The organism is Streptomyces sp. NPDC020958, from assembly GCF_055562175.1.
In genome coordinates, this window is record NZ_JBVHFU010000013.1 from 166,897 (window position 1) to 223,508 (window position 56,612).

52 protein-coding genes (2 of these 52 only partly in view) are annotated in these 56,612 nt (G+C 71.1%); 26 read left to right on the top strand and 26 right to left on the bottom strand.

The annotated features are described in order from the left end of the window. On the bottom strand, positions 1-50 hold the 5' portion of the coding sequence (locus tag ACZ3KP_RS30920) for a LacI family DNA-binding transcriptional regulator (RefSeq protein WP_358970341.1). 988 nt of this gene lie to the left of the window's left edge; the window shows 50 of its 1,038 coding nt (coding positions 1-50); the start codon lies at positions 48-50; its stop codon lies beyond the left edge, outside the window. A gap of 383 nt (positions 51-433) precedes the next feature. On the opposite strand from ACZ3KP_RS30920, the gene ACZ3KP_RS30925 reads away from it, so the two are divergent. The 5 genes from ACZ3KP_RS30925 to ACZ3KP_RS30945 all read left to right on the top strand — a co-directional run bounded on the left by ACZ3KP_RS30925 (position 434) and on the right by ACZ3KP_RS30945 (position 7,107). Then, complete coding sequence (locus ACZ3KP_RS30925; RefSeq protein ID WP_467503409.1) at positions 434-1,708, top strand: extracellular solute-binding protein; 1,275 nt, start codon at positions 434-436, stop codon at positions 1,706-1,708. Between the two features lie 101 nt (positions 1,709-1,809). Then, positions 1,810-2,814, top strand: coding sequence for a carbohydrate ABC transporter permease (locus tag ACZ3KP_RS30930; RefSeq protein WP_467503411.1), 1,005 nt, complete (start codon positions 1,810-1,812; stop codon positions 2,812-2,814). 13 nt (positions 2,815-2,827) lie between these two features. Continuing rightward, positions 2,828-3,736, top strand: coding sequence for a sugar ABC transporter permease (locus tag ACZ3KP_RS30935; protein ID WP_467503413.1), 909 nt, complete (start codon positions 2,828-2,830; stop codon positions 3,734-3,736). Between the two features lie 194 nt (positions 3,737-3,930). Then, positions 3,931-5,595: a glycoside hydrolase family 13 protein gene (locus ACZ3KP_RS30940; protein ID WP_358971169.1), complete on the top strand. Its 1,665-nt coding sequence runs from the start codon at positions 3,931-3,933 to the stop codon at positions 5,593-5,595. A 138-nt stretch (positions 5,596-5,733) separates the two neighbouring features. Further along, positions 5,734-7,107: an alpha-amylase gene (locus ACZ3KP_RS30945; protein ID WP_467503415.1), complete on the top strand. Its 1,374-nt coding sequence runs from the start codon at positions 5,734-5,736 to the stop codon at positions 7,105-7,107. On the opposite strand, the gene ACZ3KP_RS30950 is transcribed toward ACZ3KP_RS30945, so the two are convergent. Further along, positions 7,083-7,985 carry a helix-turn-helix transcriptional regulator gene (locus ACZ3KP_RS30950; protein ID WP_467503416.1) on the bottom strand — a complete coding sequence of 301 codons (903 nt, stop codon included), beginning with the start codon at positions 7,983-7,985 and terminating at the stop codon, positions 7,083-7,085. The genes ACZ3KP_RS30945 and ACZ3KP_RS30950 overlap by 25 nt on opposite strands. Positions 7,986-8,071: 86 nt before the next feature. Here ACZ3KP_RS30950 and ACZ3KP_RS30955 point away from each other — a divergent pair, with 86 nt between their 5' ends. After that, a complete protein-coding gene (locus tag ACZ3KP_RS30955; protein ID WP_467503418.1) occupies positions 8,072-8,848 on the top strand; it encodes an SDR family NAD(P)-dependent oxidoreductase in 777 nt (258 codons plus the stop codon). Between the two features lie 57 nt (positions 8,849-8,905). On the opposite strand, the gene ACZ3KP_RS30960 is transcribed toward ACZ3KP_RS30955, so the two are convergent. Then, positions 8,906-10,981 carry a carbohydrate-binding module family 20 domain-containing protein gene (locus ACZ3KP_RS30960; protein WP_467503420.1) on the bottom strand — a complete coding sequence of 692 codons (2,076 nt, stop codon included), beginning with the start codon at positions 10,979-10,981 and terminating at the stop codon, positions 8,906-8,908. Between the two features lie 212 nt (positions 10,982-11,193). On the opposite strand from ACZ3KP_RS30960, the gene pulA reads away from it, so the two are divergent. From pulA to ACZ3KP_RS30995, 7 genes are all read left to right on the top strand, one after another. Next, a complete protein-coding gene (pulA, locus tag ACZ3KP_RS30965; RefSeq protein WP_467503422.1) occupies positions 11,194-16,566 on the top strand; it encodes a pullulanase-type alpha-1,6-glucosidase in 5,373 nt (1,790 codons plus the stop codon). Positions 16,567-16,639: 73 nt separating this feature from the next. Further along, positions 16,640-18,262 (top strand): SpoIIE family protein phosphatase, encoded by a 1,623-nt coding sequence (locus ACZ3KP_RS30970; protein WP_467503424.1) that lies wholly within the window; start codon positions 16,640-16,642, stop codon positions 18,260-18,262. 237 nt (positions 18,263-18,499) lie between these two features. Beyond that, entirely contained in the window at positions 18,500-21,181 is a 2,682-nt protein-coding gene (gene lanL / locus ACZ3KP_RS30975) for a class IV lanthionine synthetase LanL (RefSeq protein WP_467503426.1), read from the top strand. A 46-nt stretch (positions 21,182-21,227) separates the two neighbouring features. Then, the gene (locus tag ACZ3KP_RS30980; RefSeq protein WP_165939227.1) at positions 21,228-21,383 is read left to right on the top strand and encodes a VenA family class IV lanthipeptide; all 156 of its coding nucleotides are present in this window, start codon (positions 21,228-21,230) and stop codon (positions 21,381-21,383) included. Positions 21,384-21,447: 64 nt separating this feature from the next. Next, positions 21,448-22,527, top strand: a complete 1,080-nt coding sequence (locus ACZ3KP_RS30985) for an ATP-binding cassette domain-containing protein (protein WP_467503428.1) — start codon at positions 21,448-21,450, stop codon at positions 22,525-22,527. After that, entirely contained in the window at positions 22,524-23,387 is an 864-nt protein-coding gene (locus tag ACZ3KP_RS30990) for an ABC transporter permease (protein ID WP_467503430.1), read from the top strand. Before ACZ3KP_RS30985 ends, ACZ3KP_RS30990 begins: the two co-directional genes overlap by 4 nt. Positions 23,388-23,461: 74 nt before the next feature. Then, complete coding sequence (locus tag ACZ3KP_RS30995; RefSeq protein ID WP_467503431.1) at positions 23,462-23,815, top strand: 5-carboxymethyl-2-hydroxymuconate Delta-isomerase; 354 nt, start codon at positions 23,462-23,464, stop codon at positions 23,813-23,815. Between the two features lie 25 nt (positions 23,816-23,840). On the opposite strand, the gene ACZ3KP_RS31000 is transcribed toward ACZ3KP_RS30995, so the two are convergent. Further along, complete coding sequence (locus tag ACZ3KP_RS31000) at positions 23,841-24,530, bottom strand: TetR/AcrR family transcriptional regulator (RefSeq protein ID WP_358970308.1); 690 nt, start codon at positions 24,528-24,530, stop codon at positions 23,841-23,843. Positions 24,531-24,615: 85 nt separating this feature from the next. Beyond that, entirely contained in the window at positions 24,616-26,538 is a 1,923-nt protein-coding gene (locus tag ACZ3KP_RS31005) for a hypothetical protein (protein ID WP_467503433.1), read from the bottom strand. A gap of 159 nt (positions 26,539-26,697) precedes the next feature. On the opposite strand from ACZ3KP_RS31005, the gene ACZ3KP_RS31010 reads away from it, so the two are divergent. Continuing rightward, positions 26,698-27,105 (top strand): hypothetical protein, encoded by a 408-nt coding sequence (locus ACZ3KP_RS31010; protein ID WP_467503434.1) that lies wholly within the window; start codon positions 26,698-26,700, stop codon positions 27,103-27,105. Between the two features lie 89 nt (positions 27,106-27,194). Here the strand turns inward: ACZ3KP_RS31010 and ACZ3KP_RS31015 are convergent, their stop codons facing one another. From ACZ3KP_RS31015 to ACZ3KP_RS31055, 9 genes are all read right to left on the bottom strand, one after another. Further along, positions 27,195-28,763 carry a DUF1996 domain-containing protein gene (locus tag ACZ3KP_RS31015; protein WP_467503436.1) on the bottom strand — a complete coding sequence of 523 codons (1,569 nt, stop codon included), beginning with the start codon at positions 28,761-28,763 and terminating at the stop codon, positions 27,195-27,197. 174 nt (positions 28,764-28,937) lie between these two features. Further along, positions 28,938-29,588: a response regulator transcription factor gene (locus ACZ3KP_RS31020; protein ID WP_366895708.1), complete on the bottom strand. Its 651-nt coding sequence runs from the start codon at positions 29,586-29,588 to the stop codon at positions 28,938-28,940. After that, the gene (locus tag ACZ3KP_RS31025) at positions 29,573-30,853 is read right to left on the bottom strand and encodes a sensor histidine kinase (RefSeq protein WP_467503438.1); all 1,281 of its coding nucleotides are present in this window, start codon (positions 30,851-30,853) and stop codon (positions 29,573-29,575) included. Before ACZ3KP_RS31025 ends, ACZ3KP_RS31020 begins: the two co-directional genes overlap by 16 nt. Positions 30,854-31,002: 149 nt before the next feature. Further along, positions 31,003-32,013 (bottom strand): NAD-dependent epimerase/dehydratase family protein, encoded by a 1,011-nt coding sequence (locus tag ACZ3KP_RS31030; RefSeq protein WP_467503440.1) that lies wholly within the window; start codon positions 32,011-32,013, stop codon positions 31,003-31,005. Between the two features lie 275 nt (positions 32,014-32,288). Next, entirely contained in the window at positions 32,289-32,882 is a 594-nt protein-coding gene (locus ACZ3KP_RS31035; RefSeq protein ID WP_467503442.1) for a winged helix-turn-helix domain-containing protein, read from the bottom strand. 329 nt (positions 32,883-33,211) lie between these two features. Further along, positions 33,212-34,135 (bottom strand): DUF6891 domain-containing protein, encoded by a 924-nt coding sequence (locus tag ACZ3KP_RS31040; protein ID WP_467503444.1) that lies wholly within the window; start codon positions 34,133-34,135, stop codon positions 33,212-33,214. Between the two features lie 102 nt (positions 34,136-34,237). After that, positions 34,238-35,269: a glutamine synthetase gene (gene glnII / locus ACZ3KP_RS31045; protein WP_358970284.1), complete on the bottom strand. Its 1,032-nt coding sequence runs from the start codon at positions 35,267-35,269 to the stop codon at positions 34,238-34,240. Between the two features lie 223 nt (positions 35,270-35,492). After that, the gene (locus tag ACZ3KP_RS31050; protein WP_467503446.1) at positions 35,493-36,215 is read right to left on the bottom strand and encodes a hypothetical protein; all 723 of its coding nucleotides are present in this window, start codon (positions 36,213-36,215) and stop codon (positions 35,493-35,495) included. A gap of 120 nt (positions 36,216-36,335) precedes the next feature. Beyond that, positions 36,336-36,704, bottom strand: a complete 369-nt coding sequence (locus ACZ3KP_RS31055; protein WP_467503448.1) for an arsenate reductase family protein — start codon at positions 36,702-36,704, stop codon at positions 36,336-36,338. Positions 36,705-36,937: 233 nt separating this feature from the next. Here ACZ3KP_RS31055 and ACZ3KP_RS31060 point away from each other — a divergent pair, with 233 nt between their 5' ends. The 3 genes from ACZ3KP_RS31060 (at position 36,938) to ACZ3KP_RS31070 (ending at position 39,269) form a co-directional block, all read left to right on the top strand. Then, positions 36,938-37,252, top strand: a complete 315-nt coding sequence (locus ACZ3KP_RS31060; RefSeq protein WP_358970275.1) for a hypothetical protein — start codon at positions 36,938-36,940, stop codon at positions 37,250-37,252. A 174-nt stretch (positions 37,253-37,426) separates the two neighbouring features. Beyond that, positions 37,427-38,767: a DUF2252 domain-containing protein gene (locus ACZ3KP_RS31065; RefSeq protein ID WP_467503450.1), complete on the top strand. Its 1,341-nt coding sequence runs from the start codon at positions 37,427-37,429 to the stop codon at positions 38,765-38,767. Positions 38,768-38,984: 217 nt separating this feature from the next. Beyond that, entirely contained in the window at positions 38,985-39,269 is a 285-nt protein-coding gene (locus tag ACZ3KP_RS31070; protein ID WP_132886382.1) for a hypothetical protein, read from the top strand. 18 nt (positions 39,270-39,287) lie between these two features. Here ACZ3KP_RS31070 and pspAB read toward each other — a convergent pair whose 3' ends face one another. The 4 genes from pspAB to glnA form a co-directional block, all read right to left on the bottom strand. Beyond that, the gene (gene pspAB, locus ACZ3KP_RS31075) at positions 39,288-39,872 is read right to left on the bottom strand and encodes a PspA-associated protein PspAB (protein WP_467503537.1); all 585 of its coding nucleotides are present in this window, start codon (positions 39,870-39,872) and stop codon (positions 39,288-39,290) included. A 2-nt stretch (positions 39,873-39,874) separates the two neighbouring features. Then, a complete protein-coding gene (gene htpX, locus ACZ3KP_RS31080; RefSeq protein ID WP_358970270.1) occupies positions 39,875-40,795 on the bottom strand; it encodes a zinc metalloprotease HtpX in 921 nt (306 codons plus the stop codon). 108 nt (positions 40,796-40,903) lie between these two features. Next, on the bottom strand, positions 40,904-41,161 hold the full coding sequence (locus tag ACZ3KP_RS31085) for an SCO2583/SCO2584 N-terminal domain-containing protein (protein WP_467503453.1): 258 nt from the start codon (positions 41,159-41,161) through the stop codon (positions 40,904-40,906). Positions 41,162-41,260: 99 nt separating this feature from the next. After that, the gene (glnA, locus tag ACZ3KP_RS31090) at positions 41,261-42,670 is read right to left on the bottom strand and encodes a type I glutamate--ammonia ligase (RefSeq protein ID WP_132886378.1); all 1,410 of its coding nucleotides are present in this window, start codon (positions 42,668-42,670) and stop codon (positions 41,261-41,263) included. 222 nt (positions 42,671-42,892) lie between these two features. Here glnA and ACZ3KP_RS31095 point away from each other — a divergent pair, with 222 nt between their 5' ends. Then, positions 42,893-43,360, top strand: a complete 468-nt coding sequence (locus tag ACZ3KP_RS31095) for an RDD family protein (protein WP_358970265.1) — start codon at positions 42,893-42,895, stop codon at positions 43,358-43,360. 19 nt (positions 43,361-43,379) lie between these two features. On the opposite strand, the gene ACZ3KP_RS31100 is transcribed toward ACZ3KP_RS31095, so the two are convergent. Further along, positions 43,380-45,011 (bottom strand): FAD-dependent oxidoreductase, encoded by a 1,632-nt coding sequence (locus ACZ3KP_RS31100; RefSeq protein WP_467503455.1) that lies wholly within the window; start codon positions 45,009-45,011, stop codon positions 43,380-43,382. A 212-nt stretch (positions 45,012-45,223) separates the two neighbouring features. Between ACZ3KP_RS31100 and ACZ3KP_RS31105 the strand changes: the two genes are divergently transcribed. The 7 genes from ACZ3KP_RS31105 (at position 45,224) to ACZ3KP_RS31135 (ending at position 50,418) form a co-directional block, all read left to right on the top strand. After that, positions 45,224-46,285 (top strand): SchA/CurD-like domain-containing protein, encoded by a 1,062-nt coding sequence (locus tag ACZ3KP_RS31105; RefSeq protein WP_467503457.1) that lies wholly within the window; start codon positions 45,224-45,226, stop codon positions 46,283-46,285. Between the two features lie 67 nt (positions 46,286-46,352). Beyond that, positions 46,353-46,766: a cupin domain-containing protein gene (locus ACZ3KP_RS31110; RefSeq protein ID WP_467503459.1), complete on the top strand. Its 414-nt coding sequence runs from the start codon at positions 46,353-46,355 to the stop codon at positions 46,764-46,766. Next, positions 46,763-48,031: a beta-ketoacyl-[acyl-carrier-protein] synthase family protein gene (locus ACZ3KP_RS31115; protein WP_467503461.1), complete on the top strand. Its 1,269-nt coding sequence runs from the start codon at positions 46,763-46,765 to the stop codon at positions 48,029-48,031. Before ACZ3KP_RS31110 ends, ACZ3KP_RS31115 begins: the two co-directional genes overlap by 4 nt. Next, on the top strand, positions 48,028-49,272 hold the full coding sequence (locus tag ACZ3KP_RS31120) for a ketosynthase chain-length factor (RefSeq protein WP_467503462.1): 1,245 nt from the start codon (positions 48,028-48,030) through the stop codon (positions 49,270-49,272). The genes ACZ3KP_RS31115 and ACZ3KP_RS31120 overlap by 4 nt, the downstream gene beginning before the upstream one ends. Positions 49,273-49,318: 46 nt before the next feature. Beyond that, positions 49,319-49,570: an acyl carrier protein gene (locus ACZ3KP_RS31125; RefSeq protein WP_046728247.1), complete on the top strand. Its 252-nt coding sequence runs from the start codon at positions 49,319-49,321 to the stop codon at positions 49,568-49,570. A gap of 1 nt (position 49,571) precedes the next feature. After that, on the top strand, positions 49,572-50,051 hold the full coding sequence (locus tag ACZ3KP_RS31130) for an SRPBCC family protein (protein WP_467503465.1): 480 nt from the start codon (positions 49,572-49,574) through the stop codon (positions 50,049-50,051). Between the two features lie 34 nt (positions 50,052-50,085). Then, a complete protein-coding gene (locus tag ACZ3KP_RS31135) occupies positions 50,086-50,418 on the top strand; it encodes a TcmI family type II polyketide cyclase (RefSeq protein ID WP_358970248.1) in 333 nt (110 codons plus the stop codon). A 70-nt stretch (positions 50,419-50,488) separates the two neighbouring features. Here ACZ3KP_RS31135 and ACZ3KP_RS31140 read toward each other — a convergent pair whose 3' ends face one another. The 3 genes from ACZ3KP_RS31140 to ACZ3KP_RS31150 all read right to left on the bottom strand — a co-directional run bounded on the left by ACZ3KP_RS31140 (position 50,489) and on the right by ACZ3KP_RS31150 (position 53,688). Then, entirely contained in the window at positions 50,489-51,487 is a 999-nt protein-coding gene (locus ACZ3KP_RS31140; RefSeq protein WP_358971162.1) for a methyltransferase, read from the bottom strand. A 124-nt stretch (positions 51,488-51,611) separates the two neighbouring features. Beyond that, the gene (locus ACZ3KP_RS31145) at positions 51,612-52,733 is read right to left on the bottom strand and encodes a right-handed parallel beta-helix repeat-containing protein (protein WP_467503466.1); all 1,122 of its coding nucleotides are present in this window, start codon (positions 52,731-52,733) and stop codon (positions 51,612-51,614) included. 73 nt (positions 52,734-52,806) lie between these two features. Beyond that, positions 52,807-53,688 carry a LysR family transcriptional regulator gene (locus ACZ3KP_RS31150; protein ID WP_467503468.1) on the bottom strand — a complete coding sequence of 294 codons (882 nt, stop codon included), beginning with the start codon at positions 53,686-53,688 and terminating at the stop codon, positions 52,807-52,809. Between the two features lie 99 nt (positions 53,689-53,787). On the opposite strand from ACZ3KP_RS31150, the gene ACZ3KP_RS31155 reads away from it, so the two are divergent. Then, a complete protein-coding gene (locus ACZ3KP_RS31155) occupies positions 53,788-54,165 on the top strand; it encodes a YybH family protein (protein ID WP_467503469.1) in 378 nt (125 codons plus the stop codon). A 67-nt stretch (positions 54,166-54,232) separates the two neighbouring features. On the opposite strand, the gene ACZ3KP_RS31160 is transcribed toward ACZ3KP_RS31155, so the two are convergent. The 4 genes from ACZ3KP_RS31160 to lipB all read right to left on the bottom strand — a co-directional run. Further along, on the bottom strand, positions 54,233-54,937 hold the full coding sequence (locus ACZ3KP_RS31160) for a DUF4191 domain-containing protein (RefSeq protein ID WP_132886368.1): 705 nt from the start codon (positions 54,935-54,937) through the stop codon (positions 54,233-54,235). 70 nt (positions 54,938-55,007) lie between these two features. Next, positions 55,008-55,205 carry an SCO2195 family GlnR-regulated protein gene (locus tag ACZ3KP_RS31165; RefSeq protein WP_132886367.1) on the bottom strand — a complete coding sequence of 66 codons (198 nt, stop codon included), beginning with the start codon at positions 55,203-55,205 and terminating at the stop codon, positions 55,008-55,010. A 237-nt stretch (positions 55,206-55,442) separates the two neighbouring features. After that, positions 55,443-56,408 (bottom strand): lipoyl synthase, encoded by a 966-nt coding sequence (gene lipA / locus ACZ3KP_RS31170; protein ID WP_467503472.1) that lies wholly within the window; start codon positions 56,406-56,408, stop codon positions 55,443-55,445. 74 nt (positions 56,409-56,482) lie between these two features. Continuing rightward, positions 56,483-56,612, bottom strand: partial view of a lipoyl(octanoyl) transferase LipB gene (gene lipB / locus ACZ3KP_RS31175; protein WP_132886365.1) — the 3' end only. The gene runs 671 nt beyond the window's last position; the window shows 130 of its 801 coding nt (coding positions 672-801); the start codon falls outside the window, past its right edge; it ends in the stop codon at positions 56,483-56,485.

Below are 56,612 nucleotides of genomic sequence, written 5' to 3' on the forward strand. Positions count from 1 at the left end.
GCCTCGCTCACCCCCGCCTGCGCTGCGATGTCGGCAAGCCGTGTGGTCACGGCACTGGACTGTACCGGCCGTATGTCCCCTTGCACACCGATCGGGCGCCTGATGCGGCCTGGGGGGCGGCCCGTCCTGGGCTGCTGCGTCATCGCACTCCCTACTGAAACGTGACGGCAAGAGCTTGCAGAGTCTTGCACAAGTGGCCGCCTTACCGCTCTACCGCCGTAAACAAGCGTCTCATGGCGGTCGCCGACAGGTCACGCCCGGATAACTTCGGAGATCTCTTGCACTTTTTTGCTGCAAGGTCTTTCGCAAGGCTTACATCGCTGTTACGTTCCCTGACGCCCGGCCGCCGCAGCAACGGCGCAGTCGGCACGACAGCGGGACGGCGGACGGGACCGCCCCCGCATCACTCGGGCTTAACCCTCAAGGAGAACTCATGCGGCGTGGCATAGCGGCCTCCGCGCTGGTGGCGTCCCTCGCCCTCACGGCGACGGCGTGCGGCGGGAGCGGAAGCGACAGCAAGTCGGACGGCCCGGTCACCATCACCTGGTGGGACACCTCCAACGCCACCAACGAGTCGCCGACCTACAAGGCCTTGGTCAAGCAGTTCGAAGCCGCGAACAAGGACATCAAGGTCAACTACGTCGACGTCCAGTTCGACCAGGCGCAGAACAAGTTCGACACGGCCGCCCAGTCCGGCAAGGGCGCCCCCGACGTGCTGCGCTCCGAGGTCGGCTGGACCCCCGCCTTCGCCAAGGCCGGCTACTTCCTGCCGCTGGACGGCACCGCCGCCCTCGCCGACAAGGACAAGTTCCAGTCCAGCCTGATCACCCAGGCCCAGTACGAGGGCAAGACCTACGGCGTCCCGCTGGTCACCGACACCCTGGCCCTCGTATACAACAAGGCCCTGCTGAAGAAGGCCGGCATCACCGCGGCCCCCACCAGCTGGGACCAGGTCAAGGCCGACGCCGCCAAGATCCAGGACAAGACCGGGACCACCGGCTACTGGGGCCCCGAGGCCGCGTACTACACGCAGCCGTTCCTCTACGGCGAGGGCACCGACATGGTCGACGCCTCCGCCAAGAAGATCACCATCACCTCGGCGGCGGCCAAGAAGGGCTACCAGACCTGGCTGGACCTCTACTCCGGCAAGGGCCTGCACAAGGCGGACACCACCGCCGACGCCTACGCCCACCGCCAGGACGCCTTCGTCAACGGCAAGGTCGCCATGACCATCGAGGGCCCCTGGGAGATCACCAACTTCTACAAGGGCTCCGCCTTCGGCGACAAGTCCAACCTCGGCATCGCCACCGTCCCGGCCGGCTCCACCGGCAAGGCGGGCGCCCCGACCGGCGGCCACAACCTCTCCATCTACGCGGGCATCGACAAGGCCCACCAGGCAGCGGCCCAGAAGTTCGTCGCCTTCATGACCTCCGCGAAGACCCAGACGGAGATCGCCCTGAAGAACTCCACCCTGCCGACCCGCGCCGACGCCTACACCGCCGAGGTCAAGGCCGACCCGGGCATCGCCGGCTACCAGGCCGTCCTCTCCTCCGCCCAGCCGCGCCCCGCGCTCCCCGAGTACTCCTCCCTGTGGGGCCCGGTCGGCACCGAGCTGACCAAGGTCGCCGGCGGCAAGGAGTCCCTGGACAAGGGCCTGAGCACCGCCGAACTCGGGATCGAGAAGCTCGTCCCCGACTTCAGCAAGTAAGCCCGCGTGGCCGCCGGAGCGCCCTGTTCAGGGGGGAGTGCTCCGGCGGCCGCCGGCCTGTGCCCAGCCCGATCCCGGAAGAACCAGAAGGTGTCGAACCCATGACAGTCGCCATCGACCGCGCGACCGGCCAGCGCCACGGTGACCGCGCGCCCCGCCCAGGGCTGGGCCAGCGGCTGAAGAACAGCTACCAGAAGTACTGGTACGCGTACGTGATGGTCGCCCCCGTGGCCGTCGTGCTCGGGGCGCTCGTCATCTACCCCTTGGTGTACGGCTTCTACCTGACGCTCACCGACGCCAACAGCCTCAACACCGCCCGCACCATCGGCGTCAACCACATCGACGCCACCTACAAGTTCGTCGGCCTGGACAACTACAAGGACATCCTGTTCGGCCCGACGTCCTACGACCGCTTCTGGTCCCACTTCCTGTGGACGATCGTGTGGACCGCGCTCTGCGTCACCCTGCACTACACGATCGGCCTGGGCCTCGCCCTGCTCCTGAACGAGAAGTTCCGCGGCCGCACCTTCTACCGCATGGTCCTGGTGCTCCCCTGGGCGGTCCCCACCTTCGTCACCGTCTTCGGCTGGCGGTTCATGCTCGCCGACGGCGGCATCGTCAACAGTGCCCTGCACTTCCTCCACCTGCCGCAGCCCGACTGGCTGGAGGACACGTTCTGGCAGCGGGCCGCGGCGATCCTGGTCAACACCTGGTGCGGGGTGCCGTTCATGATGCTCTCGCTGCTCGGCGGCCTCCAGGCCATCGACGGCACGCTGTACGAGGCCGCCGAGATGGACGGCGCGAGCGCCTGGCAGCGCTTCCGGTACGTCACCCTGCCGGGCCTGAGGTCCGTCAGCTCCACGGTCGTCCTGCTCGGCATCATCTGGACGTTCAACCAGTTCGCCGTCATCTTCCTGTTGTTCGGCAACACCGCCCCCGACGCCCAGATCCTGGTCACCTGGGCCTACTTCCTCGGCTTCGGACAGCAGCCGCGCGACTTCGCCCAGTCCGCCGCCTACGGCATGCTGCTGCTGGCCATCCTGATCGTCTTCACCTCCTTCTACCGCCGCTGGCTCAACCGCAACGACCAGCAGCTCGCGATCTGAGGCAGGAGTTCTCATGAGCACGACCACTGTCCAGACCTCCCCCCAGGTCGCCGAGGAGACCCCCGTGGCCGGCACCCGTCGCATCCGCGGCCGCGGCGAGCGCGGCCCGCTCGGCACCGCCGTCACCCACGGCGTCCTGGGCGTCGCCGGCCTGATCGCGTTCTTCCCGGTCGGCTGGCTGATCTTCCTCTCCCTCGGCCCGGACAAGGACGACTACCTGCACCCGAGCGGCATCTGGCACAAGATGACGCTGAGCAATTACTCCTTCGTCCTCCAGCACACCGGCTTCTGGGACTGGTTCAGGACGACGATGATCGTCGTCGGCGGCACCACGGTCATCGGGCTCGTCCTCGCCTCGACCACCGGCTACGCGGTCTCCCGCATGCGCTTCCCCGGCTACCGCAAGTTCATGTGGCTGCTGCTGGTCACGCAGATGTTCCCGATCGCCGTCCTCATCGTGCCGATGTACCAGATCCTGTCGGACCTCGGGCTCATCGACAGCTACCTCGGACTGATCCTCGTCTACTGCACCACCGTCGTGCCGTACACGGCCTGGCTGCTCAAGGGCTACTTCGACACGATCCCCTTCGAGATCGACGAGGCCGGCCGCGTCGACGGGCTCTCGCCGTTCGGCACGTTCGCCCGGCTGATCCTGCCGCTGGCCAAGCCGGGGCTCGCGGTCGCCGCGTTCTACAACTTCCTCACCGCGTTCGGCGAGGTCGCCTTCGCCTCCACGTTCATGCTGAGCGACGACAAGTACACGTTCGCGGTGGGTCTGCAGAGCTTCATCAGCCAGCACGACGCGCAGCGGAACCTGATGACGGCGACCGCGGTGCTGATCGCGATACCGGTGGCGGTGTTCTTCTACCTCGTGCAGAAGAACCTGGTGACCGGGCTTACAGCCGGCGGCACGAAGGGGTAACGCCAGTTGCCGAAGAGGCTGCTTCGGCCGTCGTGCTTGTGCGGCGCCGTTGTGGCTGGTCGCGCAGTTCCCCGCGCCCCTTCGGCGCGGGTTGGCGGTCGTGGTCTCCATCCGACCCCGCTGTGACCACGGCCGCCTCTCACACCACACCCACCTCTGACCCGATGACCGTGTTACGACGCATCAAGGACGCCATGAGCCAGCAGCACTCCGCCGCCGACCCGGCCCCGGCCACCACCACCCTCGCCCGACGCCGTGACTGGTGGCGGGACGCGGTGATCTACCAGGTCTACCCGCGCAGCTTCGCCGACAGCAACGGCGACGGAATGGGGGACCTGGCGGGCGTGCGGTCCAGACTCCCGTACCTGCGTGACCTCGGCGTCGACGCGGTGTGGCTCAGCCCCTTCTACGCCTCCCCGCAGGCCGACGCCGGTTACGACGTCGCCGACTACCGGGCCGTGGACCCGATGTTCGGCAACCTGCTCGACGCGGACGCGCTGATCCGGGACGCCCACGAGCTGGGCCTCAGGATCATCGTCGACCTCGTGCCCAACCACTCCTCGGACCAGCACGAGTGGTTCAAGCGGGCGCTCGCGGAGGGCCCCGGCTCGCCGTCCCGGGACCGCTACCACTTCCGTCCCGGCAAGGGCGAGAACGGCGAACTCCCGCCCAACGACTGGGAGTCCATCTTCGGCGGCCCCGCCTGGACCCGGGTGGCGGACGGCGAGTGGTACCTGCACCTCTTCGCCCCCGAGCAGCCCGACTTCAACTGGGAACACCCGGCCGTCGGCGACGAGTTCCGCTCCATCCTGCGCTTCTGGCTGGACATGGGCGTGGACGGCTTCCGCATCGACGTCGCGCACGGTCTGGTGAAGGCGGAGGGGCTCCCGGACCTCGGCGGCGCCGACCAGCTGAAGCTGCTGGGCAACGATGTCATGCCGTTCTTCGACCAGGACGGCGTGCACGAGGTCTACCGCCAGTGGCGGCTGGTCCTCGACGAGTACGCCGGAGAGCGCATCTTCGTCGCCGAGGCCTGGACCCCGACCGTCGAGCGCACCGCCCACTACGTCCGTCCGGACGAACTGCACCAGGCCTTCAACTTCCAGTACCTGAGCACCGAGTGGGACGCCGCCGAGCTCCGCGCGGTCATCGACCGCACGCTGGAGGCGATGCGCCCGGTCGGCGCCCCCGCCACCTGGGTCCTCTCCAACCACGACGTCACCCGGCACGCCACCCGGTTCGCCAACCCGCCGGGGCTGGGCACCCAGATCCGGCTGGCCGGCGACCGGGAGCTGGGTCTGCGCCGGGCGCGGGCGGCCACCCTGCTGATGCTGGCGCTGCCCGGTTCCGCCTACGTCTACCAGGGCGAGGAACTCGGCCTCCCCGACGTCGTGGACCTGCCCGACGAGGTCCGCCAGGACCCCGCGTACTTCCGGGGCGCGGGCCAGGACGGGTTCCGCGACGGCTGCCGGGTGCCGATCCCGTGGACGCGCGACGGGTCGTCGTACGGCTTCGGATCCGGTGGCAGCTGGCTGCCGCAGCCCGCCGGCTGGGGCGAGCTGAGCGTGGAGGCGCAGACGGGGGTGGCCGGTTCGACGCTGGAGCTGTACCGCAGTGCGCTGGCGGTCCGCCGCGCCCAGCCCGACCTGGGCGCGGGCGACGCGGTGGAGTGGCTGCGCGCGCCCGAGGGCGTGCTGGCCTTCCGGCGCGGGGAGTTCGTGTGCGTGGCGAACACCCGCGGGGAGTCCGTCACCGTCCCGGCGTACGGCAGGGTGCTGCTCGCCAGCGGCGAGCTGACCGAGACCGACGGCGAGGCGAGGGTGCCGGCCGACACGACGGTGTGGTGGACGACCGGCTGACGGGCCGTCACACAGTAATTCATTGCGGCAACTTCTCGGGGCCCGCTACCCAACTGGGTGGCGGGCCCTTAGCATCTGCGCAACCGCAAGGTTTCAGCAAGGTTTCTGCAAGAGCCTTCAATGGTGAAGGAACCCCACATGGCACGTAAGACCCTCTCCACCGCACTGGCGCTGGCCGCCTGTAGCGTTGTCATGACCCCGTCCGTCGCGTCGGCCTCCCCGCCCGGCACCAAGGACGTCACCGCCGTTCTCTTCGAGTGGAACTACGGCTCCGTCGCCAAGGAGTGCACCAGCACCCTCGGCCCCGCCGGTTACGGATACGTCCAGGTCTCCCCGCCCGCCGAGCACATACAGGGCTCGCAGTGGTGGACGTCGTACCAGCCGGTGTCGTACAAGATCGCCGGCAGGCTCGGCGACCGCGCGTCCTTCCAGAACATGGTGAACACCTGTCACGCGGCCGGCGTGAAGGTGGTCGTCGACACGGTCATCAACCACATGTCGGCGGGCAGCGGCACCGGCACCGGCGGCTCGTCGTACACGAAGTACGACTACCCCGGCCTGTACTCCTCGTACGACTTCGACGACTGCACCTCCCCCGTCTCGAACTACGCCGACCGCTGGAACGTCCAGCACTGCGAACTAGTCGGCCTGGCCGACCTGGACACCGGCGAGGAGTACGTCCGCAAGACCATCGCCGGCTACCTGAACGACCTGCTGGGTCTGGGGGTCGACGGCTTCCGCATCGACGCGGCCAAGCACATCCCGGCCGAGGACCTCGCCAACATCAAGACCCGGCTGACCAACCCCTCCGCGTACTGGAAGCAGGAGGTCATCTACGGCGCGGGCGAGGCGGTCCAGCCCACCGAGTACACGGGCAACGGGGACGTCCAGGAGTTCCGCTACGCCTACGACCTCAAGCGCGTCTTCAACGACGAGAACCTCGCCTACCTGAAGAACTACGGCGAGGGCTGGGGATACCTGAGCAACTCGGTGGCCGGCGTCTTCGTCGACAACCACGACACCGAGCGCAACGGCTCGACCCTCAGCTACAAGGACGGCGCGAACTACACCCTCGCCAACGTCTTCATGCTCGCCTACCCGTACGGCGCCCCGGACATCAACTCCGGCTACGAGTGGTCGGACGCCGACGCGGGCCCGCCGAACAACGGCGTCGTGAAGGCCTGCTGGCAGGACGGCTGGAAGTGCCAGCACGCCTGGCCGGAGATCATCCGCATGGTCGCCTTCCACAACGCCGTGCGCGGCCAGGCGATGACGAACTGGTGGGACGACGGCGCCGACGCGATCGCCTTCGGGCGGGGCGCGAAGGGGTACGTCGCCATCAACCACGAGCCGAACTCCCTGACCCGGACCTACCAGACGTCCCTGCCGGCGGGCACGTACTGCAACGTGCAGAACAACACCGCCGTCACGGTGAACGCGAACGGTCAGTTCACGGCCACCCTGGGCTCGAACACCGCGCTGGCGATCTATGCCGGGAAGTCGGCCTGCTGAGGATCCATCCGCTGCGTCCCGATCACCGACAGCAGCCGCAGCGCCTCCTCGGAACGTGACCCCGGGGTGGCGGTGTAGATCACGACCTGCTGGTCGCGGTCGGTGATGTCCAGGGCGTCACAGTTGACGGTGACCGGACCCACCACCGGATGCTGGAAGGTCTTGCACAGGGTGGGCTCCGCCGACACGTCGTGGGACTCCCACAGCCGTCTGAACTCCTCGCTCCCGGCGAGGAGTTCAGACACCAGTCCGGTCACCTCGGGCGAGTCGGGGTAGCGGGCGGCGGCGGCCCGCAGCCGCTGCGCCGAGAGCCTTGCGAAGGCGTCCACGTCCGACACCCCGTACAACCCGTCGCCCCCGTACGGCCCGCTGCCCGCGTACGGCCCACTGCCCCCCGGGCGCGGGCCGAGGAAGGCGCGGCGCACGAGGTTGCGTTCCCGTGGGGGCAGCGCGGAGAAGTCCTCCATGAGGGCGGCCGCCAGGTCGTTCCAGGCCAGCACCTCGAAGGTCGCGGACGTCACGAAGGCCGCGGCCTGGGGGAGCCGCCGCAGCAGGTCGAGCAGGCTCTGCCGCACCTCGCGCGCGGGACCGCGCGGTGGCCCCGGCGGGGCCCCGGCGAGATGGTGGAGGTGGGCGCGCTCGGCGTCCGACAACCGCAGGGCCCGCGTCAGCCCGCCCAGCACCTCCCGTGACGGACGCGGCCCCCGGGCCTGTTCGAGCCGCGTGTAGTACTCGGTGGAGATGAACGCGAGCTGCGCCACCTCCTCGCGCCGCAGCCCCGGCGTACGGCGCCGGGGGCCGCGGGGCAGCCCGACCTCGGCGGGGGAGATCCGCTCCCGTCGGCTGCGCAGGAACGCCGCCAGTTCTTCCCTGTCCACGCCCCCAGTGTGCGCCGCCCGTCCCGCGTCAGCCAGGTACTGCCGGTGCCTGGATGCGCTCGGGGGCCGGCCGCAGGCTCTGAGGCATGGACAACACACGCACCAGGGGTCTGCTGGCCGGCAAGGTCGCCTTCATCAGTGGCGCGGGACGCGGCATCGGCGCGGCCGCGGCCCGGCTCTTCGCCCAGGAGGGCGCCCGGGTCCTGCTCGCGGCCCGCACCGAGGAACAGTTGAAGACGGTCACGGAGGAGGTCAGGGCGGCGGGCGGCACCGCCGAGTACACGGTGTGCGACCTGGCGGACGCGCGGAGCGTCCGCGCCGCCGTCGACCGTACGGTGGAGGTTTACGGCCGCCTCGACGTCGCCTTCAACAACGGCGCCGTCGGGCAGCCGCCCGGCCCCCTGGACGGACTGCCGGAGGCGGACTTCGACCAGGTCACCGCGGTGAACCTGAAGGGCGTCTGGCTGGCCATGGCCGCCCAGGTCGCCGCCATCAGGGCCACCGCCGGCGCCGGCGCCATCGTCAACAACTCCTCCGTCGGCAGCCTGCGCGCCAACCCCGTCCTGCCCGTCTACGGCGCCCTCAAGCGCGCCGTCAACAGCCTCACCGAGTCGGCCGCCGCCACCTACGGCCCCGAGGGCATCCGCGTCAACGCCGTCGCCCCCGGCGGCACCCTCACCGAGATGATCCGCGACTGGGATGCGGCCACCCCCGGCGTCATCGCCCGCATCGAGGCCACCAGTCCCCTCGGCCGCATGGCCGACCCCGCCGAGATCGCCGAGGCGGCCGCCTGGCTGCTGAGTGACCGTGCCTCCTTCGTGAACGGCGCGATCCTCCAGGTGGACGGGGGAGCGGGCGCATGAGGGACCGCCACCGGGGGAAGCCCCCGGTGGCGGCCGGCCGGCCTGTTCGCCGGGGCGCTACTTCCAGGTGTCACTGGTCGTGTAGCCCGAGGAGGTGCCGGTCGTGTAGGAACGGTTCGTGCCCGACTCCCAGGTCACGTTCCCGGACGAGTCCTTCTTGACGTACTTGTACGTGAAGGCCGTGCTCTTCGGGACGATCACCAGCTTGCGCCACGTCGGGTAGGTCTCCGACGAGAGCGGGATCGCGTCGCCGGTGTTCCAGGAGCCGAGGGAGGCGAGGGAGCCGACGACATAGACGTCGGTGCCGTAGTCGGTCGTGGCGTACTCGTCGAAGGTGACGTCTGTGGCGTCGGTGTTCGCCACGTTCCAGGAGTTGTCGAGGGAGACCGCCGACGTGGTGGTGGCCGCCGCCCTGTTGGCGTTCGACTCCCAGGTGACATTGCCGGAACTGTCCTTCTTTATGTATTTGTACGTGAAGGACGTGTTGATCGGCACGTTCACCGCGCCGGACCAGATCGGGTATCCGGCGGACGAGAGCCGGACCGCCTTCGAGGTGTCCCAGGCGCCCAGGGCGTCGATGGAGCCGACCACGTAGACGTCGGTGCCGCTCGTGGTGGGCGCGTACTCGTCGAAGGTCGCGGTCACCGTGGAGGTGGAGCCGCCGCTGCCGCCGCCGTCGCAGCCGACCGTGCAGGTGTAGGAGGAGTTGTAGAAGGCGATCGCGCTCTTCGCCGGGATGGTGAGGGTCGCGCTGCCGCCGGACACGGTGACCTTGGTGGCGCCGCCGTCGACGACGTTCGCGTACGTGCCGTCGGCCATGCCGGTGGTGAAGGTGTAGGTCGCCGCGGACGAGCCGTTGTTGAGGGCGAAGAAGCCCGCGCCGCTGCGTCCGAAGCCGATGACGTTCGAGGACATGGTCTGCCAGTCGGAGACCGCGGCGGTGTCGACCGCGTTGTGCCAGGCGACCATGCCGACGACCCCGGTGTCACGGTCGAGGCAGTACCAGGAACCGCCGGCGCAGTCCGTGTCCGTCACGAACCCCGACGAGTTCGGCGGGGCCTGGTCGCTCTGGGGCCACTCCCAGCTGGCGTAGACGGTCGGCGTCGACCACTTGTAGGCGAGTTCGAAGAGGTTCGCCAGCTTGTAGGTGTCGCCGTCCTTGTACGACATGTGCAGGCCGTTGCGCTCGGTGTCGTGGTTGGTCACGAAGGACACCGAGTTGGCGGCGGGCAGGATGCCGGACGAGGACAGTGACGCCAGGTCGCTGACGTTGCCCTGGAAGGCCGACTTCAGCTTGCTCGCGTAGGTGAAGTCCAGGACGTCGCCGGAGCCGTAGTAGTCGCTGGGCTGCGGGGTCGAGCCCGGGTAGACCTCGTCGAAGACGTACGGCGGCGCGCCCGACGTGGTGGTGTTCAGCTTGGCGACGATGGCCGCCAGGTCGGTCGCCGGGATGTGCTTCGCCGAGTCCACCCGGAAACCGTCGACACCCAGGGCGATCTGCTTGTTCAGGAAGGCCGCGAGCCCCGAACGGACGTTGTCCGCACCGGTCTTGAGGTCGGGCAGGCCCAGCAGTTCGCAGTTCTGGACCTGGGTGAGGTTGGAGTAGTCCTGGATGGTCAGGTTGGAGGTGGGGCAGTCGGCCGAGGTGTGGTAGTCGCTCGGGTCCCAGTCCGGGGTGTCGTACTTGTCGGTGATCGTGGTGCCGGCGTAGCCGGTGCCGGTCTGGGCGGCGGTGTGGTTGATGACCGCGTCGGTGTAGACCTTCACGCCGGCCGCGTGGCAGGCGGAGATCATCGACGCGAACTGCGTCGCCGTGCCGAAGCGGCTGTTCAGGGTGTACGAGTACGGCTGGTAGACGTCCCACCAGTAGTAGCTGGACTGCTTGAGGGACTCGGAGGGCGGGGCGACCTGCACCGCGCCGTAGCCGGCCGGGCCGAGGACGTCGGTGCACTCCTTCGCGACCGAGTTCCAGTTCCATTCCCAGAGGTTGGCGATCACGTCGCCCTTGGCGGTGGTGTCGGCCTGCGCGGCGGGGGCCGGCAGGGCGATCAGGCCCGCGAGTGCCAGGGCACCCGCGGCGACCGCGCCGGCGCTGCGCCGGAAGACACCCCGGGGGCGGGGTCCGATGGTCATGTGCGGCTCCGAAACAAGGTCCGATACGAACAGGACAGGTTTCAACAACCGGTGAGACTGAGGCAGTTGAGACATCGCGTCAATACGCCTCGTGAAAGTTCTTGCTGTGAGTTTCAAGCCTCTTGCTGTAAACCTTTCGTTAGCGATACGGTCGCGCGGGGTCGGACCCAGGACGGATCCAAGAGAGCCGCTGTCGCTAGGAGTTCATGCCGGTGATACATGTCAGACGGGTCGCGGCCGTCGCCGTCGCCGCCCTCGCCGCCGCGCTGGTGCAGCCAGTCGCCGCACACGCCGCCGCCCCACCCGCGCCGCCCTCCGACGCGAGGCTCGCCGCCGAGCCCGCCCGGCACGACGACACCCGCGAGCAGTTCTACTTCGTCATGCCGGACCGCTTCGCCAACGGGGACAAGAGCAATGACAAGGGAGGCCTGACGGGCTCCCGGCTCTCCACCGGCTACGACCCCACCGACAAGGGCTTCTACCAGGGCGGCGATCTCAAGGGCCTGACCAGGCGCCTGGACTACATCAAGGGGCTCGGCACCACCGCCATCTGGATGGCGCCGATCTTCAAGAACAAGCCCGTGCAGGGCGCCGGCAGCAACGCCTCCGCCGGGTACCACGGTTACTGGATCACCGACTTCACCCAGGTCGACCCCCACTTCGGGACCAACAAGGACCTGGCGACCCTGATCTCCAAGGCGCACGCCAAGGGGATGAAGGTCTTCTTCGACGTCATCACCAACCACACCGCCGACGTCGTCGACTACCGGGAGAAGTCCTACGACTACCTCTCCAAGGGCGCCTTCCCCTACCTGACCGAGGACGGGCGGCCCTTCGACGACGCCGACTACGCCGACGGGAAGAAGGAGTTCCCGGCCGTCTCCACCGCCTCCTTCCCGCGCACCCCGGTCGTCACCGGCCGGGAGAAGGTGCCGTCGTGGCTCAACGACCCCACGATGTACCACAACCGGGGCGACTCCACGTTCGCCGGGGAGTCCGCGACCTACGGCGACTTCTCCGGCCTGGACGACCTGTGGACCGAACGGCCCGAGGTCATGCGCGGCATGGAGAAGATCTACGAGCGGTGGGTGAAGGACTTCGCCATCGACGGCTTCCGGATCGACACCGTGAAGAACGTCGACATGGCGTTCTGGACCCAGTGGGCGACCGCGCTCGACACGTACGCGGCGGCCCACGGCCGGAAGAACTTCTTCATGTTCGGCGAGACGTACTCCGCCGACACGTCCGTCACGTCTCCGTACGTCACCCAGGGGCGCCTGGACGCCACCCTCGACTTCCCCTTCCAGGACGCGGCCCGCTCCTACGCCTCCCAGGGCGGCAGCGCACAGAAGCTGGCGGCCGTCTTCGGTGACGACTACAAGTACACGACCGACAAGGCCAACGCCTACGAGCAGGTCACCTTCCTCGGCAACCACGACATGGGCCGCATCGGGTACTTCCTGAAGCAGGACAACCCGAAGGCCACCGACGCCGAACTGCTCGCCAAGGACAGGCTCGCCAACGAGGTGATGTTCCTCAGCCGCGGCAACCCGGTCGTCTACTACGGCGACGAACAGGGCTTCACCGGCTCGGGCGGCGACAAGGACGCCCGGCAGACGATGTTCGCCTCCAAGGTCGCCGACTACCTGGACGACGACGAGATCGGCACCGACCGCACCGCCGCCAGCGACTCCTACGACACCGGCGCACCGCTCTACCAGCAGATCAGCGCTCTCGGAAAGCTCCGCAAGGACAACCCGGCCCTCGCCGACGGCGTCCAGACCGAGCGCTACGCGGCCGACGGCGCCGGTGTCTACGCGTTCACCCGGACGGACGCGAAGACCGGCCAGGAGTACGTCGTCGCCTTCAACAACGCCGGCACGGCGAAGACGGCGACCTTCCCCACCGGCTCCGCCGGCATGCGCTACCGCGCGCTCTACGGCACCGACGGCACCCTCACCTCCGGCCAGGACCACGGCGTCACCGTCACCGTCCCCGCCGAGTCCGCCGTCGTGTACAAGGCCGCAGGCCCCCTCGCCAAGCCCGCCACCGCCCCCGCCCTGACCCTCACCGCCCCGGCCGCCGGCGCCACCGGCACCGTCGACCTCACCGCGGCCGTCACCGGCGGACAGCTCGACCGGGTCGTCTTCGCCGCCCAGGTCGGCAGCGGGAAGTGGACGGTCCTCGGCTCCGCCGACCACGCCCCCTACAAGGTCACCCAGACCCTCGCCGCGGACGTCCCGGCCGGCACCCCGCTGCGCTACAAGGCGGTCGTCGTCGACTCGGCCGGGCACACGGGCAGCGCGCTCGCCGAGAGCACCTCCGGCACCCCGCCCGCCGCCGAGACCCCCACCGCCTCCTCCCGCGACTACGCGATCGTCCACTACCGGCGCACCGACGGCGACTACGCCGACTGGGGCCTGTACGCCTGGGGCGACCTCGCCGACGGCGAGGCCACCACCTGGCCCGCGGGCCACCCCTTCACCGGCCGCGACGCCTACGGCGCCTTCGCCTGGGTCAAGCTGAAGCCCGGCGCCTCGAACGTCGGCTTCCTCGTCGTCGACAAGGACGGGAACAAGGACGTCTCCGCCGACCGCTCCATCGACGTCACCAAGACGGGCGAGGTCTGGATCGAGCAGGGGAAGCCCGACGTCCTCACCCAGAAGCCGACCGCCGACTACCCCACGCAGGACACCACCAAGGCCGTCATCCAGTACCACCGGGCCGACGGGAACTACGACGGCTGGGGCCTGCACGTCTGGACCGGCGCGGCGAACCCCACCGACTGGTCGAACCCGCTGAAGCCGGTGAAGACTGACGCCTATGGCGCGGTCTTCGAGGTACCGCTCACCAACGGTGCCACCAGTCTCAGCTACATCATCCACAACGGCGACGCGAAGGACCTGCCCGCCGACCAGTCCCTCGACCTCAGGTCCGACGGCTACGAGGTGTGGCTGTTGAACGGCCAGGACAAGCACCTGCTCCCGCAGCCCGCCGGCAGCGCGGCCGCGCTCGACCTGACCACGTCCAAGGCGGTCTGGATCGACCGGGACACGGTCGCCTGGGACGGCGTCGACGGTGCCGCCTCGACCCAGCTCCTGTACTCCCACGACGGTTCGATCGCCGTCAAGGACGGGACGCTCACCAGCGACGACGAGCGCTGGCTGCGGCTGACGAGGACCACGCTCACCGACGCCCAGAAGGCGAGGTTCCCGTACCTGAAGGACTACCCGGCCTGGTCGGTCGACCCGCGCGACCGCGCCCGGGTGCGCGAGTCGCTCAGCGGGCAGCTCGTCGCCTCCCAGCGGGCCGCGAACGGTGCCGTGCTGGCGGCGACCGGTGTGCAGATCGCCGGTGTCCTGGACGACGTGTACGCGTCGGCGGCCAGGGCGGCCCTCGGCCCGGTCTTCCGCCACGGGAAGCCGACCCTCTCGGTCTGGGCGCCGACCGCGCAGGGCGTCGCCCTCGAACTCGACGGCTCGCTCAGGACGATGCACCGCGACCCCGCCACCGGCGTCTGGTCCGTCACCGGTCCCGCGTCCTGGAAGAACAAGCCCTACCGGTACGTCGTGAAGGTCTGGGCGCCCAGCGTCCGGAAGATCGTGACCAACAAGGTCACCGACCCCTACTCGGTGGCCCTCACCGCGAACTCCGGGCGCAGCCTCGTCGTCGACCTGGACGACCGCTCCCTCGCACCGGGCGGCTGGTCGACGTACCCCAAGCCGAAGGCCGTACCCCTGAAGGACGCGCAGATCCAGGAGCTGCACGTGCGGGACTTCTCGGTGGCGGACGCCACGGTCCCGGCCGCGCACCGGGGCACCTACCTGGCCTTCACCGACCAGGGCAGTGACGGCACCGAGCACCTCAAGGCCCTCGCGCGGTCCGGCACGTCCTACGTCCACCTGCTCCCGGTCTTCGACTTCGCCACCGTCCCCGAGAAGAAGGCCGACCAGGCCACCCCCGGCTGCGACCTCGCCTCCTACCCGGCCGACTCCGACCAGCAGCAGGCGTGCGTGGCGAAGACCGCCGCCACCGACGCCTACAACTGGGGGTACGACCCGTACCACTTCACCGTCCCCGAGGGGTCGTACGCCACCGACCCGGACGGCACCGCGCGCACCGTGCAGTTCCGCCGGATGGTGAAGTCCCTCAACCAGGACGGGCTGCGGGTCGTCATGGACGTCGTCTACAACCACACGGCGGCCGCCGGCCAGGCGGACACCTCCGTCCTCGACCGGATCGTGCCCGGCTACTACCAGCGGCTGCTCGCCGACGGCAGCGTCGCCACCAGCACCTGCTGCGCCAACACCGCGCCCGAGAACGCCATGATGGGCAAGCTGGTGGTGGACTCGGTCGTCACCTGGGCCAAGGAGTACAAGGTCGACGGCTTCCGCTTCGATCTGATGGGCCACCACCCGAAGGCCAACATCCTGGCGGTCAGGAAGGCGCTCGACGCGCTGACCCCGAAGAAGGACGGCGTCGACGGCAAGAAGATCATCCTCTACGGGGAGGGCTGGAACTTCGGCGAGGTCGCCGACGACGCCCGGTTCGTGCAGGCCACCCAGAAGAACATGGCCGGCACCGGCGTCGCCACCTTCTCCGACCGCGCCCGCGACGCCGTCCGCGGCGGCAGCCCCTTCGACGGCGACCCCGGCGTCCAGGGCTTCGCCTCCGGGCTGTACACCGACCCCAACTCCTCGACGGCGAACGGCACCGAGGCCGAGCAGAAGGCACGGCTGCTGCACTACCAGGACCTGATCAAGGTCGGTCTGACCGGCAACCTCGCGCGGTACCGGTTCACCGACGACGACGGCAAGCAGGTCACCGGCGCCGAGGTCGACTACAACGGCTCGCCCGCCGGCTACGCGGACGCGCCGGGCGACGCCCTCGCCTATGTCGACGCCCACGACAACGAGTCGCTGTTCGACGCGCTCACCTACAAGCTGCCGAAGGACACCTCCGCGGCCGACCGGGCCCGGATGCAGGTGCTGGCGATGGCCACCGCCACCCTCTCGCAGGGCCCCTCGCTCTCCCAGGCGGGCACGGACCTGCTGCGCTCCAAGTCCCTGGACCGCAACTCCTTCGACAGTGGCGACTGGTTCAACGCCATCCACTGGAACTGCGCCGACGGCAACGGCTTCGGGCGCGGGCTGCCGCCGGCCGCCGACAACGCGTCCAAGTGGCCTTACGCGAAGCCCCTGCTGAGTTCGGTGCGGGTCGGCTGCGGGCAGATCCGCGGGACCTCGGCCGCGTACCGCGATCTGCTGAGGATCCGTACGACCGAGAGCGTGTTCTCCCTGGACACCGCCGGCCAGGTGCAGTCGAAGCTCTCCTTCCCGCTGTCGGGCAAGGACGAGACCCCCGGGGTGATCACCATGGCACTCGGTGACCTGGTCGTCGTGTTCAACGCGACGCCGGGGCAGCAGGAGCAACGGGTGGCGGCACTGGCCGGTACCGGTTACCGGCTGCACCCGGTGCAGGCGTCCGGCGCGGATTCCGTCGTCAAGCACGCTTCCTACGCGCGGAAGACGGGTACCTTCTCCGTTCCGGGACGGACGGTGGCGGTGTTCTCCCGGACCACGTGAGAGTGGCGTTACGTTGGTGGGGCAGGCCCGTCACCGGGCACTGCCCCACCGGTGTATTCCAGGGGCTGGGGACATGGACGTCGACGGCAGGCTGACAGAGACGACCGTGCTGGTCGTGGACGACGCGTCCGCGAGCCGGTACGCCATCGGCACCGTGCTGCGCCGGGCCGGTCACGAGGTCGTCGCGGTCGCGAGCGGCCAGGAGGCGCTCGGCGAACTCGACGTACGGCTGCGCAAGGGCACCCTGCCCGACGTGGTCCTCGTGGACGGCCACCTGCCGGACATGAGCGGCGCCGAACTGTGCCGGCGGCTCAAGGAACGGCCGCACATGGCCGCCCTGCCCGTCGTGCACTTCTCCGCCGTCGCCGTCGCCCCGGAGGACCGCTGCCCGGGCCTGGACACGGGCACCGAGACGTACCTGACGGTGCCCGCCGAACCGGTGGCCATCGACGCCGCGGTCCGGACCGCGGCGCGCGCCGCCCGGCTGCGCGCCGACGACCAGGCGCTGGTACGACGGCTCCGGCAGCTCTCGGAGTCGATCGTCACCATCCAGTCGGCCCGCTCGCTCCAGGAGCTGGCCGACGCCGCCGCGGACGGCGCGGCCCGGCTCCTCGGCTGCCCCGCCGCCGTCTTCTTCCTCGACCAGAACGAGAAGCTGTACCGCGGCCTGTACCGGGAGCGCACCTCACTCGCGCTGCCGGACGAGAGCGCCCACCGGGAGGTGGCCGAGCTGCTGAAGCGGCTCACCCGGGGCCAGTCCGGGGTCCGGATCACCACCGTGCCGGCGCCGCAGTGGCCCGCCGGGTTCTTCCGGCCCGGGGTGCAGCACGACGCCCGGCTGACGCTGCTGCTCACCCAGGACGGCAAGGTGCCGGTCTGCCTGGCCACGCCCACCCGCGGGCAGCGCCGGATCAGCCCCGAGAACGAGGCGCTGCTCGCCCAGCTGGCCCAGGCCACCGCGCTGGTCGCCGAGCCGCTGCTCATGTACCAGGTGGAGCGGCACGTCGCGCTCACCCTCCAGCACAGCTTCCTGCCCCGCCCGCACCGGCTGCCCGAACTGCCCGGCGTCGACATAGCGGTGCGGTACGAGCCCGCGTCCCGGGAGACGGAGATCGGCGGTGACTTCTACGCGGCCCTGCGGGTCGGCGACCAGGTGCTCACCGCGGTCGGGGACGTGGTGGGGCACTCCCTGGAAGCGGCCACCGTCATGGTCGAACTCCGGCACGCGCTGCGCGCCTACTGCCTCGCGGAGAGCGACCCGGCCGCACTCGCCGAACGGCTCGACCGGCTGCTCCAGCACTACCACGCCGACGTCACGGCCACCGTCTGCCTGGCCCTGATCGACCCGGGGACCGGGCGCACCCGCGTGGCCAACGCCGGGCACATCCCGCCGCTGATACTCGGCGACGACGGCAGTGCCGAGTACGTCAAGGCGGCCGGTCCGCTGCTGGGGGTGGGCCTGCCGCACCCGCCGCCGACCGAACTGGTGCTCGACCCTGCCGACCGGCTCCTCATGGTCACCGACGGGCTGATCGAGACCCGTGGCGTCGACATCGCGGTCTCGATGGAGCAGCTCAGGGCCGCCGCCGTCGGCGCGCTGCCCGGCCTGGACGCCCTGTGCGACACCCTCCTCACCAGCTTCGGCCGCGACCGCGAGGACGACGTCGCCCTGCTCGCGCTGCGCCTCGCCGGCTGAGGGCTTTTCCTTTTGCCTCGATCAAGGGCAAGAGGAAATAGTGCGCTGGTAACTCGTGCTCAATTTACTCGCGCTCCATTCGGCGCGCGCCTCTATTGCGCCGGATTGCGCCGGACAAGGCCGTCATAACACCGTGCGCTCGCTGAATCGAGTGAGTTCCGGCGATTGCGTATTGTGCATTTCTTCTTACTGAAGGCACATTTCCCTCAGCGGTTCTCACCGTCGGGAGGGACACGCATGACGAGCCACGCAACCGAAGTCGACCTCGAAAGTCTGCTCAGCCGGGCGATACAGGCCACAGGGACGGGCGCACACTGGACGACCGACACGGACGAGATGTGGTGCCGCCTCACCCACCAGACCGGTATGCACCGCCGGCAGGGCTGGAAACTCCACGTCTCCGCGACGGCCGCCTCCGCCCCGGACGTTCTCGTCAAATCCCTGGCCGTGCTGCTGCACGAAGAGGCGACATTCAAGTTCGTCCGGTCGCTGAAGCAGGTGAGCGCACTCAACTCCCGGGCCACCCCGCGCGGAAACTCGGGAAAGTTCATCACCGTGTACCCGCCCTCCGACGGCGCCGCCGCCCGAATAGCGCTCGAACTGCACAGGGCCACGGCCGGACTGGCCGGCCCCCGGATCCTGTCCGACCAGCCCTACGCCCCGAACAGCCTGGTGCACTACCGCTACGGCGCCTTCGTCGGCCGGCGGCGGCTCTCGGACCAGGGCCTGCTGGTGTGGTTCATCGAGGACCCGGACGGCAATCCCGTGGAGGACAAGCGCACCGGACAGTACTCGCCACCCCCGTGGGCGGTCAGCCCGTTCCCCGCCTCCGTACCGCTGCCGCCACAGCAGCGGAAGACGGGCAGGCGACCGGTGCTGCTCGGCGGCCGGTTCTCGGTACGGGAAGCGATCCGGCACACCAACAAGGGCGGGGTCTACCGGGGCACCGACGTCACCACCGGCGCACCCGTGGTGATCAAGGAGGCCCGGCCGCACGTCGAGGGCGACGCGTCCGGCTCCGACGTCCGCGACTGGCTGCGCGCCGAGGCCAGGACGCTGGAGAAGCTCAAGGGCACCGGGCTGGCACCGGAGCCGCTCGCGATGTTCGAGACGGGCGGGCACCTCTTCCTCGCCCAGGAGGAAGTGCCGGGCGTGCCGCTGCGCACCTGGGTCGCCGAGCGCTTCCGTGACGTCGGCGGCGCACGCTACCGGGCGGACGCGCTCGCCCAGGCCGGGCGGCTGGTGGAGCTGGTCGCCGCGGCCCATGCCCACGGCTGCGTGCTCAGGGACTTCACCCCGGGCAACGTCATGGTCCGCCCCGACGGGGAGCTGCGCCTCATCGACCTGGAGCTGGCCGTCCTGAAGGACGACGCCCCGCTCCCCACCACCGTGGGGACGCCCGGTTTCAGCGCCCCCGAGCGCCTGGTGGGCGCTCCCGTCTCCCCGACGGCCGACTACTACAGCCTCGGCACGACCGTCTGCTTCGTGCTCGCCGGGAAGGTACCGAACCTGCTGCCGGAGGAACCGGACACCAGGCCCGCCGAGCAGCGGTTCGCCGAGTGGCTGACGGCCTGTGACGAAACGCTTCACCTGCCGGCCGGCGTGCCCGAGACGATCCTCGGGCTGACCCGGGACGACCCCGGCAAGCGCTGGGCCCCCTCCAGGGCACGCACGACCCTCGCCCACCCGACCCCGCCACACCCCGCGACCGCACCGGCGCACCCCGCGGCCGGAGCGGATTCCGCGGTACAGATCGCGATCAGCGGGATGGTGGACCACCTCGTCGACAGCATGACCCCGGACGACGAGCGGCGGCTGTGGCCGGTGTCCACCCTGGCCGGTGAGACCGATCCCTGCACCGTGCAGCAAGGCGCGGCAGGCGTACTGGCGGTCCTGACCCGGTACTTCGAGCTCACCGGCGACCCCCGCCTGCCCGACCTGATCTCCACCGCGGGCAACTGGATCATCGCCCGTACCGGCACCCGCTCCATCCGTCCCGGCCTGCACTTCGGCGGCCGTGGCATCGCCTGGGCGCTGTACGACGCCGGACGTGCCGTCGACGACCGCGCGCTCACCGACCACGCGCTCGCCCTGGCCCTGGCCCCGCTGGAGCCGACCCCCAGCCACGACATCACCCACGGCTGCGCGGGCAGTGGACTGGCCGCCGCCCACCTCTGGCACCGCACCGGCGACCCACGCCTGGCCGCCCTGGTCGTCGACGCGGCCGACAGGCTGGCCGCCGCCGCACAGCCCGAACCGTCCGGCGTCAGCTGGCCCGTCCCCGCGGAAGCCGTCTCCGAGGAAGCCGGCAAACGCTACCTGGGCTTCGCCCACGGGACGGCGGGCATCGGCTGCTTCCTGCTCACCGCCGCGGCCGTCTCCGAGCGGCCGGAACACCTGGAACTCGCCCTGGCCGCGGGAGAGCACCTGGTCGCCAACGCCGTGCTGGTCGGCCGGGCGGCCCAGTGGCCGGCCCAGGCCACGGACCCGCCCACGGCCCCGTACTGGTGCCACGGATCTGCGGGCATCGGCTCCTTCCTGGTCCGCCTCTGGCAGCGGACCGGGGACAAACGATTCGGCGATCTCGCCCGCGGCGCCGCGGACGCCGTCGTGGAACGCGCCTCGCGCGCCGCCCTCGCCCAGTGCCACGGACTGGCGGGCAACGGCGACTTCCTCCTCGACCTGGCCGACGCCACCGGGGACCCCGAACACCGGGCGGCGGCCGCGTACCTGGCCCGCCTCATCGTCTCCGAACGCGCCCACCGCGGCCGCCACGTCGTCTTCCCCAACGAGTACGGGGACGTCTCGACGAGCTGGAGCGACGGCTCCGCGGGAATCCTGGCGTTCCTCCTGAGGACCCGCCACCCGGACTCCCGGCCCACAGACTCCCGGCACTGGTACGTCCAGCAGCCGGGATGAGCGACAGGGACCCACCTGCCGCAACCGCTCACAGAAGGAGAAAGTCATGGAGAACCAGGCCCTCGAGCTGCTGGCCGAACTGCACGCCCTTCCGGAGACGGACCCGGTCGACTTCGACGGAGCGTCGTTCTCGGGCACCTGCGCGTGCGTCGGCCTGCTGACGCTGCTCAACACCGTCTGTGTGGGCATCAGCTGCGCCTAGCCGACACACTCCGGCCGGTGGCCCGCCCTCGGGCGGCCACCGGCCGGAACCAGAGGAGCCGACCATGCAGCCACCCGCCGGTGACACCGCTCGCACCCGTGCGGCCTCCCCGACCACCGCCCGCCCGGAATCCGTCATCAGCACGCGCGGCCTGGTCAAGGCCTACCGGGGCCCGGACGGCACCACCACCCACGCCGTGCGCGGCCTCGACCTGGACGTCCTCGAAGGCGAGACCTACGCCTTCCTCGGCCCCAACGGCGCGGGGAAGTCCACCACCCTCGCCCTGCTGTGCGCCCTGGCCCGTCCCACCGCCGGACAGGCCACGGTGGCGGGCGCCGACGTCCTCAGGCAACCGGAGCTGGTACGGCGCACGGTCGGGATGCTCTTCCAGCACAGCGCCCTCGACCCGGACCTGACGGCCGAACAGAACCTGTACCTCCACGCCCGCCTCTACGGACTGCGCCGCCACCGCGCCCGCCTGCGCGTCACCGAGGTGCTCGAAGCGGTCGCCCTGGCCGACCGGCGGCTTTCCCCGGTACGCACCCTGTCCGGAGGGATGCGGCGCCGCCTGGAACTCGCCCGCGGCCTGCTGCACGCACCCCGGGTGCTGTTCCTCGACGAGCCGACCACCGGACTCGACCCGCACGCCCGCGCCCAGGTCTGGGAGCACCTGCGCATGCTGCGCGAACGGCACGGCAGCACCGTCCTGGTCACCACCCACTACCTGGAGGAGGCGGAGAACTGCGACCGTCTCGGCATCATCGACCACGGCCGGCTCGTGGCCGAGGGCACGCCCCTCGCCATGAAGGCCGCGATCGGAGCCGACCGGGTCACGCTGCGCACCGGCGACGACCCGGCGGCACGCCGGGTCGTGCAGCGGACCGTGCCGCCCGGCCGCGCCGTCACCCCGGACGCCGACGGGATCTCGCTGCGGCTGCCCGACGGCAGCGCGTGGATTCCCCGCCTCTGCGCGGCGCTGGAGGCTCACGGCATCGCGGTGCACGCCGCGTCCGCGACCCCGCCGACCCTCGACGACGTCTTCTTCCACCACACCGGCCGCAGCATCCACGCCCCCGGCCACCGCCCCGCACCGGCCGCCCCGGCTCCCGGCGGGCCCACGACGGCGACCGAGGAGGCCCCGTGACCGCACCCGCTCTCCCGGCCCCGGACGCCTCCCGCGCCTTCGGCCCGGCCCCGTGGACCTCCCTGCGCCACGAACTGCGCGCGGTCCACGCCCTGGTCCACCGCGACCTGCTGCGCCTGTCGGTCCAGCGCGTCCACACCGCCCTGATGCTGGTCCAGCCGGTGCTCTACCTCTTCGTCCTCGGAGGCGGACTGGCCGCGCTGATCCCGCACGCGTCACTGGGCGTCGGCTACCAGACGTACCTCTTCCCGGGCATGCTGATGATGACCGTACAGGCGCCGGCCGTCATCGTCGGCATCCGTCTGATCACCGACCGGCAGAGCGGCTACCTGCGCGAACTCCTGATGGCCCCGGTCAGCAGGCCCACCCTCCTGCTCGGCAGCTGCGCCGGCGGCACCGTCGTCTCCACGGTCCAGGGCGCCGTCCTGCTCGCCCTGGGCGGCGCCGTCGGCCTGCCCTACGACCCGCTCCTGCTGGTACTGCTCCTCGCCGGCCTGACCCTGGCCTCCTTCACCGTCACGGCGCTGTCCCTGCTGCTGGCCGTCAGCATCGCCCGGCCCGAGATCTTCCAGATGCTGCTCGGCCTGGTGATGATGCCGCTGCTCTTCCTCTCCGGCGGCTTCTTCCCGCAGGCGAACCTGCCCGGCTGGGCCCGCACGGTGGCCGCCGTCAACCCGCTCGCCTACGGCGTGGACCTGCTCCGCCGCTGCATCGCCCTGCGCGTCCCGGGCCAGGTGACCCCCCTGGGCGTCGAGTGGGCCGGCCGGCAACCGCCCCTGTTCCTGGAGGGCGCCCTCCTGCTGACCGTCGGCGTGGTGGCCCTGGTCTGGGCCGCCCACCGCTTCGGCCGCCCCGAATGACGCCCGGGGACCCGGATCCGGTCCGGGCGGCAGGCCCTAGGGTGGAGCGCAGTTGCCGTGGAACAGGAGTGCTCATGCCACAGATCACCGTCGACTACACCGCCGCCGCGGGCGCGGCCTTCGACAGGGCCGGCTTCGCCAGGGCCCTGCACACCGCCGTCGTCGAGATCGCGGCCGCCAAGCCCGAGGCCTGCAAGACCCTGTTCCGTGCCGCCGACGACACGGCCTACGGCTACGAGGAGGGCGGCCACGCCGTCGTGCACGTGACCTTCGGCCTGCTGGCCGGCCGCACCGAGGAGACCAAGGCGAAGCTGACCGAGACCACCCTGGAACTGCTCCGCGCCCACCTGAAGCCCGAGAGCCTCGTCCTGCACGCCTCGGCGGAGGTCCGCGACCTGGACCCGTCGTACCGGAAGTACGAGGGCTAGCCGTACCCGAAGTGTGGAGGGCGGCTCAGCCCGCGAGCGCTATGAGACGGGCCGCCAGGTCGGCGAACGGCCCGTCCGTCGGCTCGCCCTCCACCATCCGCTTCACCAACGCGGTCATCTCCTCGTCGTACGAGGCGCTCACCGCCGTCAGCGCGGCGAAGTCGTGCACGAGCTGCACCTCCAGCTCGCCGCGCGGGATGCGCCGCCCGTCCAGCCAGATCAGGGCCGTCGACTCGGCGAGCGAGATCCAGGAGCGGATGACCAGTTCGAGACGGGCCGGAGCCTCGGTGACGCCGAGGTGGGAGAGGATCTGCTCGTACGCGGCCTGCCGTACGGAGTCGATGAGCGCGTTGGTGGCGGAGGAGCCGACGGCGGGGCCGCCGCGCATCAACGCCGCGAAACCGGGCCCGTGTTCGTCGACGAAGTCGAAGAAGCGCCGCATCACGCGCAGCAGCCGGGCGCCGAGCGGCCCCTCGTGCGGCTCGGTGAAGCGCCCCGCGAGATCCTCCGCGGCCCGCTTCAACGCGGCCTCGTACAGGCTGAGTTTGCCGGGGAAGTAGTGGTACACCAACGGCCGCGAGATACCCGCGGCCGAGGCTATCTCGTCGATGGAGACCTCGTCGGGCGAGCGTTGGCTGAACAGTTCGAGGGCCACGCCGATCAACTGCTGCCGTCGCTCTTCGACTCCAAGTCTGCGGCGTACCCCGGTACTCATGCGAACACCTTACCGATCGGATTCGGCCTCCCACGGCTCCGACCCGGCACCAGCCTCCCGCTTCGCCCCCGGACACCCGGATCGTTCACCGCAGCCCGCTGATCTCGCTCCCGCCCGCCAGCGTTCCCTTCAGGGTGGCCTGGGCCCCCTGCTTCGCCCTGGCCACCAGCAGCGAGCCCGGCGCCGACGCCGTGACCCCGCCGGTCGCCCGGATCGACGTGGTGTCCTGGCCGCCCGCCGCCAGCAGGCACCACTGGCCGCTCCTGGACTTCCACAACACCCCGGCCAGCACGTGCGGATCACGCGGACCGCAGGCGGTCACGTCGGTCCCCCTGGCCGTCACCGCCCCGTACCGGCTGCCCGGGGTGCGGAACTGGGCCAGGGCCAGCGTCCCGTCGCCCCGCCAGGTCTCCGCCCGGGTGCACACCCACGACCCGGTGCCGCCGCCCGGCAGCGGCTGCTCGGCGAACGCCCACGCGTTGACACCGCGCACCCCCGCCGAGCGTTCCGCGGCCAGCGAGCAGGCGTACGGCGCCCAGTCCCGCGCCACCGCCCCGGAGTCCTCGCCGGTCGTGCCGGGCCGCCCGGCGGTGAGCCGGGCCGGCACCAGTTCGCCCAGGTCGGTCGCGAGCCCCACCCCCTGTGCGTCGGTCAGCTGGAGCACGTTCCACGAGGTGCACGCCCCCTGCTGCAGGGCGCCACTGGCCAGCGGACCGGTCACGCCACCGGTCACCGCGACGTCGGTCGCCGGCGAGGCCGGCTTCATCAGGTCCCGCTCGGCGACCCCGGTCACCCAGGGTGCCGTCAGATAGCGGACGTTGCCGTCGGCGCGGCCGAGGACCAGGGCGCTCGCCTCCAGGCCGGTCGCGCCGTCGACACGGGCGAAGTCCAGCGCCGCGCCCGCGGTGCCGTCCTTCGGCTCGGCGTAGCGGGCGATGCGCAGACCGTCGTAGAACACCACCACGCGGGCGCTGTCGACGAGGCCCGCGTACAACAGCTGGGGCGGTCCGGCCGGGCCGCCCGTCTGGGTGCCCGGGGTGGCCGAGACGCGGACGGTGGCGCCGGGGCGGGCCCAGACCGCCAGGGCACGGCGCAGCAGAGCGGTGTCGCCGGTGAGGGCGCCGCGCGCGGGCCAGACGGAGAAGTCGGTGCGGGCGGCCGTCCGCCACGCGGTGGCCGGGACCTTCGTCACCTGGGCGGGGTCCAGGGCGGCCTGGGCCGCCGGGTTCCGCGCGTACGCCGGGGCGGCCGCGCCGTCGGCGCCCCAGCCGCCGCCGGGCAGCGCCACCAGCGCCCCGCAGACCGCGAGCGCGGCTGCCGCGGCCAGCGCGGCCCTGCCGTGCCGGCGGCGGCGCAGCAGGTCGGTGGGCCGGGCCTGCAGGAAACAGGGGTCGAACTCGGGGGAGTCGAGCAGCGGGTACTGCGCCGGGACGCCGTTCGCCTCGGCGAGCGCGCCCTCCGGGTGCTCGATCCCGGCCGCCCTGAGGATGCCGCGGACGTCGCCGTCGGGGAGCTGTTCGAGACCGCGCAGCGCGTACGCCGCCCGGGCCGGCCCGGAGAGCGCGCCGAGCCGCTGGTCCAGGGCGAGTTCGTCGGCGCCCCCGGAGCGCGGGAAGAGCCTGAGGCCCCACACCTGGGGAACCAGCGGCGGGAGCTGGGCGCGGGTGGGCCACGCGGTGAGCCGGAACGGCCGGCCCGCCCGCAACGCCGAGCGCACCACTTCGAGGCGGACGAGCGCGTACCCGGGGTCGGTGTCCCGGCCCGTCGGCTGGGCCGGGACGACGGGGGCCGGCCTGCGGCCCCGGGGCAGCGCCCGCTGGACCAGGGCGTGGGCGGTCAGGACGCGGCGGCCGCGGCCCGGGCCGGGCGGCAGCACCAGATAGGCGAGCCGGACCAGCCGTGGGTAGTGCTCGACGAGCGCGGCCTCGGCCTGCTCGACATCGACGGCCGGACCCGGGGCCCCGGCGGAGGCGGCTGCGTGACGCTGGGCTACATCCTGTGACTGCACGTCCTGGAGAACGAGCCGGCCGTTGGTCGGTCACCGCCGCCCGGGTGACCACGCCGTCCTGGACCCGCGTTCGATTTGAGCGTGCCGTGCCCCGCGCCCGTATCGAAGGGGAGGGCCCCCGGAGGCACCCCAGGGCCAGCAACGCGACCGGAGGAACAGATGAGGTTGACCCGACCGATGCTCGCGGCGGCCGGCGCCGTCGCCGTACTGGCGCTGGCGGGCTGCGGGTCCGGCGACGGCAGTGCCGAGACGAAGATCCCGGTCACCGCGACCGGCAGCCTGGAGAGCCTGGCCGCCAAGGTGAAGTGCACCCCGGACATGCAGATCGACTCCGACGAGGTCCGCCAGGCCATCTGCAAGGTCCCGGCGGGCAAGTTCGTCTTCGCCACCTTCGCCACCGACCGCGGCCAGCGCGAGTGGATCAACGACGCGAAGGACTACGGCGGGTTCTACCTCGTCGGCCGCAAGTGGGTCGCGGTGGGCACCGACAAGCTGGTCAAGTCGCTGCAGAGCACGCTGGGCGGCTGGGAGGAGATCGGTACCGACCACAGCAAGCACACCGGCTGAGACCGCGCGGCAGCCGGCGAGCGGCACACACGGAAGCGGGCGGTGGGAGAATCCCACCGCCCGCTTCCGTGCTGTCGGTCAGTCAGTGCCTACTGGCACTTCCTCCCGGTGTTGATGCAGTTGGCGATGGTGTTCGCCAGGTTGTTCTTGAAGACCGCGATGAAGTCGTCGTGGTCGGTCGCCGCCTTGTGGAGCTGCTCCGGGAAGCCGTCCACCGCGTAGGCGTTCTTCACCTGGCCGTTGACGATGCTGGGCTGGGCGACGTTGTAGACCAGACGCATCGTCAGCTGCGGGATCGCCTTGAAGCCGTTCGGGCAGACACCACTCGCCGGGTCCGCGAACGCGACGTGCGTGCGGTGGTTGGCGCTGTCGATGTTCTTGCCGTCCCAGCAGCTCTGGAAGGCGAAGGTGCGGACCACCTGGCTGCCCTGCGGGCAGATCGGGTACTGCTGGGTCAGCTGGACCTTGTTCTCGAAGCCGGTGCAGCTCCAGTGCGCGTTGGCGTTGCCCAGACCGTTGGTCGTGGTCTTGGCGTCACCGGTGATGATGCGCAGGAACTGCGGCATCGCGGTGACCTTGCTGGCCGGGGAGCCGACGTACTTGATCTGCGCCTGGACCGGGGTCAGGATCTTGCCGACGTTGCCCTCGGTGCCACCGCCGGGCGCGTTCTGGTCGAAGTCCTTCGTGCCGTTCTGCTCGCGGATCACCGGCCAGTAGTAGGCCGACAGGTCGCTCTTGTTCTGGCAGCTGGTCTGGTCCGCGATCAGCGAGTTGTTCGTGGAGAACGCGTTGACCTTCTGGTTGCCGACGTAGTCGTGCAGGTGGTGCGCGCCGTTGCTCACGCCGGGCGCCACGATCACGTTGTCGGTGTTGTGGTTCTTGTTCTGGTTCGTGCCACAGCGGGTGACGAAGGAACCGGTCGAGGCCTGGGCGCCGTTCTGCGGCTTGCCCTGGACGTTCGCGGCGACCTTCGTGATGTCCACGAAGTCCGCGGCCGTCGGGCCGTTGCCGGCCTGGCCGCCGATGCCGACGTCGACCGGGGTGCTGGCGCTCGGGGCGGCCGAGGCCTGGCCGTTGTTGCCGTTCTGGCCGTTGTTGTTCTGACCGCCGTTGTTGTTCTGGCCATTGTTGTTCTGGCCGTTGTTGTTGCCACCGTTGTTACCGCCACCGCCCGCGGTGGTCTGGTTCGTGGTCTGCGTGGTGCAGGCCGCGAGCTGCGACAGCGAGCTGTCGAACTGGCCGCCGACCCGGGTGATGTCGATCCTGATCCGGTCGATCGTGGCCGCCCGCTTCTCCTTCAGGGGGCCGACGATCGCGTTCTGCACGAAGCTCGCGTCGCCCGCCTGGGCCTGACGGGTGGAGGCGAGCCGGGAGTAGGCCTCGGTGATCTGCTTGTCGAGGTTGGCGAGCTCCGTGGCCACCCCCTGCTTGGCGGCGGCCGGCACGCTCGTCAGCTTCTGGCCGACGTCCGGGCAGGCGATGGTCGCCACCGTGGCGGCGGCGGCCTTCGTGTAGTTCTGGGCGGCGTTGTTCGACTCGTGAGCCGAAGCGTTCATCTGCGCCCAGAGCAGCCCGCCCCCGCCGAGCGCTATGGCCGCCGATGCGGCAATGGCCTTGACGGCCAGCGGCGAGCGGCGTTTGCGTATGTTGCGTCCCATGGAACTCCTCAGACCTTCCTTGCGGGGCGGCATCGAGGCGCCCGACAGGAGTGAAGCGGCGCCTTCTCATACGGAACTCATCTCAGAGGTGTTCAGCCGCCTCACAAATTCATCAGAGATTCGTTACGCACTTGGGGCACAACAGCCGTTTGAGCTGCGGAAGTTCCGTGAAAATCAGCGGTCGCGGTCGAGGTGGGCCAGCACCGCGAGGACGCGCCGATTGTCATCGTCCGACACCTCGAGTCCCAGTTTGGTGAAGATGTTGGAGGTGTGTTTGGCGATGGCCCGTTCCGTGACGACGAGCTGCCCGGCGATCGCCGCGTTCGAGCGGCCCTGCGCCATCAGCTCCAGCACCTCCCGCTCGCGTGGTGTCAAGCCGCCCAGCGGCCGGTCGTCGGCCCGCCGGGCCAGCAACTGCTGGATCACCTGGGGGTCCATGGCCGTACCGCCCGCCGCGACCCGCCGTACGGCGTCCACGAACTGCTCCGCGTCGAACACCCGGTCCTTCAGCAGGTACCCCACCCCGCCGCTGCCGTCGGCCAGCAACTCCCGCGCGTACAGCTGCTCCACGTGCTGGGAGAGCACCAGCACCGGCAGCCCCGGCCGGTCCCGCCGGGCCCTGAGCGCGCACTGCAGCCCCTCGTCGGTGTGCGTGGGCGGCAGCCGTACGTCCACCACGGCCACGTCCGGGTCCAACTCGGCCAGGGCGCGAGCGAGTTCGGGGCCGGACTCGACGGCCGCGGCGATCTCGAAGCCGTAGGCCTCCAGCAGCCGGACCAGTCCGTCGCGCAGCAGGAACAGGTCCTCGGCTAGGACAACACGCACGGAATCTCCATGGTGACCATGGTGGGACCGCCCGCGGGGCTGCTGACGGCCAGGACGCCGTCGAATGTACCCAGTCGCCGCTCCACCCCGGCAAGACCCGAGCCCGCGCCGACCACCGCGCCGCCCCTGCCGTGGTCCGTGACCGAGATCCGCAGCATGCCGCCGCCGTCCGCCACGTGGTGCAGGTCCACCCAGATCCGGTCGGCGCCGGAGTGCTTGACCGCGTTGGTCAGCACCTCGCTCACCGCGAAGTACGCGGCCGACTCCACCGGCGCGTCCGCCCGTCCGGGCAGCTCCACGGTCACCTCCGTCGGCACCGGCAGCCGCAGCGCCAGCGCCCGTACGGCGTCCCCGAGGCCACGCTCGGCCAGCACCGGCGGATGGATGCCCCGGACCAGGTCCCGCAGCTCGCCCAGAGCCTCCACGGAGGCCCGCCGGGTTTGCGCGAGCAGCTCCCGCGCCCGCGCCGGATCCTTGTCCAGCAGCATCTCCACGGTCCCGAGGTCCATGCCCATCGCGACCAGCCGGGCCTGCGCCCCGTCGTGCAGATCCCGTTCGATCCGGCGCAGCTCGGCCGCCGAGGTGTCCACGGCGTCCTTCCGGCTCTCCGTCAGCACCCGCACCCGCTCCACGAGTTCACCCCGGCCGGGGTCGAGGACGGCGCGGCTCAGCCGGAAGTGGGCGACGAGCAGACGCGGGCACAGGTACCAGGCGCCGACCAGCAGGACGGCGGCGGTGGCGGCGGCCCCGAACGCGGTGGACTGTCCGGAGACCGGCACGAAGCCGTACCAGTAGGTGCCGCCGTCGGCGAGCACCCGCCACAGCCCGGCGACCACCGCGAACCCCTCGAACGGGTAGAACAGCAGCACCGCGGGCAGCAGCGCGGTCACGAAGCCGGCCGTCATGTCGACGCACAGCCCCAGCACGTCCCGCCCGACCTGCGGGTCCCGCAGCATCCCGAAGGTCCTGGCCCACGGGTTGGCGTCCGCCGGCAGCGGCCGGTACGCCGACCGGATCCGCACCCCGCACCACTCGTACGCGAGCCGTCGCCGCACGTCCGCCACCCGCCGCGTCCCGCCCAGGACCCAGGGGGTCGTGACGATGCCGACGCCGATCGGGATCAGCGCGACCGAGACCGCGGTCAGGGTGAAGCAGAGGACGGAGACCGGCAGGACCGCCAGCGCCAGCACCAGCCCCCGCACGGCGGCGAGCAGCACCTGCCGGGCCCGCTCGCGCGGGCCGCCGCTGTTCGTGTTCGTCGTCATGGCCGTCAGTCTGTCCGACCCCGCGGACCCCGGTCACTGGTCCGAAGCCCCCTGTCAGGGGGTGGTGCCGGGTACACCTCGGGGACGCTGCGCGCCCCGTGCGGCTCCGCCGCTCGCGCGCGCCCGGCCCCCACCGGCCCGCACCCGGCTCACGACCCGCCCACCGGGACCCCGAGCACCCGCGCCTCGACAACAGGGTCCAGTCCCACGGCCGGCCGGTCCTCGCGCGCCGGCGCCACCCCGCCGATCTCCTGGAGCCAGCGCCACGTGTCGGCCACCGTCTCCTCGGCGGGCCGGCACACCAGGCCCGTCGCCAGGGCCCGGGAGATGTCCATGCGGTACATGCAGTCGTACAGCTCGCTGTCCGGCGGCAGCCACACCGGGAGCTGCATCCACGGCTCGATCCCGGCGGCCAGGATCGACTCCGGTGCCGTCCAGCGCAGTTCGGCGTCCGAGCCGGTCACGCGGCGGCAGGTGTCGAGGAGTTCGCCCATCGTGGTGTGCCCGGTCGGCCCGACCAGGTTGTACGGCCCCGAAAGGCCCCGCTCGACCGCGCCGAGGGTCCACTCGGCGAGGTCCCGGGCATCCACGTACTGGAGGGCGAGGTCCCGCGGGCCCGGTGCGAGGACCGGGCCGCCCCGCGCGATCCGGTTCAGCCACCAGGGCAGCCTGCCCACGTTCTCGTACGGCCCGAGGATCTGCCCGGCGCGTACGAGGACCGAGCCGTCCGGGCCGAAGGACTCGACGGCGGCCAGCTCACCGCCCCGCTTGTCCTGCGCGTACTCGGTCTGCTCCGCGTCCGCGGCGGCACCCGTCACCACGGCGGTGTCCTCGTCGTGACCGGCCCGGCGCGGCCACTCGTACACCGAGCAGCTGGACACGTACACATACCGGCCGACGCGACCCCGCAGCAGGCGCGCCGTGTCCCGCACCGCCCGGGGCGCCGCCGACCAGGTGTCGACGACCGCGTCCCACTCGGTGCCGTCCGCGAGCGCGGCGAGGCCCTCGGGTGCGGTGCGGTCGCCCCGCAGCGATGTCGCCCCCGGCGGGGGTTCCCGGTGCCCCCGGTTGAATACGGTCACCTCCCAGCCGCGTCCGAGCGCGGCCTCGACGACGGCCCGCCCCACGAACTCCGTACCACCCAGCACAAGAAGTCTCATGCCGATGATCGTGCCCGGCCCCACCGCCCCACGGAACGCGGATCTGCCGACAGCAGAGCGCCGACGCCGACGGCGGGCCCGCGTGTTCCGGACAGCTGTGACGGCCCCGCCACCCGACAGCACCGACCGCGACCGACCGGCCCGCTCGCCGCCGACCGAGCCGGCCGGTCCGGTGGGCGGCCGTCGGCCCGGTGGACGGGCCGGGGGCCGCCCCCTCGACCGACGCATCCGGTCGCCACCGGCCACAGCAGCCGGTCCCGCCGGGCGCTGTCGGGTCAGCGGCCTGTCGGCGGGGTGTACTTGTATCCGACGCGGCGGACCGTCTGGATCGCCCGGCGGTGTTCCGCGCCCAGCTTGCGGCGCAGGCGGGCGACGTGGACGTCGACCGTGCGGCCGTCGCCGACATGGCCGTAGCCCCAGACCGTGGTGACCAGCTGGTCCCGGGTGTGCACCCGGTTCGGATGCGCGACCAGATGGGCGAGCAGCTCGAACTCCAGGTAGGTGAGGTCGAGTTCACGCCCGTCGACCTGCGCGGTGCGCTGGACGCTGTCGACGGTCACGAGCGGCTCGCCGACGGCGGCCGGAGCGGTGCCCGGCGCCTCGTCGGCGTCCGCCGGCCGGTCCGGGACCGCGACCGGCAGGAACGGCGGCTGCTGGTCCGCCGGGACCAGCACCAGGTAGCCGATCATCGGCGGCTGGCCCGGCAGGGTGGGCAGGGTGTGCTGCGGCGCGGGCAGCCAGGTGGCGCCGGGCGGCAGCAGGTCCGCCATGTCCACGACCTCGTCCCGGTCGACGGCACGTAGCCGGTGCCGGGGAGCGGGGGAGGCGGCGAGGGCGGGAGCGGGGGAGAGGGAACGAGTGGTCGCCATGAGACGTCAGCTCTTTCGCGCGAGGAGTTCGTCGGTCGGGACGACGGCCGCGATTCGTGGTCGGGCGCGCCGGGACGTACTGCGTTCCGCGCTGGCCGAAGGCCGGGGGTGTACGGCTTTAGAGGGCCCGCGCGTTCATCACGCGGCAACACACCCGGTCGAAGTCGTGGTGCTGACGGGAAGGCCAGAACGGCTCGAGGTCATGGCGACCCGTCGCGGTGTGGTTCTGGAAGCTGGCCATGCGCATATTGAAGCAGACACAGCCTGGAAACAGGACCCTTCTCTCACTGGTTGGACGCCTCCCGGACCCGGCACCGACCCCGCCCCCCTCACCCCACCAGGCGCTTGTGCCAGGTCAGCGGAGTGAGCTCGATCGCCTTGTCCGGATTGCCGTCCCACACTGCGGACAACCCGGCGTCCACGAGCGCGGCGACGACCGCACGGCCGACGGCCCTGGTGGTGCCGACGGAGCCGTCGAAGCCGCCGTAGTAGAGACTCAGACCCCGGCCTTCGGCGGCGCCACGGGTGCCCTGGTGGTGGAAGAAGACGAAACCCCGCGTCCGTTCCGCGTCCCGCGCCTCGGCGCCTATCTCGCTCAGCCCACAGGAACGGCAGCACGTGAAGTCCTGGCGGGCCACGATCCCTTCGCGCTCCAGGGCCGCGAACGCCCGCGTCAGCCGGTCCGGGTCGGTGAGCCCGTGCCAGGCCCGCTGCTCCGCCACCCGCTCCGTCCAGAGCCGTGCCACGACCTCCCGGACCTGGGCAGCGGAGACCGGCTCACCCTCCTCCATCAGGTACACGGTCTCCTCGACGAGCCGGTCGATGCCGAGGTAGCCCTCCGTCAGCAGGGCGCGCACGTGGCCCTCGACGCGGGCGGCTGCCCCGGGCGTGAGGGCGGGCGCCGCCTCGCGCGGGGGTACGGCGACCGGCTCCCAGTCGGCACCGGCGTCCCAGCCGTCGTCCTCCCGCGCCCAGTCGACCAGCAGGTCCGCCGCCCGGTCCGGGTCCGTGAGGCTCGTACCGGAGAACCGGGCCGCGCCCAGCCGGTGTTCGAGGCGGTAGTCGCCGCCCTCCTCGTGCCATATCTGCGCGAACACGTCCGGCAGGTCCGGGACGCGCCGCGCGACCAGGAACCGGTTCCCGGCGCAGCCGAGCCCGCGTACGGCCTCCCGCAGCTCCTCGGGCGCACACCACACGTACGTCTGCCCGCTCTCCGTCCAGGCGTTGACGGCGAGCACCTCGTCGATCTCCATGCCACCGACGATGGCACGCGCCACTGACAACGCGGCCCCGGGCAGCCGGAAGGGGCGCCCACCGCCGAACGGTGGACGCCCCTTCGAGGAGCCGGACGCGGATCAGACCTGGCCGGCCTTCTCCAGCGCGGAGCAGCAGGTGTCCACGATCAGCCGGGTCACCACGTACGGGTCGACGTTGGCGTTCGGACGGCGGTCCTCGATGTAGCCCTTGCCGTCCTTCTCGACCTGCCAGGGGATGCGGACCGAGGCACCGCGGTTGGAGACGCCGTAGGAGTACTTGTCCCACGGGGCGGTCTCGTGCAGACCGGTCAGGCGGTCGTCGATGCCGGCGCCGTAGTTCTTGACGTGGTCGAGCGGCTTGGAGCCCTCACCGAGCGACTCGCAGGCGGTGATGATCGCGTCGTAGCCCTCGCGCATCGCCTTGGTGGAGAAGTTGGTGTGCGCGCCGGCGCCGTTCCAGTCGCCCTTGACCGGCTTGGGGTCGAGGGTGGCGGAGACGCCGAAGTCCTCGGCGGTGCGGTAGAGCAGCCAGCGGGCCACCCACAGGTGGTCGGAGACCTCCAGCGGGGAGACCGGGCCGACCTGGAACTCCCACTGGCCGGGCATGACCTCGGCGTTGATGCCGGAGATCGCGAGCCCCGCCTTCAGGCAGTTCTCCAGGTGGGCCTCGACGATCTCGCGGCCGAAGATCTCGTCGGCGCCGACACCGCAGTAGTAGCCGCCCTGGGGGGCCGGGAAGCCGCCCTCGGGGAAGCCCAGCGGACGGGCGCCGTCGAAGAAGGTGTACTCCTGCTCGATGCCGAAGATCGGCTCCTGCGCGGCGAACTTCTCCGCGACCTCGACCAGCGCGGCCCGCGTGTTGGAGGAGTGCGGGGTGAAGTCGATGTCCAGGACCTCGCACAGCACGAGGATGTCGTCGCCACCGCGAATCGGGTCCGGGCAGGTGAAGACAGGCTTCAGTACACGGTCCGAGGAGTGCCCCTCGGCCTGGTTCGTGGAGGACCCGTCGAAGCCCCAGATCGGCAGCGCGTCCAGACCGGCGGGGGCGCCCGCGATGATCTTCGTCTTCGAACGCAGCTTGGCCGTCGGCTGGGTGCCGTCGATCCAGATGTACTCAGCCTTGAAGGTCACGGGCCACATCCTTCGGGGGTGGGTCGGGCGCACTCGCGGGTGCAGCGGCGCTACGGCACCGGGGCGCCGCTTTTCTGCCCGGCAGCCTGTCAACAGGCGATTTCCCGATCATTGCCCGTATGTGAACCCCGTGTTACCTGGGGGTTCTGTGGTGCGGCTCACGGGCCGCCGGCTCTCCCTCCGTGAAAGCCGGCGGCCCGGCGGCCTCAGCCGGTGGTCCCGGTCAGCCGACCTTCTCGATCAGCGCGCGCCGGATCAGGAACTTCCCGGGCTCCCTGACCTGTTCGAAGGCCGCGTTGTTGAGCAGGACGCAACTGCCGGAGACCGAGGTGACCTTCACCGTCGTGGACTTGTTGTTGTCCAGGTTGGTGACCTTCAGCGTGGTCCCCGCCGGGAACTGGTTGCTGGAGGCGGCCGGCGCGCCGGCCTCGCCGGACAGGGTGACGGTCGAGCCCTTGCAGACCTGCTGCCCGGCAGCGGCGGCCGCGCCGCCGTTGTTGCCGGTGGCCGCGCTCTGCGAGGGCGCCGCGCTCTGCTGACCCGCCTGTCCCGCCTGACCCGCCTGACCCGCCTGACCGGTCCCGCCCGCCTGCGCACCGTTCGCCGCCTGGGAGCCCTGAGCCGACTCCCCGACGACGCAACCGGACGCCTTCTGCTGGACCTTGATCTGGTCGATGACCGCCTGCCGGTTGGCGATCCGGGCCGCCGACTGGGCGTCCGGGTTCGCCTGCTGCCCGGCGATGAACTTCTGGTTGTTGCCGAGGGCCGTGGCCAGCCCCTGGCAGACGGTCGAGTCCGCGGCCGACGACAGCGTCCTGGCGTTCTGCGGGCTCTGCGCGGCGTTCGAGGTGGTCGCCAGGGCGAAGGCCCCGCCGCCCGCGACCGCCGCGGCGCCGACCAGCAACGCGATCTTCTTCTGTGCTCCGAGGGTTCTCCTACGCGACATGCGCGCCTCCTGAGGGAAGTGGGGGAGCGTACGTGGCTAGGTACGAAATACCGAACGTCGTTACTCAGCGGTCACAGGAGCCGCCGAAGTAACGTGCATCACATAGGAGTTGAGGGCTGTTCAGCTCTTGCCCCTGGCCAGCGCCTCCTGTACGGCCTCGTCGGTGCGGGCGACGACCGCCGTGCGGTCGTCGGCGGTGATGATCGGCCGCTGGATGAGCCTGGGGTGCTCGGCGAGGGCCGTGACCCACCGGTCGCGTGCGCCCGCGTCCCGCGCCCACTCCTTGAGCCCCAGCTCCTTGGCCTCCGCCTCCTGGGTGCGGGTGATGTCCCACGGTTCCAGTCCGAGCCGCTCCAGCACGGACCTGATCTCGTCCTCGGACGGCACGTCCTCCAGGTAGCGGCGGACGGTGTAGTCGGCCCCCTCCGCGTCGAGCAGGCTGATCGCGCTTCGGCACTTCGAGCAGGCGGGGTTGATCCAGATCTCCATGCGGAAAACCGTACGCGAGCCGCCACCCGGAGTGCGATCTGTTCGATTTTCCGAGACGGTCGTACGGGCCTCTCGCGCCCATCGCGACACAGCCGAAATACCCATTCCCATCAGGGAAGTTCACCGCTCTCGCGGCCTGTCCCGTTGTCAGTGGCGGCCAGTACACTGGACGCAGTGTTCGAGAGAGTCGCCGGAGTGTCCGGGGGCCCTCTGACCGCGACAGGAGGATGCCCGTGCCCGCTGCCGCCCTGAAGCCGAAGCCGTTGCCGACCCAGTCCACCGCGAAGCGTGCCGTCGTGCTCGACTCGCCCTACGCGCCGGTGGCGAAGCGCCCGCTGCCGGCCGGGCGGCCCCGCGACTGGTACGTCACGCACAACCGCCGCCTCAAGGCCATGCGCCTCGCCATCGCCCTGCTCGACTCCGGCGTCTACCTGCCGAACCAGGCACGGAACGAGACGATACGGAGCACGGCGCAGAGCATCGGCGTCCACCCGCCGTCGGACACGACGTGTCACATGGTGCGGGCGCTGATGCGTTACGCGCGCTGATGTCTGACGCGCGCTGAACCGAAGGCGCCGGGCACCGCGAGCGATTCCTCACGGCACCCGGCGCCGCCGCCCGGCGTCACCCGTTCGCCGGGTCCGGCATGCGCACGCCCCGCCGGGCGCTCTTCACTGCGATCAGCAGGTGACGGAGGGAGCAGCGACCGAGGGGAGCGCCAGATGTCCACACCCGCCGACCGCGCCGCCCGCGGCAAGGCCGCCCGCAAGCGCACCCCCCGGTCCGCGCAGGCCCTGTGGCTGCCCCCGGTGGACCGCCCCGACCCCGTCGCCGTACTGGAACGCCAGGGCCGCGACCGGCTGCCCGAGCTGCTGCCCATCCGGTACGGGAGGATGGCCGCCTCCCCGTTCGCGTTCCTGCGCGGTGCCGCCGCCGTGATGGCCGCCGACCTCGCCGCCCAGCCGCACACCGGCCTCACCGTGCAGCTCTGCGGCGACGCCCACCTGCTGAACTTCGGGCTCTACGCCTCACCCGAGCGCGCCCTGCTCTTCGACCTGAACGACTTCGACGAGACGTTCCCCGGCCCCTTCGAATGGGACGTCAAACGGCTCGCCGCCTCCGTCGCCGTCGCCGCCCGCGAGAACGGCCACAGCGACCCGCAGGCGCGGACCGCGACGCAGGCGGCCGTCACCGCCTACCGGACCGCCGTGCGGCGACTGGCGGGACTCGGCGAACTCGCCGTCTGGTACGAGCGCGTGGACGCCGACAGCCTCACCACCCTGGTCCGCTCCACGCGCCGACGGCGCAGGATCGAGGACAGCCTCAGCCGGGCCCGGCGCCGCACCAGCCTGCACGCGCTCGGCAGTCTCACCGAGGTGACCGGCGGACAGCGCCGCATCATCAAGGACCCGCCCCTGCTGGAACCCGCGGGCGCCGCGGACATGGCCTCACTCCGCAAGGCCTTCAGCGACTACCGCTCCACGCTCGCCGAGGAACGCCGGCTCCTCCTGGACCGCTACCGGTTCATCGACGCCGCCCGCAAGGTCGTCGGCGTCGGCAGCGTCGGCACCCGCTGCTTCATCGTGCTCCTCGCCGGCCGCGACGCCGACGACCCGCTGTTCCTGCAGATCAAGGAGGCCCGGGCATCCGTGCTCGACCCCTACCTGCCGACCGGCCCGCACACCCACCAGGGCCACCGGGTGGTCGCCGGACAGCGGCTGCTCCAGGCCGCCGGGGACATCTTCCTCGGCTGGATGACCGGCCCCCAGGGCCGCGCCTTCTACTGGCGCCAGCTGCGCGACATGAAGGGCTCCATCGAGGTCGCCGCGATGGACCCGACCGGACTGCGTGTATACGCGGCCCTGTGCGGTACGACACTGGCCCGCGCCCATGCCCGTTCCGGTGACCGCATCGCCATCGCCGGCTACCTCGGCGGCAGTGACACCTTCGACCGGGCGATCACCGAGTTCGCCCTCGCCTACGCCGAACGCACCACCGCCGACCACGCCCTCCTCGAGGCCGCCATCACGTCGGGGATCCTGTCGGCGACGCCGGGGGTCTGAGCCGTCCCCGCCCCCGGCGAAAACGGGATGCACGCCCAGTGACCGCCTGGCTACGCTGGACACGCGTTGCGGAGGCGGCCACCACCGCTTTCCGCGGCAGGCACCGCGCCCCGGTGACTCGGGGCTACTCTGCTGCACACCGACGGACGGCCGCCCGTCCCCCGCGTGCCGTCGGGTCCGTCGAACCGCTCACACACCCACGCCACGGAGGCCCGTCATGGGCACCATCGTCCTCTCCGGAACCGTCGTCCTGGTCGTCCTCGGCTTCGGCAACCACAACTGGTGGCTCGCCGCGGTCGCCCTGCTCTTCCTGTACATCCGCTACGGCCGGGACTCGGCCTCGGCTCCCTCGTCGGGCGGCTCGTCCGGCGGGGGCGGGGGCATGGCCGACGACTACAAGACGTACCGGGCCCGCCGCGACCGCCAGGCCAGGTGGGAGCGCCGCTACCGCCGCGAACGCCCCCTGGAGGTCCGCCGCCAGCAGCGCGACAAGGGCAGGTAGGCAGGTGCCCCCGGCCACTCAGAGACCGGGGGCACCCCACACCGGGAACCACCGGCTGAGGTCCTGCTCGATCCGCAGGTCGTTCGCGAGCGCCGCCTTCACCTGGAGCTCCAGGGCGCTGTCCCGTCGCTGGGACGTGTCGGACAGCGGGGCGAAGGGGTAGAAGGTACCCCGTTTGTAGAGGTAGACCAGTGCGAGGCGGCGGGTGCGGGAGTCGGTGAAGGTGGCCAGGGAGCAGAGGAGTTGGGGGCCGAAGCCGTTGACCTCCATCGAACTGTTCACCGCGTGCAGGTCGTTGACCAGCTGTACGAGCTGGTCGGGGGAGCGTTGCGAGACCAGCCAGGAGTACCCGTAGTCGTCCTGGCGCAGTTCCACCGGTACCCCGCCGCGGTCCGTGTCCGCGTCGAGCAGTGCCTGCACCTCGCGGTGGGTCTGCTCGAAGGCCGCGCCCTCCACGGTCGCGAAGCACACCGCACCCCCGCCGGTCGGCGTGAACCCGGCCGCCGCCTCCAGGGTCACGGCGGCCGAGGGCAGTGCGAAGAGCTGGTCGAGATCGGGTGCGACGGGCTTGGTGCGGCCGAGCAGGATGTCCAGGAGCCCCATGCTCACCCGGCCTTCCCGGGCGTCGCCGCCTCACCCAGCTCCGCCGAGATCCGCCCCAGCTGCTCAAGGCGCTGCTCCAGGGGCGGGTGGGTGGAGAAGAAGCGCTCGATGCCGGGCTCCTTGCCGGTCGCCGGGGTGAAGTAGAACGCGTTGAAGGCCTGGGCGGTCCGCAGGTCCTTGGTCGGGATCCGGGCGATGTCGCCGGAGACCTTGGTGAGCGCGGAGGCGAGGGCGGAGGGGCGGCCGGTGAGATGGGCGGCGGCCCGGTCGGCGGCCAGCTCCCGGTACCGGGACAGCGCCCGGATCAGCAGGAAGCTGATCGCGTACACGGCCGCGGAGACGCCGATGACGGCGGCGAACACGGCGGCGGTGTTCTGGTCCCGGCGCCCGCCGCCGAAGAGCTGCGAGTAGAAGGCGAACCGCACGATCAGCCCGGCGATCACGCCCAGGAACGACGCGATCGTGATCACGGCGACGTCCTTGTGGGCCACGTGGGACAGCTCGTGTGCGAGCACGCCCTCCAGTTCGGCGGGCTCCAGGCGCCGCAGCAGCCCGGTGGTCACGCAGACGACGGCGTGGTCGGGGTTCCGCCCGGTCGCGAACGCGTTCGGCATGTCCATGTCCGACACGGCGACCACCGGCTTGGGCATGTCGGCGATGGCGCACAGCCGGTCCACCACGGCGTGCAGCTCCGGATACTCCTCACGCTCCACGACCCGGCCGCGCATGGCGAACATGGCGATCCGGTCGGAGTACCAGAACTGCGCCACGAACATCGCGCCCACCAGTACGACGACCAGCAGCCACGACTTCAGCAGCACGATCAACGCGGCGACGAACACCACGTACAACAACCCGAGCAGGAACAGCGTGACCGTCATCCGTACGGTCAACCGCCGGTCGCTCCGGAAGCGGCTCTGCATGTGCACCACCCCGCAGTCAGGCACTCGTCCCGCTGTCCAGTGTGCACCTGCCGGGGGCAATGAGGAGGTTCCGAACGGCCCTAGTGGCGGCAAAGGCTCCTAGGGGCCCTAGTACGGTGACCGCGTCTGGAGGTACCCGAGCAGGACGATCACCGCCGCCACGCAGCCGAGGACGATCGCGGTCGACACCCACGACGACCGCCGGGGCGCCACCGGCCCCGGATCGGCCCGGAACGGCGCCGGGTCCGGCGGGTTCTCCTTCCAGCGGGCGGCCAGCATCCGGGCCCGCGCCGACGGCTCCTTCTGCTCCGCCTGCTCGGCCCACCGAAGATCGAACTCGCGCTGCTCGTCGTCCTGTTGCGTCATCCCGTCCCCCGTCTCGAACGCCAGTACCCCCGCACGATACGACGGCGCCCCCGCCCTGAGAAACAGGGACGGGGGCGCCGGCCGCCGGGGAGGCGTCGATCACACGTCGAAGTACAGCTCGAACTCGTGCGGGTGCGGACGCAGCTGCAGCGGGGCGATCTCGTTGGTGCGCTTGAAGTCGATCCACGTCTCGATCAGGTCGGGCGTGAAGACGTCACCGGCGAGCAGGAACTCGTGGTCGCGCTCCAGGGAGTCGAGGACGGCCGGGAGGGAGGTCGGGACCTGGGCGACGTTCGCGTGCTCCTCGGGAGCCAGCTCGTAGAGGTCCTTGTCGATCGGCTCGGCCGGCTCGATCTTGTTCTTGATGCCGTCCAGACCCGCGAGCAGCAGGGCCGAGAAGGCGAGGTACGGGTTGCCGGAGGAGTCGGGCGCGCGGAACTCGACGCGCTTGGCCTTCGGGTTCGAGCCGGTGATCGGGATACGCATCGCGGCGGAGCGGTTGCGCTGCGAGTACACCAGGTTGATCGGAGCCTCGAAGCCCGGCACCAGACGGTGGTACGAGTTCACCGTCGGGTTGGTGAACGCGAGGAGGGAGGGGGCGTGCTTGAGGATGCCGCCGATGTAGTAGCGGGCGGTGTCCGACAGGCCCGCGTAACCGGCCTCGTCGTAGAACAGCGGGGCGCCGCCCGACCACAGCGACTGGTGGACGTGCATGCCCGAGCCGTTGTCGCCGAAGATCGGCTTCGGCATGAAGGTCGCGGTCTTGCCGTTGCGCCAGGCCACGTTCTTCACGATGTACTTGAAGAGCTGGAGGTCGTCCGCGGCGGCGAGCAGCGTGTTGAACTTGTAGTTGATCTCCGCCTGGCCGGCGGTGCCCACCTCGTGGTGCTGGCGCTCGACCTGGAGGCCGGACTTGGCCAGCTCCAGGGAGATCTCGGCGCGCAGGTCGGCGAAGTGGTCGACCGGCGGGACCGGGAAGTAGCCGCCCTTGTAGCGGACCTTGTACCCGCGGTTGTCCTCGAGGGCGCCGGTGTTCCAGGCGCCGGCCTCGGAGTCGATGTGGTAGAAGCTCTCGTTCGCCGAGGTGGCGAAACGGACGCTGTCGAAGACGTAGAACTCGGCCTCGGGGCCGAAGTACGCGGTGTCCGCGATACCGGTCGAGGCGAGGTAGGCCTCGGCCTTCTTCGCCACGTTGCGCGGGTCACGGGAGTACTGCTCGCCCGTGATCGGGTCGTGGATGAAGAAGTTGATGTTGAGCGTCTTGTCGCGGCGGAAGGAGTCCACCCGGGCGGTCGACAGGTCCGCGCGCAGCGCCATGTCGGACTCGTGGATCGCCTGGAAACCGCGGATCGACGATCCGTCGAAGGCGAGCTCCTCGTCCGGGTCGAACGCCTCGACGGGCAGCGTGAAGTGCTGCATGACGCCCGGCAGGTCGCAGAAACGGACGTCGATGAACTTGACGTCCTCGTCCGCGATGAACTTCTTGGCCTCGTCGGCGTTCTGGAACATCCAGCTCCTCCTACTCCCGGCCGTTCCCGTGCCGGGGTGGTAGTTCGTTCGTGCGGCCAGTGCGGTGGCACACGCTGTCCCCGACCCTAGGGACGGGTGGTTTCTCGGGCGTGACCCATTTGTTTCGCTGAAGTTAACCGGGCTCGTTCCACCGTAGTCCCAGGACGCCCCGCCGGGACCCCGCCGGGACCCTGGCGGGCGCCCGGGCAGTACCGTGGACGGGTGGACAACAGGCAAGCAGTCGGATCGTGGCTCTCCGGACCCCGCGCGGCCCTGGAAGAGGCGGGCGCGGAGTTCGGATACCGGGGTGAGCAGCTCGGTCTGCCGGAGCACGGGCCGGGCTCCGTCGCCCGCCCGGGTCGACGGCTCGGTGCGCTGCTCGTGGACTGGGGGCTGTGCGTCCTGATCGCATACGGCCTGATCACCAAGGGCTACAGCCCGGCCACCAGCAACTGGGCGCTGCTCGTCTTCCTCGTCCTGGGCGTCCTCACCGTCGGCACGGTCGGCTTCACGCCGGGCAAGCGGTTGTTCGGGCTGCGGGTGGTCGGGGTCGAGACCGGGCGGGTGCAGCCGCTGCGCGCCCTGGCCCGCACGGTCCTGTTGTGCCTCGCGATCCCGGCGCTGGTGTGGGACCGGGACGGCAGGGGACTGCACGACCGGCTGGCGAAGACCGTGGAGGTCCGCATGTAGGGCGCGCAGCCCGCGAAAGTCACCGGGTGCGCAGCACCCTTCGCAGGACCTCCCGCAGCTCCGCTTCCGCGTCGCCCCGCGCGGGGCCCTCCGACCGCCACGCCACGAACCCGTCCGGCCGGACCAGCACCGCCCCGTCCGCCGTGGTGCCGTGGGCCGTCGCCCAGTCGGTGCCCTCCGCGTCCGGGACGAGATCGCCGCCGGTGCCGATGCCGTACGCGTCCAGTCGTACCCGCTCCGTGTCCGCGATGCGGCGGGCAGCCCGGTGCCAGGGCGTGTCCGGGCTGCTGAGCAGCACCAGGGAGCGCTCGTACAGGTCGAGCGTGGAGATGCGTTCGCCCGCGTGGCGCAGCCACAGGTGCGGGGCCCGGCTGCCCGGCTGTCCGGTCAGGTTCATCCCATTGGGTACGAGCGGCTGCTCCGGGTCGGCCCCGACGACCGCCCCCTTCGGGTACCGGTAGCCGAGGACGACGTTGAGGATGCCGCCGCGCCGGTCGGCGCCGATCCCGGGGGCCGGTGCGAAACCGGGGTGGCTGTGCTCCACCGAGCGGGCGGAGGCGCGGGCGCTGGTGGCCAGGGCGACCGGGCGGCGCTCGGCGTCGTAGGAGTCCAGGAGCCCGGGGCCGGCCCAGCCGTCCAGGACGGCCGCCAGCTTCCAGGCCAGGTTGTGGGCGTCCTGGATGCCGGTGTTGGAGCCGAACGCGCCGGTCGGGGACATCTCGTGCGCGGAGTCGCCGGCGAGCAGGACCCGCCGGTCCGCGTAGCGTTCCGCGACCCGTTCGGCCGCCCGCCAGGACGCCCGGCCGGTGATCTCGACGTCGAGGTCGGGGACGCCGACCGCGCGGCGGATGTGCCGGGTGAGGCGGTCCTCGGTGAACTCGTCGAGGGTCTCACCGCGCTCGGGGTGCCACGGGGCGTGGAAGACCCAGCGTTCCTTGTTGTCGACGGGCAGGAGGGCGCCGTCGGCCTCCGGGTCGGTGAGGTAGCAGCAGATGAAGCGGCGGTCCCCGACGGTGTCGGCGAGCAGCTTGGAGCGGAAGGTGATGCTGACGTTCGCGAACAGGTCGCCGGGGCCCGTCTGGCCGATGCCGAGGCGGCCGCGGACCGGGCTGCGCGGGCCGTCGGCGGCGACCAGGTAGTCGGCGCGGACGGTGTACATCCGGTCGGAGTCACGGTCGCGGACGTAGGCCGTCACTCCTTCGGGGTCCTGTTCGAAGGACTCCAGCTCGTGGAAGTAGCGCAGTTCGCCGGTGAGTGATTCGGCTGCCCGGCGGAGTACCGGCTCCAGGTCGTTCTGGCTGCACAGGCACCAGCCGGTCGGGCTGAACCTGGCGAGTCCGCCGCCCGGGTCGATCTCCTTGAACAGCCAGTCGCCGGCGTCGCCGACCAGCGTCGGGGCCTGGAGGATGCCGTGGTTGTCCGCGAGCAGCGAGGCCGCCGCCCTGATGTCGGACTCGATGCCTGCCTTGCGGAACAGCTCCATCGTCCGCACGTTGTTGCCCCGGCCGCGTGGATGGATCGAGGTGCCGGAGTGCCGTTCGACGAGCAGGTGGCGTACGCCTAGACGGCCCAGGAACAGGGACATGGACAGGCCCACGAGGGAGCCGCCCACCACGAGGACGGGGACCTGGTGATCGGTTTTCTGGTGCATCGGGCACTCCAGGGGCGGATGTTGCGCGTCAGGTGCGATGGAACTTCCATGCCCCATCCGGGCCCCTTCGGGAGGGGTTCGGCGCGCTCAATCACCCACCTGGTTCACGCGAGTCGCGCGCGTCGGAGGACCGGCACAGGATCGAGAAGCGCTGACGCCGCGTCATCGGCGAAGGCGCAGGCCGCTGCCCCAGCGAAGGAGATGTGCGAAGCATGACGACGATCTCGGAACAGGTTTCGGAACAACTGACCCGCCCGGTGTCGAGACGGGTCTCCCAGTCCGTCTTCGACGGCTCCCGGCTCCGGGTCGTCCTGCTGGTGGACGTCAACGACGGCGCGCAGCAGCAGTTCCTGGAGGCCTACGAGCAGCTGTGCAACCAGGTCGCACAGGTTCCAGGACACGTCAGCGACCAGCTCTGCCAGTCCATCGAGAACCCCTCGCAGTGGCTGATCACCAGCGAGTGGGAGAGCGCGCCGCCGTTCCTCGCCTGGGTGAACAGCGAGGAGCACGTGGAGATGGTGAAGCCGCTGCACAACTGCGTCCGCGACACCCGTTCGCTGCGCTTCCACGTGGTCCGCGAGACCGGCGGGCCGGCCGCGGACGCGGTGCGGGTGCTGCAGGCCGACCCGCGGATGGGCGACGGCGTGATCCGCCACGCGCTCACCTTCACGGTCCGGCCGGGCAGCGAGGCCGAGGTCGCGAGGATCCTCGCGGACTACGCCTCGCCCGAGGCCAAGGTCGACGACTCCACCCGGCTGTGCCGCACCTCCCTGTTCATGCACGGCAACCGGGTGGTGCGGGCCATCGAGGTGCGCGGCGACCTGATGGCCGCCCTGCGCCACGTCGCCCGGCAGCCCGAGGTGCGGGCCGTCGAGGAGGCCATCAACCCCTACCTGGAGCAGGAGCGCGATCTCAACGACCAGGAGTCCGCACGGGTGTTCTTCACCCGGGCGGCGCTGCCGGCCGTCCACCACGTCACCGCCGACCAGCCGGCCGAGGGCGAGCGGCACGCGCTGTACTACCCGGCCCGGCCGGGCAGCGGGATGCGGCTCGCGGAGCTGCTCGCGCAGCAGGACGAGGCCGCGGCCGAGGACCCGGCGAGCCCGGTGCTGCACAGCACGATCTTCCAGCGCGACGACGTCGTCGTACGACTGGTCGAGCACCGTTCCGGCGCGGCCCCGGACACCACGCCCGCCCCCGCGCTGGCCGCCCTGCTGGACGGCGACGCGGTGCGGATGCGGCTGATCACCGACCGTCGCTCGCCGGCCGCCTGACCCCCACCACCGTCGCATCAGACCGCGGCGACACATCCACGGCATCACAGTCACGGAGGAGTACGTGATGAAGCCCATTCCGAAGATCGTGGACCTCAGCGAGGTCGAGCCCAACACCAAGCGCGGTGGCGACCTGCGCGCCATGCTCACCCCCGCCACCTGCGGTTCCACCAGCGGTTTCATGGGTGTGGCCATCGTGCAGCCGGGCGACCGCATCGCCGAGCACTACCACCCGTACTCCGAGGAGTTCGTGTACGTCGTCTGCGGTGACCTGGAGGTCGACCTGGACGGCGAGCCGCACCTGCTGCGCCCCGAGCAGGGTCTGATGATCCCGATCAACATGAAGCACCGCTTCCGCAACGTCGGCAACGTCGAGGCGAGGATCGTCTTCCACCTCGGTCCGCTGGCCCCGCGCCCGGCCCTGGGCCACGTCGACACCGAGGAGACGGAAGCCGTCGCCGTGGGGCAGGTCCGGTCGTGACCCGGCGCGTGGCGGTTACGGGCATAGGCATCGTGGCTCCGGGGGGTGTGGGCGTACCGGCGTTCTGGGACTTGCTCGCCGCCGGCCGGACCGCGACGCGCGGCATCACCTTCTTCGACCCCTCCGGCCTCAGGTCGCGGATCGCCGCCGAGTGCGACTTCGACCCGGCGGCGCACGGCCTGGACGCCGAGGACGTCGAGCGGGCGGACCGTTACATACAGTTCGCCCTGGTAGCCGGTGACGAGGCGGTCCGGGACTCCGGTCTCGACCTGGGCCGGGAGGACCCCTGGCGGATCGGGGTCTCCCTGGGGACGGCCGTCGGCGGCACCACCCGTCTGGAGCACGACTACGTCCTGGTGAGCGATGCGGGCCGGCACTGGGACGTGGACCACCGGCAGGCCCAGCCCCAGCTGCACCGGGCGTTCTCCCCGAGCACCCTGGCCTCCGCCGTGGCGGAACGTTTCGGCGCTCAGGGTCCGGTGCAGACCGTCTCCACCGGCTGCACCTCGGGGCTGGACGCCGTCGGCTACGCCTTCCACACCGTCCAGGAAGGCCGCGCCGACATCTGCATCGCCGGTGCCTCGGACTCCCCGATCTCCCCGATCACCATGGCCTGCTTCGACGCGATCAAGGCCACCTCCCCGAACAACGACGACCCCGAGCACGCCTCCCGGCCCTTCGACAACCGCCGCGACGGGTTCGTCATGGGCGAGGGCGGAGCGGTGCTCGTCCTGGAGGAGGAGGAACACGCCAAGGCCCGCGGCGCGCACATCTACTGCCGGCTCGACGGCTACGCCACCTTCGGCAACGCCTACCACATGACCGGCCTCACCAGTGAGGGCCTGGAGATGGCCCGCGCCATCGAGACCGCCCTCGACCACGCCCGCCTCGACCCCACCGCCATCGACTACGTCAACGCGCACGGCTCCGGCACCCGGCAGAACGACCGCCACGAGACCGCCGCCGTGAAGAAGGCGCTCGGACAGCACGCCTACAGCACGCCCATGAGCTCCATCAAATCCATGGTGGGCCACTCGCTCGGCGCCATCGGCGCGATCGAGGTCGTCGCCTGTGTGCTCGCCCTGGCCCACCAGGTCGTCCCGCCCACCGCGAACTACGAGACCCCCGATCCCGAGTGCGACCTCGACTACGTGCCGCGGTTCGCCCGCGAACGCAGGCTGGGCGGCGTCCTGTCCGTGGGCAGCGGGTTCGGCGGCTTCCAGTCCGCGGTGATCCTGACCCGGCCGAGAGGAAGGACACCATGAGCGGATCACGTCCTCGGCGGGCGGCGGTCACCGGCATCGGTGTCGTCGCGCCCAACGGAACCAGCACCGACACCTTCTGGAAATCCGTCCAGGAGGGACGCAACGTCCTCGACAAGGTGACCCGCGACGGCTGCGAGCACCTGCCCATGAAGGTCGCCGGAGAGGTCCGCGACTTCGACCCGGCGGCCGCCGTCGAGGAACGCCTCATCGTCCAGACCGACCGCTTCACCCACTTCGCGATGGCCGCGGCCGACCTCGCCCTGGAGGACGCCCGCCTCGGCCGCGCCGACACCGACGGCACGCCGTTCGACATCGGCGTGGTCACCGCGGCCGGCTCCGGCGGCGGCGAGTTCGGCCAGCGCGAGCTCCAGCAGCTGTGGGGCAAGGGCAGCCGGTTCGTCGGCCCCTACCAGTCCATCGCCTGGTTCTACGCCGCCAGCACCGGCCAGATCTCCATCCGGCGCGGCTTCAAGGGACCCTGCTCGGTGGTCGCCGCCGACGAGGCCGGCGGCCTGGACGCCCTCGCGCACGCCGCGCGCGCGGTGCGGCGCGGTACGGACGTGATCGTGGCCGGTTCCACCGAGGCGCCGATAGCTCCGTACTCGGTGGTCTGCCAGCTCGGCTACGAGGAACTCAGCCGGGAGACCGACCCGGCCCGCGCCTACCGCCCGTTCACCGAACAGGCCTGCGGGTTCGTGCCGGCCGAGGGCGGCGCCATGCTCGTCGTCGAGGACACCGGCTCGGCCCGCCGACGCGGCCTGCCGGTGCGGGCCACCCTCGACGGACACGCGTCGACCTTCACCGGCGCCTCCCGCTGGGCCGAGTCCAGGGAGGGGCTCGCCCAGGCGATCCGCGGCGCCCTCGCCGAGGCCGGCTGCGCACCCGAGGAGGTCGACGTGGTCTTCGCCGACGCCCTCGGCGTACCGGCGGCCGACCGGGCGGAGGCGCTGGCCATCACCGACGCCCTCGGCGCGCACGGCACCCGCGTGCCGGTCACCGCGCCGAAGACCGGGATCGGCCGCGGCTACTGCGCGGCCCCCGTCCTCGACACCGCCGCCGCGGTGCTCGCCATGGAACACGGGCTGATCCCGCCGACCCCGGGCGTCTTCGACATCTGCCACGACCTCGACCTCGTGACCGGCAGCGCCCGCGCCGCGGCCCCCCGCACGGCGCTGGTCCTCAGCCGGGGACTCATGGGGTCGAACTCGGCACTCGTACTGCGCCACGGCGCAGCCGGGTGACGTGCACAACAGCTGCTGACCGGCAGCGCAGAAGGAGGAGTTCCCTATGAGCATCACCGTGGACGAACTGTCCGAACTCATGAAGAAGGCCGCCGGCGTCACCGTCTCCCCGGCCGACCTGCAGGACCGCGCCGACACCGGCTTCGACGCCTTCGGAGTCGACTCGCTCGGTCTGCTCGGCATCGTCGGCGAACTGGAGAACCGGCACGGCGTGCCCATGCCGGTCGACGCCGAGCGGTGCAAGACCCCCCGCCAGTTCCTCGACCTCGTCAACAGCGCCATGCCCGCGGGAGCCTGAGATGACCGGACACACCCAGAACGAGATCACCATCGCCGCCCCCGTCGACCTGGTCTGGGACATGACCAACGACGTGGCCAACTGGCCGCAGCTGTTCAGCGAGTACGCCAGCGCCGAGATCCTGTCGGAGGAGGGGAACAAGGTCACCTTCCGGCTCACCATGCACCCCGACGACAACGGCAAGGTCTGGAGCTGGGTCTCCGAGCGCGAGACCGACCGGCAGAACCTCACCGTCCGGGCCCGCCGCGTCGAGACCGGCCCCTTCGCCCACATGGACATCCACTGGCGGTACGAGGAGGTACCGGCCGGCACCCGGATGGTGTGGACGCAGGACTTCGCGATGAAGCCGGAGGCCCCCGTCGACGACGAGTGGATGACCGACAACATCAACAAGAACTCCAAGGTCCAGATGGCCCTGATCAGGGACAAGATCGAGAAGGCCGCCACCGGCCGGCGCCCCGACCCGGCCCTCGCCGACTGAGCCGGCCGTCCGGAAGACAGGAACGGAGAGACACGTGCACCAGGCCCTGATCGTCGCCCGCATGGCACCGGGCTCCGCGCCCGACATCGCGAAGGTGTTCGCGGAGTCCGACCGGGGAGAGCTGCCGCACCTCGTCGGGGTGGTCCGGCGCAGCCTCTTCCAGTTCGGCGATGTGTACATGCACCTCGTCGAATCCGAGCGCGAGCCGGGACCGGCCATCGCCAAGGTCACCTCGCACCCCGAGTTCAGGGACATCAGCGACCGTCTCACGGCGTACGTCAGCGCGTACGACCCGGAGACCTGGCGCTCCCCGAAGGACGCGATGGCGCAGCGCTTCTACCTCTGGGAGCGCGACGGCGCCCGCTGAACCGCCGTCCAGCCGAACGGTGCCGGGCCCACGTCGGACGCGGGCCCGGCACCGGCGTGTCCGCGGCCGCTCAGGAGGCGGGCACCACGCAGTCGAAGGCGTGCAGGTAGGGGTTGACGGGACTGATGTCCTGGACGGCCAGCCCCGCGTCGGTCAGCCGCCGCACCATGCTGTCGGTGGTGTGCTTGGCCCCGCCGACGTTCAGGAGCAGCAACAGGTCCATCGCGGTGCTGAACCGCATCGACGGGGTGTCGTCGACCAGGTTCTCGATGACCACGACCCGGGCCCCCGGACCGCCGGCCGCGGTGACGTTGGCGAGCAGCCGGGCGGTGGACTCGTCGTCCCACTCCAGGATGTTCTTGATGACGTAGACGTCCGCGTCGACCGGCACGGCCTCGCGGATGTCGCCCGGCACGATGCTCGCCCGGTCCGCGAGGTCACCGCCCTCGCGCAGCCGGGGCAGCGCCTTGTCCACCACCTTCGGCAGGTCCAGCAGGTAGCCCTTCATCGCCGGGTACTTGTCCAGCAGACAGGCCACCACGTGCCCCTGGCCGCCGCCGAGGTCGGCGACCGACCGGCTGCCGGACAGATCGAGCAGGGCGGCGACCTCACGGGCCGACTGCTCGCTGGAGGTGGTCATCGCCCGGTTGAAGACGTCCGCCGACTCCGGCGCGTCCTCGTTCAGGTAGACGAAGAACTCCTTGCCGTAGAGGTCCTCGACGACGTTGCGGCCGCTCTTCACGGCCTCGTCGAGCCTCGGCCAGGCGTCCCAGGTCCACGGCTCGGTGCACCACAGGGCGATGTAACGCAGGCTGTGCGGGTCGTCCTCGCGCAGCAGCCGGGAGGTCTCGGTGTGCGCGAACGTGCCGTCCGGGCGCTCGGCGAAGACGCCGTAGCAGGACAGCGCGCGCAGCAGCCGCCGCAGCGGCCTGGGGTCGGTGCGCACCGCGGACGCCAGGCTCTCCACGGTCATGGGGGCGTCCCCGAGCGCGTCGGCGACCCGCAGTCGGGCGGCCGCGCGGACGGCGGCGGCACACGCCGCCCCGAACACGAGCTCGCGCAGCCGCATCGACGGCGGCGGAGCGCCCTCCTGCGCCGGCGCCCCGGACTCCTTCGCGGGCGCCGAGAGGTCGCGTGCTGGTGCGGTCATGTGCCGCCTTCCTTCCGTGTGGGGGTGTCGTACGTCCGACCGGTCAGCACAGACCCGCGGGCTTGGACTTCTTGCACGAGTTGCCCTTGAAGGCGTTGCCGTGCTTGGCGGCCTCCTGGTTGACCAGGTCGGCGGGGGCGTTGTCCGACAGGCTGTTGTCGGTGACGCTGTTCTTGTCGCTGGTGGCGCCCACGAAGCTCTTGAAGATCACGACGCCGCCCGACAGCGGGGACTTGCCGGAGTTGCCGGTCACGAGGTTCCTGGTGACCAGGGTGTTCTCGGTGCCGGTCAGCACGATGCCGGAGCCCTGGAGGAAGGACAGCCGCGTGGTCTTCGGGCAGTACTTGTTGTTCTTGACGACCTGGTTCCCGGTGACCGTGATCTTGCCGGCCTTCGGCTTGTTCTCGTCACCGACGACGAACACGCCCGCGCAGTTCCCGGTGACCGAGTTGTCCGTGACGGTGAGGTTGCGCAGCCGGCGCACGGTGACGCCGATCCGGTTGCCCTCCAGCAGGTTGTGCTCGACGACGGTGCCCGCGGTGTCGGTGGCGCCCTTCTCCGCCGTGACGGAGTTGGCGAGGAACAGGCCCGCGTCGCCGTTGTTCCGGGCGACGTTGTCGCGGTAGGTGCTGTGCACCGAGCGCTCCTCGGCGATGCCCCACTGACCGTTCTTCACGGCGGCCACGCCGTGCACGTTCAGGTTGGCCGTGCCGACGGCCATGACACCGGTCCGGGAGAACCCGGTGACGGTCATCCTGGCGATGGTCACGTCCTCGACGGGCTTGCTCTTGGTGCCGACCACGCAGATGCCGTTGCCCATCTCCGCACAGGACTTCTGAGCGGCGGCCTTCTTCCTGCCGTGCTTGGCGGGCTTGGCGGCCTTGGCGGGCTTGGGCGCCTTGGCCTTCTTGGCGGGCTCCAGCACGGTCGCCGGGCCCATGCCGCGCAGGGTCAGACCGGGCGTGGTCACCTTGACGCTCTCGCGGTAGGTGCCGGCCATCACGATGACCGTGTCGCCGGGCTGGGCGGCGTCGACCGCCTTCTGGATCGACTCACCGGGACGCACCCAGTGCACGTGGTGGGCGGCGGACGCCGGAGCGGCGCCGAGGAGGGCACCGCACAGGGCGGTACCGCACGCGAGGTATGTGATATGGCGTTTTGTCACATTCGGAAGGGTAGGAGCTGATGACCCGATAAACGCCGCGATGCTCCGTTCGGCGGCGTGTCATCGGGAACGCCTAGCGCGTGCCGAACGCGCGCCGGGCGTGCGTGACCAGTTCGCGGACCGCCGGGTTGTGCGCGTTCTTCCAGATCAGGGCCAGCAGCGCCGGTGTCTCCACGTCGTCGATCGTGCGGGCGGTGAGCCGGTCCCGGTGGCCCGCGGCCATCGAGGCGCTGAGGACGGCCACGCCGAGGCCGCGGGCGGCGAGGTCGGCGATGGCGTTCGCGGCGCCGGCCTGCAACGTGATCGAGGGCCGCAGGCCCTGTGCGGCGCAGGCCTGGTCGAACACCGTACGCAGGCCGGTGCCGGCCGGCATGCACACGAGCGGATGGTCCATCAGGTCGCGCAGGACGACCCGTCGCCGCCGCGCCAGCGGGTGGCCGGCCGGGACCGCCACCACGAGCCGTTCGCTGACGACGGTCAGCGCGTCCAGCCCGGCAGGCGTGACGGCCGCGGCCCCGACGAGTGCCAGGTCGAGAGCGCCGGTGCGCACGCCGTCGGCGAGCCGGTCCGAGCTGTCCTCCCGCAGCAGGATCTCGACGCCGGGATGCGCTTCGTGGAACGCGGCAAGGGTGTCGAACAGCGGGGTGAGCGTGCAACCGGCGACCATCCCGACGGTGACGCTGCCCCGGACCAGGCCGGTCACCTCGTCCACCGCCCGGCCGACCGCCCCGGCCGCGGCGAGCGTGGCACGGGCGTGCTCGAGCGCTGCCTTTCCGGCGACGGTGAGGGTGACGGTGCGGGCGGACCGGTCGAACAGCTCCGCGCCGAGTTCGCGTTCCAGTTGGCGGATCTGCGCGCTGACGCCGGACTGGCTGATGTGCACGCGCTCGGCGGCCCGGGTGAAGTTGCGTTCCTCGGCCACGGCGACGAGGTATTCGAGCTGCCTCAGATCCATGACCCACGATTCTAGTTCGTACAAGAACCATCTGTTGGACTTCTGGCAGGCTCGCGGCCAGTCTGAGAACCGCCGGAATTCGACATCAGGAGGCAGGGCATGCCGGAGTACGAGAAGGCCATGCGGCCCGAGGACATCACGCGGCTGTTCGTCGAGCGGTCCAACGCCGGGGACGCGGACGGGGTCGCCGCACTCTACGAAGAGGATGCCGTGCTGGCCTACCCGCCCGGTGAGCTGACGGTGGGTCGGCAGGCGATCCGGGACCTGTGGGCGAAGGTGCTGGCCGGCGGCCCCCGCTTCGAGCCGGAGCAGCCGCTGCCGACGTTGGTCAGCGGCGACATCGCGCTCACGTCGACCCCGCCGAAGGACGGGACCGGCGCTCGGGCGCAGGTCGTCAGGCGCCAGCACGACGGCAGCTGGCTGCGGCTGCTCGACCAGCCCGAGTTCGCGCGCGTCCGATCCGCGTCGGCGGGCTGAGGCCGTACGACGGAAGGGGCCGCCCGGAGTGATCCGGGCGGCCCCTTCGGTGCGCTTACGTCGCGGGTCAGCGGGTTCTGCCGCCGCCGCCCTTCGGCATCCGCATGCCCTTGGGCATGGGCCCCTTCGGGAGCGGCATGTTGGACATCAGGTCACCCATCGCCCGCAGCCGGTCGTTGGTGGTCGTCACCTGGGGGCCGGTCAGCACCCGCGGGAACTTCAGCATCGTCGTCCGCAGCTTCTTCAGCGGGACCTGGCCCTCACCCGTGCCGACGATCACGTCGTGCACCGGCACGTCGGCGACGATGCGCGCCATCTTCTTCTTCTCGGCGGCCAGCAGGGTCTTCACCCGGTTCGGGTTGCCCTCGGCGACCAGGACGATGCCGGCCTTGCCGACGGCCCGGTGCACGACGTCCTGGCTGCGGTTCATCGCGACGGCCGGCGTGGTCGTCCAGCCCCGTCCGATGTTGTCCAGAACGGCGGCTGCGGCCCCCGGCTGGCCCTCCATCTGCCCGAAGGCCGCCCGCTCGGCCCGGCGGCCGAACACGATCGCCGTCGCGAGGAAGCCGAGCAACAGGCCCAGGATGCCCAGGTAGACGGGGTGGCCGATCAAGAAGCCGATCACGAGGAAGACCGCGAGCGTGCCGAGACCGACACCCGCGAGCACAAGACCGATCGTCTTGTCGGCCTTGCGGGTCATCTTGTACGTAAGGGCGATCTGCTTCAGTCGCCCGGCATTCGCAGCATCCGCTGCGGGTTCCTTCCTCGCCATGTCCCGAAGTCTACGTGGCTCTGGGAGCGGCTACGACGGCAGTGTCCCGGGAAGGCCCGCGGGACGGGGGTCAGGAGCGGCCGGCGGCCTGCTCCAGGAAGAGCTGCGCCTCGACCCGGTCCTTGGCGCGACGGCGGTCCTCGAGCACGGAGGTCCACGCGTTGCGGCGCGCGGTGCGCTGGCCGCTGCTCAGCAGCAGCGACTCGACGGCGCGCAGCGCGTCGGTGAAGGACGGGATGGCGGTGGCGCGGACGGGCGCGGCCTGCATGGTGGTGGTCCCCCTCGGAGTGGGTACGTGCTGTGATACCAGCGTCACTGTTCGGTGTTACCAGGGCGTGACCGACCGGTCAAACAGCCATGAAGCCTTGATGCGCGCCCCGGGAACGCCGACGCGGCCCCGGCGTACGCCCTCATCAGCGAGGACGGCCAGGACCGCGTCCATTCGGTCATTACTGACCAGTAGCTCCTTGTGCGTGAATTCACACAACCCGGACGGCGGGCAGCGTCAGACCGCCTGTGCGGCGACGAACGCGCCGCGCTTCTCGACGGCCATCTGGTAGAGGCGCCCGGCCCGGTAGGAGGAGCGGACCAGCGGCCCGGACATCACGCCGGAGAAGCCGATCTGCTCGGCCTCCTCCTTCAGCTCCACGAACTCCTGCGGCTTCACCCAGCGCTCGACGGGGTGGTGCCGGACGCTCGGGCGCAGGTACTGGGTGATGGTGACCAGTTCGCAGCCCGCCTCGTGCAGCCGGCGCAGCGCGTCGCTGACCTCCTCGCGGGTCTCGCCCATGCCGAGGATGAGGTTGGACTTGGTGACCAGGCCGACGTCGCGGGCCTCGGTGATGACCTTCAGCGACCGCTCGTAGCGGAAGCCGGGGCGGATCCGCTTGAAGATCCGGGGCACCGTCTCGACGTTGTGCGCGAAGACCTCGGGGCGGGACGCGAAGACCTCGGCCAGCTGCTCGGGGACCGCGTTGAAGTCGGGGGCCAGCAGCTCGACCTTGGTGCGGCCGCCCTCGCGCCGGGCCGTCTGCTCGTGGATCTGCCGGACCGTCTCGGCGTACAGCCAGGCCCCGCCGTCCGCCAGGTCGTCGCGGGCGACACCGGTGATGGTGGCGTAGTTCAGGTCCATGGTGACCACGGACTCGCCCACGCGGCGCGGCTCGTCGCGGTCCAGCGCCTCGGGCTTGCCGGTGTCGATCTGGCAGAAGTCGCAACGCCGGGTGCACTGGTCGCCGCCGATGAGGAAGGTCGCCTCGCGGTCCTCCCAGCACTCGTAGATGTTCGGGCAGCCGGCTTCCTGGCAGACCGTGTGCAGGCCCTCGCTCTTCACGAGGTTCTGCATCTTCGTGTACTCGGGGCCCATTTTCGCCCGGGTCTTGATCCACTCGGGCTTGCGCTCGATGGGGGTCTGGCTGTTGCGGACCTCCAGGCGCAGCATCTTGCGTCCGTCGGGTGCGACTGCGGACACGACCGGCTCCCTAGCGTTGATTCTTCGGCGTGCTCCAGCGTACGCCCGTGGATTCGAATGCCTGGCGGCCGGAGTCAGGCCGCCGGTGTCTTCTCGATCACCCTCGGCGCGAGTTCGGCGTTCTCCAGGACGTCCCTGAGGTGCCGCTCCACCACGGGCAGCACCTCCTCGATCGTCACGTCCCGGCCCAGTTCGCCCGCCAGG

Bases quoted from the DNA above. Each gene is read 5' to 3' on its own strand.
- ACZ3KP_RS30925 (WP_467503409.1), top strand. From the start codon at position 434: ATGCGGCGTGGCATAGCGGCCTCCGCGCTGGTGGCGTCCCTCGCCCTC.
- ACZ3KP_RS30930 (WP_467503411.1), top strand. From the start codon at position 1,810: ATGACAGTCGCCATCGACCGCGCGACCGGCCAGCGCCACGGTGACCGC.
- ACZ3KP_RS30935 (WP_467503413.1), top strand. From the start codon at position 2,828: ATGAGCACGACCACTGTCCAGACCTCCCCCCAGGTCGCCGAGGAGACC.
- ACZ3KP_RS30940 (WP_358971169.1), top strand. From the start codon at position 3,931: ATGAGCCAGCAGCACTCCGCCGCCGACCCGGCCCCGGCCACCACCACC.
- ACZ3KP_RS30945 (WP_467503415.1), top strand. From the start codon at position 5,734: ATGGCACGTAAGACCCTCTCCACCGCACTGGCGCTGGCCGCCTGTAGC.
- ACZ3KP_RS30955 (WP_467503418.1), top strand. From the start codon at position 8,072: ATGGACAACACACGCACCAGGGGTCTGCTGGCCGGCAAGGTCGCCTTC.
- ACZ3KP_RS30960 (WP_467503420.1), bottom strand. From the start codon at position 10,981: ATGACCATCGGACCCCGCCCCCGGGGTGTCTTCCGGCGCAGCGCCGGC.
- ACZ3KP_RS30970 (WP_467503424.1), top strand. From the start codon at position 16,640: ATGGACGTCGACGGCAGGCTGACAGAGACGACCGTGCTGGTCGTGGAC.
- lanL (WP_467503426.1), top strand. From the start codon at position 18,500: ATGACGAGCCACGCAACCGAAGTCGACCTCGAAAGTCTGCTCAGCCGG.
- ACZ3KP_RS30980 (WP_165939227.1), top strand. From the start codon at position 21,228: ATGGAGAACCAGGCCCTCGAGCTGCTGGCCGAACTGCACGCCCTTCCG.
- ACZ3KP_RS30985 (WP_467503428.1), top strand. From the start codon at position 21,448: ATGCAGCCACCCGCCGGTGACACCGCTCGCACCCGTGCGGCCTCCCCG.
- ACZ3KP_RS30995 (WP_467503431.1), top strand. From the start codon at position 23,462: ATGCCACAGATCACCGTCGACTACACCGCCGCCGCGGGCGCGGCCTTC.
- ACZ3KP_RS31000 (WP_358970308.1), bottom strand. From the start codon at position 24,530: ATGAGTACCGGGGTACGCCGCAGACTTGGAGTCGAAGAGCGACGGCAG.
- ACZ3KP_RS31010 (WP_467503434.1), top strand. From the start codon at position 26,698: ATGAGGTTGACCCGACCGATGCTCGCGGCGGCCGGCGCCGTCGCCGTA.
- ACZ3KP_RS31015 (WP_467503436.1), bottom strand. From the start codon at position 28,763: ATGGGACGCAACATACGCAAACGCCGCTCGCCGCTGGCCGTCAAGGCC.
- ACZ3KP_RS31025 (WP_467503438.1), bottom strand. From the start codon at position 30,853: ATGACGACGAACACGAACAGCGGCGGCCCGCGCGAGCGGGCCCGGCAG.
- ACZ3KP_RS31030 (WP_467503440.1), bottom strand. From the start codon at position 32,013: ATGAGACTTCTTGTGCTGGGTGGTACGGAGTTCGTGGGGCGGGCCGTC.
- ACZ3KP_RS31035 (WP_467503442.1), bottom strand. From the start codon at position 32,882: ATGGCGACCACTCGTTCCCTCTCCCCCGCTCCCGCCCTCGCCGCCTCC.
- ACZ3KP_RS31040 (WP_467503444.1), bottom strand. From the start codon at position 34,135: ATGGAGATCGACGAGGTGCTCGCCGTCAACGCCTGGACGGAGAGCGGG.
- ACZ3KP_RS31050 (WP_467503446.1), bottom strand. From the start codon at position 36,215: ATGTCGCGTAGGAGAACCCTCGGAGCACAGAAGAAGATCGCGTTGCTG.
- ACZ3KP_RS31055 (WP_467503448.1), bottom strand. From the start codon at position 36,704: ATGGAGATCTGGATCAACCCCGCCTGCTCGAAGTGCCGAAGCGCGATC.
- ACZ3KP_RS31065 (WP_467503450.1), top strand. From the start codon at position 37,427: ATGTCCACACCCGCCGACCGCGCCGCCCGCGGCAAGGCCGCCCGCAAG.
- ACZ3KP_RS31070 (WP_132886382.1), top strand. From the start codon at position 38,985: ATGGGCACCATCGTCCTCTCCGGAACCGTCGTCCTGGTCGTCCTCGGC.
- pspAB (WP_467503537.1), bottom strand. From the start codon at position 39,872: ATGGGGCTCCTGGACATCCTGCTCGGCCGCACCAAGCCCGTCGCACCC.
- htpX (WP_358970270.1), bottom strand. From the start codon at position 40,795: ATGCAGAGCCGCTTCCGGAGCGACCGGCGGTTGACCGTACGGATGACG.
- ACZ3KP_RS31085 (WP_467503453.1), bottom strand. From the start codon at position 41,161: ATGACGCAACAGGACGACGAGCAGCGCGAGTTCGATCTTCGGTGGGCC.
- glnA (WP_132886378.1), bottom strand. From the start codon at position 42,670: ATGTTCCAGAACGCCGACGAGGCCAAGAAGTTCATCGCGGACGAGGAC.
- ACZ3KP_RS31100 (WP_467503455.1), bottom strand. From the start codon at position 45,011: ATGCACCAGAAAACCGATCACCAGGTCCCCGTCCTCGTGGTGGGCGGC.
- ACZ3KP_RS31105 (WP_467503457.1), top strand. From the start codon at position 45,224: ATGACGACGATCTCGGAACAGGTTTCGGAACAACTGACCCGCCCGGTG.
- ACZ3KP_RS31110 (WP_467503459.1), top strand. From the start codon at position 46,353: ATGAAGCCCATTCCGAAGATCGTGGACCTCAGCGAGGTCGAGCCCAAC.
- ACZ3KP_RS31120 (WP_467503462.1), top strand. From the start codon at position 48,028: ATGAGCGGATCACGTCCTCGGCGGGCGGCGGTCACCGGCATCGGTGTC.
- ACZ3KP_RS31125 (WP_046728247.1), top strand. From the start codon at position 49,319: ATGAGCATCACCGTGGACGAACTGTCCGAACTCATGAAGAAGGCCGCC.
- ACZ3KP_RS31130 (WP_467503465.1), top strand. From the start codon at position 49,572: ATGACCGGACACACCCAGAACGAGATCACCATCGCCGCCCCCGTCGAC.
- ACZ3KP_RS31140 (WP_358971162.1), bottom strand. From the start codon at position 51,487: ATGCGGCTGCGCGAGCTCGTGTTCGGGGCGGCGTGTGCCGCCGCCGTC.
- ACZ3KP_RS31150 (WP_467503468.1), bottom strand. From the start codon at position 53,688: ATGGATCTGAGGCAGCTCGAATACCTCGTCGCCGTGGCCGAGGAACGC.
- ACZ3KP_RS31155 (WP_467503469.1), top strand. From the start codon at position 53,788: ATGCCGGAGTACGAGAAGGCCATGCGGCCCGAGGACATCACGCGGCTG.
- ACZ3KP_RS31160 (WP_132886368.1), bottom strand. From the start codon at position 54,937: ATGGCGAGGAAGGAACCCGCAGCGGATGCTGCGAATGCCGGGCGACTG.
- ACZ3KP_RS31165 (WP_132886367.1), bottom strand. From the start codon at position 55,205: ATGCAGGCCGCGCCCGTCCGCGCCACCGCCATCCCGTCCTTCACCGAC.